This window comes from Algoriphagus oliviformis, assembly GCF_017254915.1.
Classification (GTDB): Bacteria; Bacteroidota; Bacteroidia; order Cytophagales; family Cyclobacteriaceae; genus Algoriphagus; species Algoriphagus oliviformis.
This window is the reverse complement of sequence record NZ_JAFKCT010000003.1, coordinates 453,970-509,435: the sequence shown is the minus strand read 5'-3', so window position 1 is coordinate 509,435 and position 55,466 is coordinate 453,970. Positions and strand designations below refer to the sequence as shown.

Annotated in this window: 57 protein-coding genes and 2 tRNA genes (1 of these 59 running past the window's edge); 30 read left to right on the top strand and 29 right to left on the bottom strand. The window is 53.0% G+C overall.

Annotated elements, in window-relative coordinates:
• The 6 genes from rocD to J0A68_RS10500 form a co-directional block, all read left to right on the top strand.
• On the top strand, nt 1-586 hold the 3' end of the coding sequence (rocD, locus tag J0A68_RS10525) for an ornithine--oxo-acid transaminase (RefSeq protein WP_206578167.1). The gene continues 650 nt to the left of window position 1, outside the view; 586 of the gene's 1,236 nt are visible here — the last part of the coding sequence; the start codon falls outside the window, past its left edge; it ends in the stop codon at nt 584-586.
• Between the two features lie 72 nt (nt 587-658).
• Nucleotides 659-1,327: an HAD family hydrolase gene (locus J0A68_RS10520; protein WP_206578166.1), complete on the top strand. Its 669-nt coding sequence runs from the start codon at nt 659-661 to the stop codon at nt 1,325-1,327.
• 98 nt (nt 1,328-1,425) lie between these two features.
• Nucleotides 1,426-2,394 carry a porphobilinogen synthase gene (hemB, locus tag J0A68_RS10515; RefSeq protein WP_206578165.1) on the top strand — a complete coding sequence of 323 codons (969 nt, stop codon included), beginning with the start codon at nt 1,426-1,428 and terminating at the stop codon, nt 2,392-2,394.
• Nucleotides 2,395-2,912: 518 nt separating this feature from the next.
• On the top strand, nt 2,913-4,208 hold the full coding sequence (locus J0A68_RS10510; protein WP_206578164.1) for an ammonium transporter: 1,296 nt from the start codon (nt 2,913-2,915) through the stop codon (nt 4,206-4,208).
• A gap of 113 nt (nt 4,209-4,321) precedes the next feature.
• Nucleotides 4,322-5,500, top strand: a complete 1,179-nt coding sequence (locus J0A68_RS10505; RefSeq protein WP_206578163.1) for a porin — start codon at nt 4,322-4,324, stop codon at nt 5,498-5,500.
• 296 nt (nt 5,501-5,796) lie between these two features.
• A complete protein-coding gene (locus J0A68_RS10500) occupies nt 5,797-6,156 on the top strand; it encodes a hypothetical protein (protein ID WP_206578162.1) in 360 nt (119 codons plus the stop codon).
• 43 nt (nt 6,157-6,199) lie between these two features.
• Here J0A68_RS10500 and J0A68_RS10495 read toward each other — a convergent pair whose 3' ends face one another.
• Nucleotides 6,200-6,574: a co-chaperone GroES gene (locus J0A68_RS10495; RefSeq protein WP_206578161.1), complete on the bottom strand. Its 375-nt coding sequence runs from the start codon at nt 6,572-6,574 to the stop codon at nt 6,200-6,202.
• Between the two features lie 127 nt (nt 6,575-6,701).
• Nucleotides 6,702-8,612 (bottom strand): molecular chaperone DnaK, encoded by a 1,911-nt coding sequence (gene dnaK / locus J0A68_RS10490; RefSeq protein WP_206578160.1) that lies wholly within the window; start codon nt 8,610-8,612, stop codon nt 6,702-6,704.
• Nucleotides 8,613-8,848: 236 nt separating this feature from the next.
• Here dnaK and J0A68_RS10485 point away from each other — a divergent pair, with 236 nt between their 5' ends.
• A complete protein-coding gene (locus J0A68_RS10485; RefSeq protein WP_206578159.1) occupies nt 8,849-9,013 on the top strand; it encodes a hypothetical protein in 165 nt (54 codons plus the stop codon).
• Between the two features lie 31 nt (nt 9,014-9,044).
• Nucleotides 9,045-9,848 (top strand): MOSC domain-containing protein, encoded by an 804-nt coding sequence (locus tag J0A68_RS10480; RefSeq protein WP_236021453.1) that lies wholly within the window; start codon nt 9,045-9,047, stop codon nt 9,846-9,848.
• 6 nt (nt 9,849-9,854) lie between these two features.
• Here J0A68_RS10480 and hemE read toward each other — a convergent pair whose 3' ends face one another.
• The 6 genes from hemE to truA form a co-directional block, all read right to left on the bottom strand.
• Nucleotides 9,855-10,880, bottom strand: a complete 1,026-nt coding sequence (gene hemE, locus J0A68_RS10475; protein ID WP_206578158.1) for a uroporphyrinogen decarboxylase — start codon at nt 10,878-10,880, stop codon at nt 9,855-9,857.
• Nucleotides 10,881-10,982: 102 nt separating this feature from the next.
• On the bottom strand, nt 10,983-11,528 hold the full coding sequence (locus J0A68_RS10470) for a collagen-like triple helix repeat-containing protein (protein ID WP_206578157.1): 546 nt from the start codon (nt 11,526-11,528) through the stop codon (nt 10,983-10,985).
• Nucleotides 11,529-11,600: 72 nt separating this feature from the next.
• Nucleotides 11,601-12,113: a GyrI-like domain-containing protein gene (locus J0A68_RS10465; RefSeq protein WP_206578156.1), complete on the bottom strand. Its 513-nt coding sequence runs from the start codon at nt 12,111-12,113 to the stop codon at nt 11,601-11,603.
• Nucleotides 12,114-12,119: 6 nt separating this feature from the next.
• Nucleotides 12,120-12,707 carry a hypothetical protein gene (locus J0A68_RS10460; RefSeq protein ID WP_206578155.1) on the bottom strand — a complete coding sequence of 196 codons (588 nt, stop codon included), beginning with the start codon at nt 12,705-12,707 and terminating at the stop codon, nt 12,120-12,122.
• 35 nt (nt 12,708-12,742) lie between these two features.
• Nucleotides 12,743-14,515 carry an ABC transporter ATP-binding protein gene (locus J0A68_RS10455; RefSeq protein ID WP_206578154.1) on the bottom strand — a complete coding sequence of 591 codons (1,773 nt, stop codon included), beginning with the start codon at nt 14,513-14,515 and terminating at the stop codon, nt 12,743-12,745.
• Nucleotides 14,516-14,521: 6 nt separating this feature from the next.
• Nucleotides 14,522-15,280, bottom strand: coding sequence for a tRNA pseudouridine(38-40) synthase TruA (gene truA / locus J0A68_RS10450; protein ID WP_206578153.1), 759 nt, complete (start codon nt 15,278-15,280; stop codon nt 14,522-14,524).
• 101 nt (nt 15,281-15,381) lie between these two features.
• Here truA and J0A68_RS10445 point away from each other — a divergent pair, with 101 nt between their 5' ends.
• A complete protein-coding gene (locus J0A68_RS10445; RefSeq protein WP_206578152.1) occupies nt 15,382-15,852 on the top strand; it encodes a DUF4293 domain-containing protein in 471 nt (156 codons plus the stop codon).
• A gap of 86 nt (nt 15,853-15,938) precedes the next feature.
• Here the strand turns inward: J0A68_RS10445 and J0A68_RS10440 are convergent, their stop codons facing one another.
• Genes J0A68_RS10440 through J0A68_RS10430 form a run of 3 tightly spaced genes read right to left on the bottom strand, consistent with a single transcriptional unit; the run spans nt 15,939 to nt 17,963 of the window.
• Nucleotides 15,939-16,697, bottom strand: coding sequence for a hypothetical protein (locus J0A68_RS10440; protein WP_206578151.1), 759 nt, complete (start codon nt 16,695-16,697; stop codon nt 15,939-15,941).
• Between the two features lie 28 nt (nt 16,698-16,725).
• On the bottom strand, nt 16,726-17,436 hold the full coding sequence (locus J0A68_RS10435) for a hypothetical protein (protein WP_206578150.1): 711 nt from the start codon (nt 17,434-17,436) through the stop codon (nt 16,726-16,728).
• Nucleotides 17,433-17,963 carry an RNA polymerase sigma factor gene (locus J0A68_RS10430; RefSeq protein ID WP_206578149.1) on the bottom strand — a complete coding sequence of 177 codons (531 nt, stop codon included), beginning with the start codon at nt 17,961-17,963 and terminating at the stop codon, nt 17,433-17,435. Before J0A68_RS10430 ends, J0A68_RS10435 begins: the two co-directional genes overlap by 4 nt.
• Before the next feature lie 357 nt (nt 17,964-18,320).
• On the opposite strand from J0A68_RS10430, the gene J0A68_RS10425 reads away from it, so the two are divergent.
• Nucleotides 18,321-19,421 carry a trans-sulfuration enzyme family protein gene (locus J0A68_RS10425; protein ID WP_206578148.1) on the top strand — a complete coding sequence of 367 codons (1,101 nt, stop codon included), beginning with the start codon at nt 18,321-18,323 and terminating at the stop codon, nt 19,419-19,421.
• A 140-nt stretch (nt 19,422-19,561) separates the two neighbouring features.
• Here J0A68_RS10425 and J0A68_RS10420 read toward each other — a convergent pair whose 3' ends face one another.
• The 5 genes from J0A68_RS10420 to J0A68_RS10400 all read right to left on the bottom strand — a co-directional run bounded on the left by J0A68_RS10420 (nt 19,562) and on the right by J0A68_RS10400 (nt 25,893).
• Nucleotides 19,562-20,329, bottom strand: a complete 768-nt coding sequence (locus J0A68_RS10420; protein WP_206578147.1) for a LytR/AlgR family response regulator transcription factor — start codon at nt 20,327-20,329, stop codon at nt 19,562-19,564.
• The gene (locus tag J0A68_RS10415; protein ID WP_206578146.1) at nt 20,326-21,411 is read right to left on the bottom strand and encodes a histidine kinase; all 1,086 of its coding nucleotides are present in this window, start codon (nt 21,409-21,411) and stop codon (nt 20,326-20,328) included. Before J0A68_RS10415 ends, J0A68_RS10420 begins: the two co-directional genes overlap by 4 nt.
• Nucleotides 21,408-22,451 carry a sensor histidine kinase gene (locus tag J0A68_RS10410; RefSeq protein WP_206578145.1) on the bottom strand — a complete coding sequence of 348 codons (1,044 nt, stop codon included), beginning with the start codon at nt 22,449-22,451 and terminating at the stop codon, nt 21,408-21,410. Before J0A68_RS10410 ends, J0A68_RS10415 begins: the two co-directional genes overlap by 4 nt.
• A gap of 64 nt (nt 22,452-22,515) precedes the next feature.
• Nucleotides 22,516-23,625, bottom strand: coding sequence for a hypothetical protein (locus tag J0A68_RS10405; RefSeq protein ID WP_206578144.1), 1,110 nt, complete (start codon nt 23,623-23,625; stop codon nt 22,516-22,518).
• Nucleotides 23,626-23,937: 312 nt separating this feature from the next.
• Entirely contained in the window at nt 23,938-25,893 is a 1,956-nt protein-coding gene (locus tag J0A68_RS10400; protein ID WP_206578143.1) for a M1 family metallopeptidase, read from the bottom strand.
• A gap of 158 nt (nt 25,894-26,051) precedes the next feature.
• Here J0A68_RS10400 and J0A68_RS10395 point away from each other — a divergent pair, with 158 nt between their 5' ends.
• From J0A68_RS10395 to J0A68_RS10375, 5 genes are all read left to right on the top strand, one after another.
• Nucleotides 26,052-27,878, top strand: coding sequence for a TonB-dependent receptor plug domain-containing protein (locus J0A68_RS10395; protein WP_206578142.1), 1,827 nt, complete (start codon nt 26,052-26,054; stop codon nt 27,876-27,878).
• A gap of 142 nt (nt 27,879-28,020) precedes the next feature.
• Nucleotides 28,021-28,095, top strand: a tRNA-Val gene (locus J0A68_RS10390).
• Between the two features lie 27 nt (nt 28,096-28,122).
• Nucleotides 28,123-28,197: transfer RNA gene (locus tag J0A68_RS10385), tRNA-Val, on the top strand.
• Nucleotides 28,198-28,418: 221 nt separating this feature from the next.
• Nucleotides 28,419-29,033, top strand: a complete 615-nt coding sequence (locus J0A68_RS10380) for a hypothetical protein (protein ID WP_206578141.1) — start codon at nt 28,419-28,421, stop codon at nt 29,031-29,033.
• Between the two features lie 254 nt (nt 29,034-29,287).
• Nucleotides 29,288-29,797 carry a hypothetical protein gene (locus J0A68_RS10375; protein WP_206578140.1) on the top strand — a complete coding sequence of 170 codons (510 nt, stop codon included), beginning with the start codon at nt 29,288-29,290 and terminating at the stop codon, nt 29,795-29,797.
• Between the two features lie 227 nt (nt 29,798-30,024).
• On the opposite strand, the gene J0A68_RS10370 is transcribed toward J0A68_RS10375, so the two are convergent.
• Entirely contained in the window at nt 30,025-31,287 is a 1,263-nt protein-coding gene (locus J0A68_RS10370; protein ID WP_206578139.1) for a replication-associated recombination protein A, read from the bottom strand.
• 167 nt (nt 31,288-31,454) lie between these two features.
• Between J0A68_RS10370 and J0A68_RS10365 the strand changes: the two genes are divergently transcribed.
• A complete protein-coding gene (locus J0A68_RS10365; RefSeq protein ID WP_206578138.1) occupies nt 31,455-31,700 on the top strand; it encodes a hypothetical protein in 246 nt (81 codons plus the stop codon).
• Nucleotides 31,691-31,984 carry a type II toxin-antitoxin system RelE/ParE family toxin gene (locus J0A68_RS23150; RefSeq protein ID WP_206578137.1) on the top strand — a complete coding sequence of 98 codons (294 nt, stop codon included), beginning with the start codon at nt 31,691-31,693 and terminating at the stop codon, nt 31,982-31,984. The genes J0A68_RS10365 and J0A68_RS23150 overlap by 10 nt, the downstream gene beginning before the upstream one ends.
• A 32-nt stretch (nt 31,985-32,016) precedes the next feature.
• Here the strand turns inward: J0A68_RS23150 and J0A68_RS10355 are convergent, their stop codons facing one another.
• The 6 genes from J0A68_RS10355 to lpdA form a co-directional block, all read right to left on the bottom strand.
• Nucleotides 32,017-33,030, bottom strand: a complete 1,014-nt coding sequence (locus J0A68_RS10355) for a threonine aldolase family protein (protein WP_206578136.1) — start codon at nt 33,028-33,030, stop codon at nt 32,017-32,019.
• A complete protein-coding gene (locus J0A68_RS10350; RefSeq protein WP_206578135.1) occupies nt 33,020-33,982 on the bottom strand; it encodes a glycerophosphodiester phosphodiesterase family protein in 963 nt (320 codons plus the stop codon). Before J0A68_RS10350 ends, J0A68_RS10355 begins: the two co-directional genes overlap by 11 nt.
• The gene (locus tag J0A68_RS10345) at nt 33,975-34,430 is read right to left on the bottom strand and encodes a DUF2721 domain-containing protein (RefSeq protein ID WP_206578134.1); all 456 of its coding nucleotides are present in this window, start codon (nt 34,428-34,430) and stop codon (nt 33,975-33,977) included. The genes J0A68_RS10350 and J0A68_RS10345 overlap by 8 nt, the downstream gene beginning before the upstream one ends.
• A gap of 97 nt (nt 34,431-34,527) precedes the next feature.
• Nucleotides 34,528-35,352, bottom strand: a complete 825-nt coding sequence (locus tag J0A68_RS10340) for an anti-sigma factor (protein WP_206578133.1) — start codon at nt 35,350-35,352, stop codon at nt 34,528-34,530.
• The gene (locus tag J0A68_RS10335; RefSeq protein WP_206578132.1) at nt 35,352-35,885 is read right to left on the bottom strand and encodes an RNA polymerase sigma factor; all 534 of its coding nucleotides are present in this window, start codon (nt 35,883-35,885) and stop codon (nt 35,352-35,354) included. Before J0A68_RS10335 ends, J0A68_RS10340 begins: the two co-directional genes overlap by 1 nt.
• Before the next feature lie 89 nt (nt 35,886-35,974).
• Entirely contained in the window at nt 35,975-37,372 is a 1,398-nt protein-coding gene (lpdA, locus tag J0A68_RS10330) for a dihydrolipoyl dehydrogenase (protein WP_206578131.1), read from the bottom strand.
• Between the two features lie 292 nt (nt 37,373-37,664).
• Here lpdA and fabG point away from each other — a divergent pair, with 292 nt between their 5' ends.
• On the top strand, nt 37,665-38,411 hold the full coding sequence (fabG, locus tag J0A68_RS10325) for a 3-oxoacyl-[acyl-carrier-protein] reductase (RefSeq protein WP_206578130.1): 747 nt from the start codon (nt 37,665-37,667) through the stop codon (nt 38,409-38,411).
• Between the two features lie 388 nt (nt 38,412-38,799).
• Here fabG and pruA read toward each other — a convergent pair whose 3' ends face one another.
• The 3 genes from pruA to J0A68_RS10310 all read right to left on the bottom strand — a co-directional run bounded on the left by pruA (nt 38,800) and on the right by J0A68_RS10310 (nt 41,589).
• The gene (pruA, locus tag J0A68_RS10320) at nt 38,800-40,434 is read right to left on the bottom strand and encodes an L-glutamate gamma-semialdehyde dehydrogenase (protein WP_206578129.1); all 1,635 of its coding nucleotides are present in this window, start codon (nt 40,432-40,434) and stop codon (nt 38,800-38,802) included.
• 69 nt (nt 40,435-40,503) lie between these two features.
• A complete protein-coding gene (locus tag J0A68_RS10315) occupies nt 40,504-41,199 on the bottom strand; it encodes a YjjG family noncanonical pyrimidine nucleotidase (protein WP_206578128.1) in 696 nt (231 codons plus the stop codon).
• Nucleotides 41,200-41,205: 6 nt separating this feature from the next.
• Nucleotides 41,206-41,589: an ArsR/SmtB family transcription factor gene (locus J0A68_RS10310; protein WP_206578127.1), complete on the bottom strand. Its 384-nt coding sequence runs from the start codon at nt 41,587-41,589 to the stop codon at nt 41,206-41,208.
• A 107-nt stretch (nt 41,590-41,696) separates the two neighbouring features.
• Here J0A68_RS10310 and J0A68_RS10305 point away from each other — a divergent pair, with 107 nt between their 5' ends.
• From J0A68_RS10305 to J0A68_RS10250, 12 genes are all read left to right on the top strand, one after another.
• Nucleotides 41,697-42,341 carry a carboxypeptidase-like regulatory domain-containing protein gene (locus tag J0A68_RS10305; protein ID WP_438839571.1) on the top strand — a complete coding sequence of 215 codons (645 nt, stop codon included), beginning with the start codon at nt 41,697-41,699 and terminating at the stop codon, nt 42,339-42,341.
• Nucleotides 42,342-42,502: 161 nt separating this feature from the next.
• Nucleotides 42,503-42,748 carry a type B 50S ribosomal protein L31 gene (locus J0A68_RS10300; RefSeq protein WP_067550599.1) on the top strand — a complete coding sequence of 82 codons (246 nt, stop codon included), beginning with the start codon at nt 42,503-42,505 and terminating at the stop codon, nt 42,746-42,748.
• 69 nt (nt 42,749-42,817) lie between these two features.
• Nucleotides 42,818-44,014 (top strand): GlmU family protein, encoded by a 1,197-nt coding sequence (locus tag J0A68_RS10295; RefSeq protein WP_206578125.1) that lies wholly within the window; start codon nt 42,818-42,820, stop codon nt 44,012-44,014.
• 11 nt (nt 44,015-44,025) lie between these two features.
• The gene (locus J0A68_RS10290) at nt 44,026-45,162 is read left to right on the top strand and encodes a DNA polymerase III subunit (protein ID WP_206578124.1); all 1,137 of its coding nucleotides are present in this window, start codon (nt 44,026-44,028) and stop codon (nt 45,160-45,162) included.
• 4 nt (nt 45,163-45,166) lie between these two features.
• Nucleotides 45,167-45,607 carry an ATP-dependent zinc protease family protein gene (locus tag J0A68_RS10285; protein WP_206578123.1) on the top strand — a complete coding sequence of 147 codons (441 nt, stop codon included), beginning with the start codon at nt 45,167-45,169 and terminating at the stop codon, nt 45,605-45,607.
• Entirely contained in the window at nt 45,604-46,512 is a 909-nt protein-coding gene (rimK, locus tag J0A68_RS10280; protein ID WP_206578122.1) for a 30S ribosomal protein S6--L-glutamate ligase, read from the top strand. The genes J0A68_RS10285 and rimK overlap by 4 nt, the downstream gene beginning before the upstream one ends.
• Entirely contained in the window at nt 46,509-47,450 is a 942-nt protein-coding gene (gene hemC, locus J0A68_RS10275) for a hydroxymethylbilane synthase (protein WP_206578121.1), read from the top strand. The genes rimK and hemC overlap by 4 nt, the downstream gene beginning before the upstream one ends.
• Nucleotides 47,447-48,292, top strand: coding sequence for a peptidylprolyl isomerase (locus J0A68_RS10270; protein WP_206578120.1), 846 nt, complete (start codon nt 47,447-47,449; stop codon nt 48,290-48,292). The genes hemC and J0A68_RS10270 overlap by 4 nt, the downstream gene beginning before the upstream one ends.
• Entirely contained in the window at nt 48,264-49,199 is a 936-nt protein-coding gene (locus J0A68_RS10265) for an SDR family oxidoreductase (RefSeq protein ID WP_206578119.1), read from the top strand. The genes J0A68_RS10270 and J0A68_RS10265 overlap by 29 nt, the downstream gene beginning before the upstream one ends.
• Nucleotides 49,200-49,238: 39 nt before the next feature.
• On the top strand, nt 49,239-50,627 hold the full coding sequence (locus J0A68_RS10260; protein ID WP_206578118.1) for a sodium-dependent transporter: 1,389 nt from the start codon (nt 49,239-49,241) through the stop codon (nt 50,625-50,627).
• Between the two features lie 127 nt (nt 50,628-50,754).
• Nucleotides 50,755-51,126: a response regulator gene (locus J0A68_RS10255; RefSeq protein ID WP_206578117.1), complete on the top strand. Its 372-nt coding sequence runs from the start codon at nt 50,755-50,757 to the stop codon at nt 51,124-51,126.
• 68 nt (nt 51,127-51,194) lie between these two features.
• Entirely contained in the window at nt 51,195-51,794 is a 600-nt protein-coding gene (locus J0A68_RS10250) for a porin family protein (RefSeq protein ID WP_206578116.1), read from the top strand.
• 75 nt (nt 51,795-51,869) lie between these two features.
• Here the strand turns inward: J0A68_RS10250 and J0A68_RS10245 are convergent, their stop codons facing one another.
• From J0A68_RS10245 to J0A68_RS10235, 3 genes are all read right to left on the bottom strand, one after another.
• Complete coding sequence (locus tag J0A68_RS10245) at nt 51,870-52,574, bottom strand: gluconate 2-dehydrogenase subunit 3 family protein (protein WP_206578115.1); 705 nt, start codon at nt 52,572-52,574, stop codon at nt 51,870-51,872.
• A 3-nt stretch (nt 52,575-52,577) separates the two neighbouring features.
• Complete coding sequence (locus J0A68_RS10240) at nt 52,578-54,323, bottom strand: GMC oxidoreductase (protein WP_206578114.1); 1,746 nt, start codon at nt 54,321-54,323, stop codon at nt 52,578-52,580.
• A 201-nt stretch (nt 54,324-54,524) separates the two neighbouring features.
• A complete protein-coding gene (locus tag J0A68_RS10235) occupies nt 54,525-55,214 on the bottom strand; it encodes an arylesterase (RefSeq protein WP_206578113.1) in 690 nt (229 codons plus the stop codon).
• Nucleotides 55,215-55,466 lie beyond the last annotated feature (252 nt).

Sequence of the window (55,466 nt, the reverse complement as noted above, 5' to 3'; positions counted from 1 at the left end):
GGCCGCCTGCGCGGGCAAAAACGTGCTTTTCATCGCCGATGAGATCCAGACGGGCATCGCACGCACAGGCAAAATGCTGGCAGTCGACCATGAAAATGTACGGCCGGATATGCTGATTTTGGGAAAAGCTATTTCAGGAGGCTTTTATCCCGTGTCGGCCGTGCTGGCGGATGACGCGGTGATGGACGTGATCAAGCCCGGTCAACATGGCTCGACCTACGGCGGTAATCCGCTAGGGACGAAAGTGGCGATGGCTGCGCTGGAGGTGGTGCGGGAAGAGGGGCTGGCGGAGAACGCCGAGCGGCTCGGCCAAATCTTTCGGGAAAGGATGCAGCGTCTTGTCGACAAGTCCGAGCTTCTCACGCTGGTGCGCGGCAAAGGCCTTCTCAATGCCATCGTGATCAATGACAGTCCGGATAGCTCCACCGCTTGGGGCATTTGCCTGAAGCTGGCTGAGAAAGGCCTGCTGGCAAAGCCGACCCATGGCAACATCATCCGCTTTGCTCCGCCGCTCGTCATGACCGCCGCGCAGCTGGCAGAGTGCTGCGATATCATAGAGGAAGTGGTGACGGAGTTTAAAAAGTGACCTAACATCGCACTTTTGGCGAAGCCAAGGGGTTACGTCCTATAGTATAGTCTTTTCAATTACCAATCCATCATGCCACAAGCAGTCATATTCGATATGGATGGCGTCATCTGCCACACCAATCCTTTCCATTCCCAGGCCTTTCAGGTTTTTTTCAAAAAGCGGAACCTCGCTCCGACGGAGGAGGATTTTGCCGCGCATATGTATGGGAAAAACAACGGCTACATCCTTAGCCACTTTCTGGGCAGAAAGATCGAGGGGCAGGAGCTTCTCGACTTGGAGGATGAAAAAGAAAGCCTTTTCCGCGAGATCTATGCGGAGCAGGTCAATCCGATTGCCGGTTTTTTGCCTTTTTTCCATGATTTGAGAAAGGCCGGGTTCAAGACGGCCGTGGCTACTTCGGCGCCTTTTGCCAATCTCGAGCTGATCGCTGGGAAGCTGGATCTCTTTCCGCACCTCGAGTCCGCCCTAGCGAGCGAGCACGTGGGCAAGCACAAGCCTGATCCCGAGGTGTACCTGAAGTCGGCAAAGAACATTTCCCTTGAGCCGCACCAGTGTTTGGTGTTTGAGGATTCTTTTTCGGGAGTTTCCGCGGCGAAAAATGCCGGGATGAAGGTCGTCGGCGTGTTGTCTTCCCATTCCCGGGAGGAACTGCCGGTGTGTGACTTTTATATAGAGAACTATCTCGACCTGAGCGCGGCCAAAGTCAGCGCGCTGCTTGCCGGAAGCCAGCTCGTCTGATCGGCGCTTTAGGCTCTTGTTTTTGGCTTTTTCTCTTTGCCGCAAGCGAAAACTGGCCGGATGCTTAACTTTGCGGCAGCTTTTAACCCCAGTAGAACATGCTAAGAAGACCCCGTAGAAACCGCAAGTCCGAGGCGGTAAGAAACCTCGTCGAGGAGAATTCGGTATCGGTGAAAGACCTCATATTCCCGCTTTTCCTCATCGACGGAGCAAATAAGAAGGTGGAAGTCAATTCCATGCCCGGCATTTTCCGGTTTTCCCAAGATCTGATGTTGAAGGAGATCGAGGAGTGCATGAAGCTGGGGATTACGGCTTTCGATGTGTTTCCCGCCTATCCCGAGTCGCTAAAAGACTCCACTGCCTCCGAAAGCTGGAATCCGGAGACTTTTTACTTGAAGGCCCTCAGGGAAATCAAGAAGCAGTTTCCGGAGGTCTGTCTCATGTCCGACGTGGCCATGGACCCGTACAGCAGTGATGGGCATGACGGTCTGGTGAAGGATGGGAAGATCCTCAATGACGACACGCTCGATATTCTTGGCAGGATGTCGCTGGCGCAGGCGGATGCCGGCGTGGATATACTCGGGCCGTCTGATATGATGGATGGGCGCGTGGGGTATATTCGGGCTTTGCTGGACGAAAACGGTTTTACCGATACCTCGATCATGTCCTACACGGCCAAGTATGCGAGTGCATTCTATGGGCCATTCCGCGACGCGCTGGACTCCGCGCCGAAGTTTGGTGACAAAAAGGCCTACCAAATGAATCCGGCCAACTCCCAGGAAGCCCTGATCGAGGCCGATCTGGATACGGAGGAAGGGGCGGATTTCCTGATGGTGAAGCCTGCCTTGAGCTATTTGGATATTATCAAGCTGCTGAGCGACAATTCGCCATTGCCGATCGCAGCATACAACGTCTCAGGCGAATACAGCATGGTGAAGGCCGCCGCCGCCAACGGCTGGTTGGACGCGGAGCGCGCGATGCTGGAAATATTGCTTTCCATCAAGCGCTCAGGAGCCAAGATCATCCTCTCGTATTTCGCGAAAGAATTTGCAATGATGAGGTCTTAAGGCGTGTGGTTTGAAATTATATGTGAGCCCGGGTAAAACCGGGCTTTTTTTGTTCGATAGCTTGAGTTTTTCTGTTTGTTGGGCAAAAAGTTGTTCATTTTTTGAATGAGAGGTAAAAAAATCGACTGCTTTCTCAAAAATTATATTTTTTGCAAAAAATCAGAAATGATCGATAATTCCATGAATGGGTATTTTTTGAAATTAAATTCTGTACATCCTCGGTATTTGGTTGTTTTTGCTTGTGTGGTGCCTTCCGTAATCGTTTCCAAAGAATTTCCTGAATATCTACCAAATATTATTTCAGGTTTTAGGTGGTTTTAAAAATCATCAGATATTGATCAAAAATTGAAAAAATCGCAAAAAATGGTTTTGAAATAGGTCTGATATCTTTGAAAAATTGATAAAAATTGAAAAACCAGTTTGTTTTTATACTTTTTTTATAATTACATTCGGAGGAAGCAATTGCTCTCAAACCTATTTTAAATTCTGAAAAACGTTCAAAATTTAACCTATACCTAATGGATTATTTCGCACCCCTGTTGGCCCAAGATGCGGCCGCGATCGATCTGTCGGCGGAACTCACCCAGAACCTCCTCACGACAAACAATGTATGGATGATGCTTTCTACCGCCTTGGTGTTTATCATGCACCTTGGGTTTGCCGGGGTAGAAGCGGGATTTGGCCAAGCCAAAAACACTGTAAATATTCTTTTCAAAAACACCATCACTCCGATCATCGGGATTCTATCCTATGCGGTGGTGGGGTTCTATTTGATGTATCCCGGATTTGAAGTGCCGGGATGGTTTGCCTTCGATGCATCCGGTTGGAGCCTTTTCTGGTTTGCGCCGGAGACTGCCGACATCACCGCTGGCTATGCTGACGGTGGCTATACCTATTGGACTGATTTTCTTTTCCAGGCGATGTTTGCCGCGACGGCTGCCACGATCGTTTCTGGAGCCATTGCCGAGCGCGTGAAGTTGGGCGCCTACCTGGTGTTCACCTTGTTTTATGTCGGCCTGGTTTATCCCATCATCGGAAGCTGGAAGTGGGGCGGAGGGGCCCTGGATGACATGGGATTCTATGATTTTGCGGGAAGTACGCTGGTTCACTCCGTCGGTGGATGGGGTGCTTTGGCCGGCGTGATTCTGGTCGGTCCTCGAATCGGTAAATACGTAAACGGCAAAACCGTAGAAAAACCCGGATCCAGCGTGCCTTTGGCCGTGATAGGCGTGTTTTTGTTATGGCTGGGCTGGTTTGGATTCAACGGGGGCTCAGTGCTTTCCGCAGATCCAGGCTTGGTGTCCTTCGTGCTGGTGGCTACCTGTCTGGCGGCTTGCGCCGGAGGATTGGGAGGGTTTTTGGCAGCTTACTTCGCTTTCAAGCGGCTTGATTTGGGTATGGTGCTCAACGGCGTGCTGGCTGGCCTAGTCTCGATCACCGCCGGTGCGGACGTCATCAACCCGGGACCAGCGGTGCTGGTGGGCTTTGTCGGTGGCATCCTGGTAGTGATCTCTGCGGTATTGTTGGATCGTGCCAAGCTTGACGACGTCGTCGGTGCGGTTTCTGTCCACCTGACCTGTGGGGTTTGGGGTACCTTGGCCGTCGGTATTTTTTCGACCAATCCTGACCATTCCTTCTTCACCCAATTGATCGGCGTGGCCATCTGTGGCGCCACTGCCTTTGCTGCGGCCTTCATCATCTTCTTCGTGCTGAAAAACACCATGGGAATCAGGGTGTCTGAAGAGCACGAGCGAAACGGGCTGGATTCACACGAACACGGAATCCGCGGATACACCATTGTGTACGACGAATAACAAACTAGACCTTACAATAAAAAAAAATCCCGCCCGGAGGAAAAAAACGCGACTCTCTTTCTGCCGGTGCGGGCTTGATCAACTCTATTCATTAACCAAGACTCAAAATTAAAATGAAAAAATTACTACTACTCATACTTTGCGTGGCTCTTTCCACCTATCAGGTTGCCTTTGCCCAAGAAGAGACTGCAGAAGAGGAAGCTGGCTCCCTGACGCTTTCCGGATCTGTTGACGCTTATTTCAGAACCAACTTCAACGCGCCAAACAAGGGCGAGAACTTCCAGGCTCCTGCGAGCTCCTTTGGCAACCTGCCCGGATTCTCACTAGGCATGGCCAATATCATCGCTACCTATCAAGGCAAGAAAGTCGGTGCGGTAGCGGATCTCGTCTTCGGTCCTCGTGGTGAAGATGCGGTATTTGGCTCTCCGCTCTATGCAGGCGGTATGGCCGGTAGCTCCCAGATCGTAAACCAGCTCTATGTCTACTGGAACGTGTCCGACAAAGTCACCCTGACTATGGGTAACTTCAACACCTTCCTTGGCTATGAGGTGATCTCGCCGACAGCCAACTTCAACTATTCGACTTCCTACATGTTTTCCTACGGGCCCTTTTCACATACCGGCCTGAAGGCAAACTTCCAGCTGTCCGACAAGTGGTCCTTGCTGGCTGCGGTGATGAACCCTACCGACATGACTGAATTCAACATGAACGGAACCTATACCTTGGGTGCGCAGCTGGGCTACTCTACCGATGCGGGAAGTACCTACCTGAACTTTGTGTATGGCGATCAGGACGGTAAACTGAGTGATGACGGCACGCTGATCCCGGATCAAAGCTCCATGGGCAAAACCTTCCAGGTTGATTTGACCACTGGCTTTGACCTTTCCGACAAGTTTTATCTGGGTGTGAACACCACCTACAATACAACCAGCTCCGGCGAGTTCTTCACTGGCTCGGACATTCAGGATCTGGATGGTGACGGTGCGGGATTCTATGGATTTGCGGGCTACCTGCAGACCAGCCCGTCTGATCGATTTGCACTTGGCCTTCGTGGTGAATACTTCAGTGTGTTCAACAATGGCCTGGAAGGCGTAGTGGGCTTGGATCCGACTACCGGAGACGGAGGGGTCTTTGCAGCCACGCTTTCTGGAAACATCAAAGTAGGGGGCAACCTTACCTTGATTCCGGAACTGAGAGTGGACAGCATGAAGGAGGAGTTTTTCGTGAACAAAGATCTCAATGGAAGCAAGAGCCTCGCGTCGTTCCTTTTTGCGGCGGTATTTGCCTTCTAGGATTGAAAATTTAAACAGGGTCTATTGTTAATAAAGCCGGGGTGAATTTCACCTCGGTTTTTTTGTTTTTACCCTTTTTGCGGACTGAGTCCGATTGTTTTTGTAACCGGTTTTGTGTCGGATCGTGTATTTTTTGAAAATGTAGGTTTAAAATTTAATACTGTTTTATTCTACAAAATTTTATTATTTGAAATAATGTTTTAAAAAATTCCAGAAATTGATATAAATCAACTGATTTCTGTAACCTTTGGTGTTCCCTTAAAGTATATTTTTGCAGAACCTCAAACTCTACAGATATGAAAAAACTGACCCTGTTTATTTCTGCGTTTGTGATTTCGACCATGGGCTTCTCACAAGAGATTCTGACCGGTCCTAAATTTAAAAACGCTCCCGTGGGAACAATCCAGGGCCCGAAGATCACTTTGGTCCACGAGTCAAATCCCGTCACCCTTCAAGGCCCCGTTGCGAAAAATTCCGAAGTATGGATGAGCAAGCCTTCCGCCAAGCTGAAAGTGGGCTTTCGAGACGTGATCGACAATCCTAAAGGGCTGGAGGCCAAAAACAGAAATCCTTGGGACAGGAAAACCACCGTTGATTCCAAGGCGGTCTTCCAACAGCCCAAATCGATGAGGCCCAAGAAAGGCTGGATCCATTGATAAACGCCAAACAAAAACCCCGGATATCCGGGGTTTTTGCTTTTTAGAGCTCTGTCTCGCGCTCCAGCATCAGGATGGCATTTTGGGAGACGATATAGTACTTTTCGCCCTCGTACTGCACTTCATGTGCCCCGGAGAGCAGGAAGATCGCCAAATCCCCTTCTTTTGCCTGCAAGGGTACGTACTTCACTTTTTCGTCTTGGTCCATCCAGGGCTCGCTGTCCTCCGTAGGCATGGGGATGGGGTAGCCAGGGCCGGCCTTGATGATGTAGCCTTGCTGCACCTTCTCTTTTTCCTGTACGCCGGGAGGCAGGTAGAGACCAGATCCGGTTCGCTCGTTTGGCTTTTTCAGGCGGATCAGTACGCGGTCGCCCACGAGTATAAGCTTTTTCAGTTTGTTTTCTGCGGTGAGTTGCATGTCGTCAGTCAATAGTAGTATCAAGCAAAAAGAGCCAAGAGTCTTGATTCTGAAATCTTGATTCTTGGCTCTGCAAAGGGAGAAGCGCTGGCTTTGCTGCCGGCGCCTCTCCGGTATTTACGGAGGATTATTTCTTGTCCTCGCTTACTTCTTCGTAATCCACGTCGGAAACGCCGTCTCCGCTGGTGGAGCTTTCGCCAGCCTCAGGGCCTGGCTGCGCGCCTGCTCCTTGGGTGGCGTTGTACATTTCCTGAGAGGAAGCTTCCCAAGCCTTGTTCAGCTCGGCCATTGCCGCATCGATTCCTTCGATGTTTTGGGAGCCGTGGGCTGACTTGAGAGTTTCCAGGGCCGCACTGATGTTGGCTTTGTTTCCGTCAGAAAGCTTGTCGCCGTATTCCTTCAGCTGCTTTTCAGTCTGGAAGATCAGGCTGTCGGCTTGGTTGAGCTTCTCGATTTTTTCCTTCTCGGCTTTGTCGGAAGCAGCATTGGCCTCGGCTTCGCTCTTCATTCTTGCGATGTCGTCCTGAGAAAGTCCGGAAGAAGCTTCGATCTTGATCTTCTGCTCTTTGCCAGTTCCTTTGTCTTTGGCAGACACGTTGAGGATACCGTTGGCATCGATGTCAAAGGTCACCTCGATCTGTGGAACACCTCTCTGAGCTGGCGGAATGTCAGTTAGCTGGAAGCGTCCGATGGATCGGTTGTCCTTGGCCATTGGTCGCTCTCCCTGCAGTACGTGGATATCTACAGCCGGCTGGTTGTCGGCAGCGGTGGAGAATACCTCGGATTTCTTGGTAGGGATCGTGGTGTTGGACTCGATCAGCTTGGTGAAGACACCGCCCATGGTCTCGATGCCGAGGGAAAGCGGAGTCACGTCCAAGAGAAGGACATCTTTCACCTCACCGGTCAATACACCGCCTTGGATGGCAGCACCGATGGCTACTACCTCGTCAGGGTTTACACCCTTGGAAGGCTTCTTGCCGAAGAACTTCTCTACTTCCTCCTGGATTTTAGGGATTCGGGTAGAACCACCCACCAAGATCACCTCGTCGATATCAGAAGCAGACATGCCTGCGTCCTTCAAGGCCTTGATACAAGGATCCATGGATCTTCTCACCAAAGTCTCGGACAGCTGCTCAAACTTCGCTCTGCTCAGGCTTCTGACCAAGTGCTTTGGTCCAGACTGGGTAGCAGTGATATAAGGCAGGTTGATCTCGGTAGAAGCCGAGCTGGAAAGCTCGATTTTCGCCTTCTCAGCGGCTTCCTTCAAGCGCTGAAGCGCCATTGGGTCTTTTCTCAGGTCGATCTGCTCTTCGGCTTGGAACTCGGCTGCGAGCCAGTCGATGATGACTTGGTCAAAGTCGTCACCTCCCAAGTGTACGTCACCGTTGGTGGATTTTACTTCGAATACGCCATCGCCCAATTCGAGGATAGAGATATCGAATGTACCACCACCAAGGTCATACACCGCGATCTTCATGTCCTGGTTTTTCTTGTCCATACCGTAGGCAAGTGCTGCTGCGGTAGGCTCGTTGATGATACGCTTCACTTCGAGGCCTGCGATCTGTCCGGCTTCTTTGGTAGCCTGGCGCTCGGCGTCGTTGAAGTAGGCAGGCACGGTGATGACCGCTTCGGTGACAGTCTGTCCCAGGAAGTCCTCGGCAGTGCTCTTCATTTTCTGAAGGATCATAGCCGAAAGCTCCTGCGGAGTGTACGATCTGTCGCCGATTTTGATGGCTACGGTGTCGTTTGAGCCTTGCTCCACCTTGTAGGAAGCGTGTTTTTTCTCTTCAGATACCTCGGAAAATTTCTTTCCCATGAATCTTTTTACAGAGGAAATGGTGTTGGCTGGGTTGGTGATGGCCTGGCGCTTAGCCGGGTCGCCTACCTTGCGCTCGCCGTTACCGTTGTCCAGAAAAGCCACGATAGATGGCGTGGTTCTCCTTCCCTCGCTGTTTTGGATGACTACAGGTTCGTTACCTTCCATTACGGCTACGCAGGAGTTGGTGGTACCCAAGTCAATGCCTATGATTTTTCCCATGATTATATAGATTTAGATAGTTGCGTTTAATGATACACTCCCCATTCTTCAAGCGCTGTGCCATCAGGCAAATCGAATGTTTTGGTGCCAAGTTGTCAGAAAAACTGCCATGGATTTGAAGCGGAAAAAATCGAAATGTCACGAGCGGGCCAATCCAGCCTGCCGATTTTGGCAGATTTTGTTGAAAAAGCGGAAGTCCGTGCAACCCTTTTTGGGTCACCCGCATCTAAAGGGCAATGGGACTTTTTTCCTCCACTCGAAACCGTGACCGCGCCAAATGGTTTTTTGTCGTTCTGCTGGGCATGACGATGATTCAGGCTACCCAGCATTTTGAGCTCATTCCATCCCTTTGGGCACTGCTGAAGTCGACGGGAGTGGGGAGGTTTTTGTTTTTGGTGTGATGGGGAACCGGCTTTCTCCTATTTTTAGGAAATGGAACATACGCTGACCGTTAAGGATATTTTTATCTATCCCATCAAGTCCCTCGGGGGCATTCGTCTCAATGAAGCAATTGTGGAAGAAAAAGGCTTCCAGCACGACCGTCGCTGGATGCTGGTGGATGAGGCGGGCATTTTTATTACACAGCGAAATCATCCTGACTTGGCTTTGCTGAAAGTGGCTCTGGGGGAAAATGCCATGCTCGTCACCAATCAGAGGAATGGGGAAGGGATTGAAATCCCTTTTGGAGCGGAAACTGGAGAAGCTTTGTCGGTCACCGTCTGGGATGATGAGATGCCTGCGAAAGCGGTAGATCCGCGTTTCGATGGCTGGTTTTCTGACTTTCTGGGCTTTTCGGTTCGGCTGGTCACGATGCCCGAGACCACCCAGCGCAAGGTCGATCCCAAGTACGCGGTAAACGCTGAGTCGGTCAGCTTTGCCGATGGCATGCCCTATCTGATCATCGGCCAGGCTTCACTCGACGATTTGAACTCCCGACTTGCTGCGCCCGTGCCCATGGACCGCTTTCGTCCCAATATCGTCTTTTCAGGCGGGCCAGCTTTTTCGGAGGATTCGCTGCGCAAAATCAAAATCGGGGACTTGGAATTCCAGATCGTCAAGCCCTGCGCGCGCTGCGTGATGACGACCGTGGATCAGGCAACGGGTGAAAAAGGAAAAGAGCCCCTCAGGACTCTTTCCTCCTACCGTACATTAAACGGAAAAGTCTATTTCGGGCAGAATGTCGTCGCGCTTCAATCGGGGAAAATCAAAGTCGGCGACCTGATTCAACCGCTTTGATCGGATTTACTTGAATTCCTTTACCGTCTCGATGAAGACCTTGACCATCTCCGGATCGATGTCTGGATAGACTCCGTGTCCGAGATTGGCGATGTGTCGGATGCCGCGAAATTGCTCCATCATCTCAATCGTGGCCGCCCGCACCTGATCTGGATTGCCGTAGAGTGCCGCCGGATCGAGGTTTCCCTGGAACGTCTTGTCCGCTCCGATCAATCTGCTGGACTCCGCGATGCCCATGTTCCAATCCAGGCCTATGGTCTCACAGTTGAGTTTGCCCATTTCCTCTCTCGCGAAAAAAGCGCCTTTGGCAAAAACCGTCACAGGGACTTCCGTGATCGCGTCGCAGATTTGGGTGATGTAGCGGAGGGAAAACTCCTCGTATTGCTTGGGCCCCAGGATTCCCGCCCAGCTGTCGAAAATCTGGATCAGGTTGGCTCCGGCACGGATTTGCGCCTGGAGGTAGTTGATCGTGGAGTCGGTGATGAGCTGGAGCAGCTTGTGGGAAAATACCGGGTCGCGATAGAGCTTTTCCCGGGATTTGGAGAAGGTCTTGCTGCCGCTGCCTTCGACCATGTAGGCGAAGATGGTCCAAGGCGCACCGGCAAATCCGATCAGCGGAACCCGCCCGTTCAATGCTTTTTTGGTGATCTGGATGGCGTCGATGACGTATTTGAGGTCATTGTCGCCTTCTGCCACGCGCAGTTTTTTCAGGTCTGCTTCGCTGCGGACTGTTTCGGGAAACCAAGGTCCCCGCTTTTCCACCATCTCATAGGGCAAGCCCATGGCCTCCGGGATCACGAGAATGTCCGAAAAAATGATGGCGGCATCCACACCCAAAAGGTCCACCGGCTGTATCGTCACCTCGGCGGCCAGCTCAGGCGTCTGGGCCAGCTCGATGAATCCGCTCACGGACTCGCGCACCGCACGGTATTCGGGAAGAATCCTTCCCGCCTGTCTCATGAGCCAGACCGGCGTTCTTTCAGTCTTTTCGCCTCGGGCTGCCCGCAGCAGCAGATCATTTTTGAGTTGCATGCCGCAAAGATAAGCGCCAAATTATTTTTGGCAGAATCGCCGAAAAAATAAAAAAGCAAAGCCCGGATTTCCGGGCTTTGCTGATGGTGTTGTGGTTTGTTATTATTTTTTTACTTCAAGTTTTTGAAAGTCGGAATCTTTGATGCCCAGCATTTTGGTTACTGCCTCATAGTCGGTGAAATCGATTCTTGCATCAGGGAAATCGGAAGGAACTACGACGATGCGGAAGATCTGCTCCTTAGTCCAGACGTCGTCTAAGGTTGCTTTGTTTAAAGGGCCTTCAAGAAAAAGGCGGATGTCCACCTGGGTGAAGTCAAAATTGTAGACCAGGGGCCCCTCAGGGAAAAAGATCGTTTGGGGAACTGCCCTCCAGATTGGTCGTTCATCGTCCACATCCCAGAGTATATAGGTCAATATCACGTCACTTTCCACCAGTTCCTCGGGGAAAGCTAAAACAACTCCCCAGCCACCATCTGCTGTAAAGTCGACTGTCGCTTCATAGGTAGTACCGACGATGTTTACTCCTGGGGTGCCGGGTACACCCTGTAGTCCTTGTTCACCCTGAGGCCCCATGGGACCCTCTGGGCCCTCGCAAGCTTGAAAGGCCACCAAGCCGATCAGCACAAAAATCGATAGTATTTTATTCATATAGTTAAAGTTAGCGTTTCCATTTTCACGGCAGGGATCATGCCAAGGTTGGTGAAAGCGCCAAAACTTTTCTTATTTCACCGGAGCGATGACCTGGACCTCCGTATCGCTGACTATCCTGTCTATGAAAATGCCGCTCAACTTCAGCTGGTTTTCCTCGGCAAAGGCCTCTATTTCCTCCTTCACCGTGTCCGGGCCGGGCATCACCCAGCGACTGCCCTTGATCGTGGCGAGGACGTAGCGCGCTTCCGCAAAAGTCTTGGGCTCCAGCTCCACCGGTGCAAAAGGCAGGTCAAGCCCGACGAAGACTTCCATCGTGTCCAGCTTGCCGGCCGGTTCCACTAGGTAGATGGTATGGATTTTTTTTCCGGGATGGAGGGACTGCAGGGTTTCGATGGAGCGGAAGGTGTCTCCCAATGCCTTGTCCTGCGGTGTGCCGCGGTAGGTCTTCCCCGCAAGGGAAGGAGGAGTGGCGGAGACCAGTTTTAGCTCGATGGGATTGCTACCGCCCAGCTGGATGAATACACCATACGCAAGCGCGGCCAGCGCGAGAAGGACCAGCAGCCCGATTCCGAGTTTTTTCATGGCTTGTCAGAAAAGGTAGCGAACTCCTATCCCGCCTTGTCCCTTCACGTTGATGCGATCGATCAGTTCCAAAAACAGGCCTACCTCCGCAAAAACACTGATCGGGGTCTCGTCGAAGTAGTACTCTGCTCCAGCAAAGGCCTCCGGTCCAAAGTCAAAATTGGTTCGCTCCTCGCGCATCAGGGGCTGGGTCGCCGAACTGGTGGCGTTTTGGAAATAGCTGTAATCGACGTTGGTGGTGCGGATCTGTATGCCTGCGCCGCCATAGGCCAAGAGATAACCCTGGGTGATGTCAAACACATCGGTGATGTCCTCATGCAGGGCGACCCTGAAATTGATGGATACCCCCTTGTTTGCCGCATGGCTTTGGTAGAAGGCGTTGGAGGAGGGAGGGTTGTTTTCGAAGTCCTTGCGATAGTAGTCCGAACCGTTGACACCGGCGGCTCCGAGCATGATTTCGTAGGAAAGGTAGTCCTCGAAAAAGTCTTTGTAGGTCAGGGAAAGGGGTTCGCCCAGACGTATGCCGACGCCTCGCTCTTGGGCAAAGCTGAAGAAAGGCAAAAGGGTAAACAACAGTAGTACGCGGTATTTCAAGGGTGTTGTAGTTGTGTGATACATAGTCGAAATGGCTAAATGGCCATCGTTTTGAGTTGCATTTGATGGAGCTGGGTGTAGTATCCGCCCAGCTCGAGGAGGGAGTCGTGCGTTCCTGTTTCCACGATTTCCCCTTTGTGGAGGACGATGATCTTGTCCGCTTTTTGGATGGTGGAGAGTCGGTGGGCGATCACGATGGAGGTACGGCCCTTCATCATTTTGTCTATGGACTCCTGGATCAGTTCCTCTGTTTCTGAGTCCACTGATGAAGTGGCTTCATCCAGAATCAGGATTTCGGGATTGTACACCATCGCCCTTACGAAGGAGATCAGCTGTCGCTGGCCTACTGAGAGGGTCGCGCCCCGCTCCATCACGTTGTAGTCCAGGCCGCCTGGCAGTCGCTCGATGAACTTTCGGGCGCCGACGTTTTCGGCCGCCTCCAGCACCTGCTCCTTGGATATGGACGGATTTCCCAGCGTGATATTGTGGTAGATGCTGTTGGAAAAGAGAAAAACATCCTGGAGGACCACCCCGATGTGCTTGCGCAGAGTGCCCAGTTCATATTCCCTGATGTCCGTGCCGTCGATCAGGATCTGCCCTTGGTTGATTTCGTAAAACCTGGAAATCAGGTTGATGATTGAGGACTTTCCCGCGCCGGTAGCCCCCACCAAGGCGACTGTCTGTCCAGCCTGTACTTCAAAGCTGATGTTTTTCAGTACGTGGTCTTCATTGACATAGGCAAACCAGACGTTTTCCAGCTTGAGGTTTCCTTTGATTTTTTCCGGCTTGTAGCCGCCTTCGTTGGCGATGTGTTCGGTGCTGGCCAGCAGCTTGAAGATCCTGGAGGAGCTCACCACGCCCATTTGCAGGGTGTTGAAACGGTCGGCGATCATCCGGATCGGCCGGAAAAACAACTGCAGGTACATGATGAAGGAGATCAGCACCCCGATCTGTAGGTCCATTCCCAAGACCCCCACAGCGCCATACCACACCACCAGGCCAATACCGATGGCCTGGATAATCTCCGCCACGGGAAAATAGATAGAGTAATACAACACCGAGCGGATGTGGGCCGAGCGGTGCTCGCGGTTGATTTCCTTGAATTTTTCGTACTCCCTTTTCTCCCGGTTGAAGATCTGCACGATGTTCATCCCGGTGATGTGTTCCTGTAGGAAAGAGTTCAGGTTGGAGACCGCATTTCGCACGTCGTTGAAGGTGACCTTGATCTTTTCCTTGAATACATACGTGGAGATGATCAGCAGCGGCAGCGTGCTCAAGCTGACCAGCGTCAGCTTCCAGTCTATGTAAAACATCACGCCTAGGATGGTGATGATCTGGAGGAGGTCACCAATGATGGCGGCCAGGCCCTCGCTGAACACGTCGGCCAGGGTCTCGATGTCGGAGACGTTTCGGGTGACCAGCCTGCCTATGGGCGTATTGTCAAAAAACTTCAGCCGCAGCTTCAGCAGGTGGCGATACAGTCGGATGCGGATGTCCTTGATGATCACCTGTCCGATCCAGCCCGAATAATAGGTGTGGGCCCACTGCACGATGGCCTGGAGAACCATCAGCCCGATCAGAATATAGATGATGCGGATGAGTCCGGGCGTGTCGCCCTGTGCCACGTAGTCGTCGATGGCGATTTGGATGAAATAGGGCCGGGTGGGGGCCAACACCGCCAGCGCGACTGTGAGAAATACCAGAAAGTAAAACTGCTTTTGGTAAGGCTTCACAAAGGAGTAAAGCTGCCGCAGCACCTTCATGTCGACGATTTCGCCAGACGATTCTTTTTCTTTTTCTAAGCTCAAGGCGGGTTAGTCTAGGTATATTTCTTTTCGATATTCGATTTTGTTGAGGAAAAGGCCTTTGGCAGGGGCGGCTTTTCCGGCGTTGGCACGTTTGCGCGACAGGATGATCTCGTCCATCTCCTCGGGCTGGCGAAAGCCCCTCCCCACTTCGATCAAGGTCCCCACGATGGTCCGTACCATCCCACGCAAAAAACGGTTTGCGGTTATATGAAATAGCAATTCTCCGTCTTTTTGTTCCCATCGCGCGGACATAATGTCGCAGCGGAAGTGCGTGACGTCGGTGTGTACCTTGCTGAAGCTCTCAAAGTCCTCGTGCCGGAGCAGGGCCTCGGCGGCCAGGTTCATCTTTTCCACATCGGGATCGTAAAAACAATGCCAGGCCAACTGATCTAGAAACGGGTTTTTGCGGAAAATGATGCGGTACACATACGAGCGGCGCACCGCGTCGAAGCGCGCGTGGGCATCTTCTTTGACCCTGCGGATGGAATGGATGGCGATGTCCTTGGGAAGGATGGCGTTGAGACCCTTCAGAAAATTTCCCCCGAGCTCGGGGCCGGTGTGGTCAAAGTGGCACACCTGCATGTTGGCGTGTACGCCCTTGTCTGTGCGCCCGCTCCCCAATATCGGAGTCGGTTTTCGGAGATAGGTGGACAGGGCGTTTTCCAGGCATTCCTGCACCGTCATCACGTTTTCCTGCGTTTGCCAACCGTGAAAGTCGGTCCCTTTGTAGCTCAATTCCAGAAAATACCTCTTGGTCTCATCCATACGGCTGCAAAGATACAATTCCCGACCAATTCCCCTTGGAGGATGTGATGCTTGGTATTGACTGGATTTGGGCTTTTCTTTGCACAAAAAAAACAGAACCAATGATTCAGCGAATTCAAACCGTCTTTTTGTTTCTCGTGGTGGTGTGTATGGGTGTCACCATCGGTACCGGACTCTGGGAGCAGGCCGTCGAAGGACAGGTGTGGCAGCTCAATGCTTTTGTGCTGGAAAACCTCGACGCAGACGGAGAGGTGATCAGCGCTACCTCCAAGTGGTACCTCGCTGCGCTGGCGGCCTTTGCTGGGCTGTTGGCGCTGATTTCCATTTTTCAGTACAAAGACCGTGGCCGCCAGATGATGCTCAACATGGTCAACAGCCTCCTGATGGTAGGCTTGGTGGCTACGACCTTTTTGACGACCAACGGGCTCAACTCCGAGCTGGGGATAGAAGTCTCCGGAACGTATAAAATTGGGTTTTGGGCGATTCTTGTGGCGATGGTCTGCAATATGGTCGCCAACCGCTTTATCCGAAAAGACGAAGCGCTCGTCCGCTCGGTGGATCGGATAAGGTAAGAGACGCTAGATTTTAGACGCTAGAATCAAGACATCATCGTCTTGGCCTCTAAACAAAAACGCCAGCTTTTCGCTGGCGTTTTTGTTTACCAAAATCGAATCCCGACCGTGGGATAGAAGGTCTTGAGGTTGTCGGTGCCGATGACGCCGACTTGGAGGGAAATGTTGTCGCTGATCTTCCGGTTGTAGTAGGCCTGGATCGTGTGGCCGGGGAAAAGGACGGGGCTGCTGTCGTTGAGGAGGTAGCCCACCCCGATGGTATTACGCTTGGAGGAGTCGATGTTGCGGAGCTCCCAGGAAAATTCCGCATTGACAAACCAGTTGCTGTTGACCTGCAGCTTGTTTTCCACCGGTGTGGGAAAATGGATCGTGTTGGTGATCGAGGCGCCAAAGGCCTTGTTCCGTACATGCACCATCGCACGAAACCCGACCACGGGCGTGAAGTTGCCTCCGGTGAAGTCCAGCCCGACCGGAAAGGTCAGTCCCAGCATTTCCAGATGGGGCACGTATTTCTTTTCTATTTCAAACTTGACTTGGTCTAGTTGGGTTGCGGGGAAGTTTTCGTCGAGGCGATAGGCGAGCGTCTGAAACTCCGGGAATCGGGTCGCTTTCTCCAAAAGTGGCTGAAACACCGCCGTAATCGAGTCGGTGTCGTAGTACTTGTGGTTGAAATACAGGGCCAGTTTCCCTTCGTTGGGGAAGCTGAAGACCAGCGTATCCGTCACCGGGTAGTTTTCGTCGAGGTAGCGCTCGCTTTTTTCAGAGAGCTTGTTGATGGCCTCCTGGGCCAGCACACCTTGCGCAAAGGACATGGCGATGCCAATAAGAAGTAGGATTCTTTTCATCATTCAGGGATTTATGTGTGAAAGGGAGTTAGTTCTTGAATTTGATCCGGATCGTTCCCGGAGGCTTGTCTAGCCTGGAGACCTGCGTTTCTTGGGTTGTTTCCGGTCTGCCGATCCCAAAAGTCGCCCGGGGTTTGGGCTTCTCAGGCTGCATGCCCCAGGAGATCCTCACCTCATGGCGGGTATCCCGAGTCTCCAAGGGTAAGGATTCGATTGTTGGTTCCGCCATCGCAAGGCTCGGGCTTGGGAGATCCCGCTCGGGTAGTTCGACTGGAGTATGCTCCGGTCGCGGATCTGTTTTCTCCTCCGCTTGATCGGCCGGGCGTGGATTTACTTTGGGAATCTCCGCCTCGGCTGAAAGTAGGGCAGGAGTGGACGAAGACTCTATAGGCTCGGCTCTTTCCAAGGGCTTTTCGGCAGGCACAGATAGTTGCTCGGGAGCGCCGTGGCTCAGGACAGGCCCTGTGCTTTGGCTTTTGGGCATCTTTTGGGAGTCCAAGAGAAGCCAAGCCATTGCCGCCAAAACCAAAGATATTGCGGCGGCCGTTTTCCAATAGACGAAGAAAACCGGCTTTTCCCGTTTAGAGAGTTTTTTTTCGAGTTCAGCCCAAGCATCCGCTCTGGGAGCATAGTCAGGCAGATTGCCCAGCAGGCTTCGGCACTGCAGGTCAAAGTCGCCCTGCCGGAGGATGTTCTCCCAGGTGCCTTCTTTGGGCGAGTGTTCTGGTAGCTTTTTCATGCTTGCAGCAGGGTTTTGATTCGTGTTTTCAGCAGTTTCCTGGCGTAGTTCAGCTGGGACTTGGAGGTGTTTTCGCTGATGCCGAGCATTCGCGCGGCCTCCTGGTGGGGGTAGCCCTCCACCGCCACCAGCATGAACACCGTCCGCGAGCTCGGCGGCAGGCTGCGGATTGCCTGGTCCAACAGCTCCGCGTCAAACCAAGCCTCAAAATGGTCTTCGACCCGCTCGTCCACTGCGCTCAGCTCTTCAAACTCAAACTGTCGCTTGGCTCTCTCCACCGCTTTTCGCGCAGCGATGGTCTTCATCCAGGAGATCAGCGCCTCGGGATGTTTGAGATTTCTGATTTCCTGGAAAACCTTCACGTAGGTGTCTTGGAGCACGTCGTGCGCCGTGTCCTCGTCGTTGAGAATCCGGAAAGCCAGGGAATAGACCATGCGCTTGGTCATCTCGAAGAGCTGAAACTGCGCCTTTCTGTCTTGGGCGATCACCAGCTCGATCAGGCTATAGTCTATCTGTTGCTTTTCCATTGATCCGTCTTCTGAATAAAAGAGGCTGAAAAGTCCCGAAAGGTTGGAACAGGCGGAGGACTTTAAGGTTTTTTTAGAAAACACGGGCTAAGTGCCGACCAACTTTCCTAATTTAAAAGCAAATATGGTTATCCGCTTTTATGCCAGTAGGTAACTGAGACAATCCGAAAGAACGCTAAAATTGGGGCTTTGCCCTACTTCGGTCGCCTGTGCTGAGCACTGGAGCTACGGAAGTAGCGTATACCGAAGCATCGGTCATCGGTCTTCCGACCTGCCTGAGCAGACAGGCCAGATTGAAGAAACGAATTTGCTTACTGGCAAGATTGCGGATAGTCATGAAAAGAAAACTCACCGACTATGAAATTTGAGACCCTGACCATTCACAGAGGCATACAGCAGACCGATTCCAACCGTCCCATCGTCCAGCCGATCACGCTCAGCACCAATTTCGAGCATGGCAGCGGGCCGATGATCTACACCCGCGCCAACAATCCCAACCGGGCGGCGCTGGAGGATCTTTTGGCAGCGATGGAGAAAGGTGCCGATGCCGCGGCTTTTTCATCCGGCAATGCGGCCGGAACGGCGATGTTCCAGGCTTTGGAACCAGGCTCACACATCATCGCTCCCGACGACATGTACCATGGGCTGGCCCAGTCGATGAAGGTGCTCTTTGCGGGGATTCACGAGGTGAGCTTCGTGGATATGGCGGATCTGGAGGCGGTGAAAAGGGCGGTTCGGCCGAATACGCGACTCTTTTGGGTCGAGACGCCCTCCAATCCCCTCCTGAAAATCTCCGATATCCGTGCCATCTCCGATTTGGCTAAAGCCCAAGGAGCCTTGTTGGCTTGTGACAATACCTTTGCGACCCCTGTTTTTCAGAATCCCATCGACCTCGGCTCCGATATCGTCATGCACAGCAGCACCAAATATTTTGGCGGACATTCGGATATCCTGGGAGGGGCTTTGGTGACTCGGGAGAAAAATGCCTTTTGGGACAAAATCCGAGCTGTGCAGCACATAGGCGGAGCGGTGCCCTCACCGACGGATTGCTACTACTTGGTCAGAAGCATCCGCACGCTGGCCTATCGCATGCGGGGTCACGCACAGCATGCGATGATTTTGGCGGATTTCCTGGGGCAGCATCCAAAGGTCGAGAAAGTCTTTTACCCCGGTCTCAAACACCATCCCGGCCATGAGATCGCCGCTGGACAGATGAGTGGCTTCGGGGGCATGCTTTCCTTCACGGTCAAAGGCGGAGCTTCCGAAGCCGAGGCAGTTGTGTCCAAACTCCGGCTTTTCGCCAACGCAACCAGCCTGGGTGGAGTCGAGAGCCTGATCGAGCGCCGCGCCGCCGTGGAAGGCCCCGATACCAAAACTCCCCAAAACCTCCTCCGCGTCTCCGTGGGCCTGGAGCATACGGACGATCTGCTGGAGGATTTGGATCACGCGCTTGCCTAAGTACGATGTACGAAATACGATTTACGCGCTCTTGAGCTCATTTGCACGGCCTTCCGTTTGAGATTTGAAAATTGAGATTCGAGTCCGTTCCGATTCGGATGCCGAAACTTTCTGCTGGGTTGTAAATCGTACTTCGTAAATCAAAAATCCGACTTTCTTTCCCCATCCAGCCACTGCTTGAATCCCTGCACCCGGTCGCGGCTGACGATGATCTCCTCGGCAAAGGGGAAGTTGGGGTTGATTTTTAGGCGGCTGTTGGAGTAGACCAGCACGTCTTTGATGGCGTCGAGATGGATGAGGTAGCTCCGGTTTACCCGGAAGAAGTGCTCCGGATTCAGGACTTCTTCCAGCGTTTCCATCTTGTAGTCGGTGATGAGTTTTCTGCCGTCTTCCCGGATCAGGTAGGTGTTTTTTCCCTCTGCGAAAAAAATCCGGACTGTCTGGGCGGGCACGGAGTGGATGTGCTCGCCGATCTTGACCATGAAGCGCTCCTTGTAGGAGGGCTTGGCCAGCTGCTGCCAAATGTTGGGCTGGAGGACGGCGGGCTTGTCCCGAAGCTGGCGCAGCTTGTCCAGGCTCGCGGCAAAGGCCGCATAGCTGATGGGCTTGACCAAGTAGTCGATGCCATTGGCCTTGAATGCCTCCAGCGCATATTGGCTATGCGCCGTGATGAAGATCACCGGCTTGAAAAAACCAACCCGATCCAGCGCCTGAAAAGAAAGCCCGTCCTCCAAGTGCACGTCCATGAGCAGTACATCAGCCTCGGGGCCGAGACTGGTCAGAAGCGGAACGGCCTCGGCGATGGACTTGGCGACTCCCAGCAGCTGCGAATCCGGGTCGTACTTGGCCAGGAAGTGAGTGACTTTCTCGATGGCCGGGATTTCGTCTTCTATCAGCAGGACTTTCATTTGGGCTGGGTGGTGGAGGTAGGTTTGGGTTTCTCCTGAAGAGGCAGCTCTTCAAAGGGTTTTTCCAAGGGAATATAGATGAAAAAGGTGGAGTTGGCGGTCCATTTCAGGCTTTTGTGGAGCCAGGCGTATTGCTGCTGCACCTCGTGGAGCGCGCTGTAGAGCTGCTCCTCTGCCGTCAGAGAAAAGGTGCAGGGGAAGCTCAGCTCCAGCTGGTCTCGATGTATGTCCACGGTGATGGTGAGCGGAGCCGAAGAGGAAGAAAGCTGCGAATAGGCGACGGCTTCCAGGAGCTGGGTCAGGGTGCGGGGCACCAGCAGGAAGTCTTGCTCTCCCGTCGGCTTGCTTATTTCGATGTGTTTGGACACAAACTGGTTGAGAAATGCCGCCTTGAGCCTCATGGCCGCAAGCTCCTCCTCCAGCGGTACCAGCTCCTCCCGGGAGTGGAGGGAATGGCGATAGATCTCCGACAGGAGCAGGATGCCCTCGTCGGCCTCCTCGTGCTGCTTTTCTTTCAGTCTCAGCAGGATGGCGTCCAGGCAGGTCAGGAGAAACTGCGGGTTGAGCCGGTAGTGGAAAAGGCTGACGTCCCGATCCAGGCTTTCCTTTTTTCGACTTTCCCGCTCCAGCTCCCGCTCAAAGCGCTTGTGGATCAGGTAAAAGCCCAAAAAGTGGCTTTGGAAAAGCAGCGTAACGAAAAGGAAGATTCCATTGAAGATCTTGAGCTCGGTGGTGTAGACGGCCACCTCGGTCATGTTTTCAAACCAGGAAAAGTAGCCGATCAACAGCCCGCTGACTACCAGGATGCAGGTGGCGGCGGAGCAGAGGATCAGAGCGGAGGCGTACTTTCCGAAGGCACGGGAATAGACGAGCTTTTGCTTAAAAGCCAACAAAAGTCCCCGGTTGGCCTCCAGCAGGACGATGCTGAGGACCACGCAGAAGAGCAGCTCCCGGGTAAAAAAGTCCTCCAGCATGCGCTCCACCGTGTCAAAGGCCAGGAGGATGGCCAAGTAGGCCAGCGTGCCGACCAGGATCGGCAAGACCAGACGGTGGATGGGCTTGATGTCGGGGAATGACTTCATCGCTGGCTGTCTTTTGGCGTGACGTAGGGGAGATGGACTTCGTAGAAGCCTCCCTGCTGGGAGACCGTGGGTATGGCGCGGCCATGGTGGAGGTAGCGCTCTTTCAGGTTTCTGAGGCCTATGCCGGTGGACTCCACTTTTTCAGGCTTTTGGGTAAGCGTATTGGTCACGACCACCTGCTGCTGCTCGGCGGTGATCATGATCTTCAGCGGAGATTCGAGGCTTGCCACGTTGTGTTTCATGGCATTTTCCACCAAAAGCTGAATTCCGAGTGCGGGCAAGAGCTTGGCTTCCATACCGGCTTTGACCCGTTTTTCCAGCAGGACTTTGTCTCCGTAGCGCACCTTCATCAGGTGCATGTAGTTGTCCACGATCTCCAGCTCCCGCTCCAGGCTGTTGAGCGGCTGTATGCCGTTGCGGATGAGGTTGGTGAAATTGAAGGCCAGCTTACGGATGAATTCCTCCGCTTGGTCGGGGTGGGAAGTCGCCAGGTAGGAGGCGGTGTTGAGTGAGTTGAAAAGGAAATGCGGGGTCAGTTGGGAGCGTAGGAGGTTGAACTGCAGTTCTTTTTTGTTGCGCTCCTCGCGGAGGCGATGGATGGTCTCCTTGGAGTAGCGGGCAAAGGCAAACCAAGAGTAGTCTATCCAGATGATCAGCAGGGAGAGGATCAGGCTGACCAATCCGCCCTTGAGCAAAAGGCTGCCCGTGGAGGGGCTTGTGTTTTCTCCCAAATCCAAGAGCCAGTCCTGTACCATCACATCCAGAAAGTAGGTGTAGGCGGCCAAGGTACCTGTGAGGATGGTCAGAAGCGCCATCGAGCGCGTCACGTGGCCCTGGTCCCAAGGACGTACCTGGATGATAAAGCGGTAGCCCTGCGAAATAAGCAGTCCCGCTCCGATGATCATCCCGGCTAGGGTGACCCACTGGGTGGCGGATAGCTCCCGCATCCAGCTGATGAGGCCCACGTGGTAAAAGAGGTAGGCGGTCAGACAGGCTGTGAGTGCCGCGGCAAGCAAAAAAGACAGGAGTTTTTCCTTCATTTATTTCCAAAACTAGGGCCCCGACCGCATTGGTCGGGGCATCAAGTTACAAAAGCTTTGGCGCTTAGGCCGCGCAGCGCATCACCTCGCCCAGGAAGTGGGATGATTCGATCGATGTCTTGGCCACTTCCCGGATTTGCTGCTTGACCCGCTCGGAGGGCTGCTTGGCGCATAGGGACTTCAGCGTCTCGGCCTTGAAGTGGTCGCTGTCCATGCTTTTTACGCCGTTGAGGATGATCAGTGCGCGTTCTTCGGTCAGATTGTTCGTGTTGATCACGCTTTTGAGCAGTTCGTTTTTGAAGTGGTCGGAGTCGATTTTGGGCACTACACTTTCTACGAGGAAGCGCAGGTCTTGGGTGGAGATGTTTTGGAAAGGGATGCTTTTGGCGATCTCCAGCTTGAAGTGGTCGCTGTCCACCAAGTTGATGAGCTGAAGGGCCTTTTCGCCTTGGCCTGCGAGCACGTTGGTCTTGAAGATTGGCTTCAGCAGTTCGGTTTTGAAATGGTCCGAGTCGATGTTGCTCACCGCCCGGGTCAGCTGGTTGATATCTTTGAAGTAGGCCGGTGGGACTTTTTTGTACACTTCCAGCTTGTAGTGGTCGGAATCCAGCTGGGAGGGTACGGCGTCTATCACCGCGGAGGTCTCAGACTGGCTGAGGTTTTTCTTCATCAGAATGCCGAGGTAGGCGGACTTCACGTGGTCGCTTTTGAGCTGGGACATCAGTCCCAAGACGGACTTCGCACCTCCTTTGGCGTAGTAGCGGTCCACCCGGGCTTCGGCCCCGATGGTGGTGGAGTTGAGCAGGTCGGGGAGGATTTCGCTCAGCCAGATGCGGCCGTCCGGCTCGAAGGGTTTTGACCTTCCGCCTTCCTTGTACTCGTAGTCGAGGCTGCCGCCCTTGTTGGTGATGAAAAGGGATCTGGAGTTGCCAAAGGTCGTGCGCTCGATCTTGAGGTAGCCGCCTGGAGAGATGGAGGCGATACTTTTCTCATCCTCGGAGATGGTGATCTTTCCGTTGGTTTCCAGGCTGGACTTTTGTCTGTTGTCGTTGACGGTCCACTTGGAGGTGTTGGAACCGCTGGAGCGGGCGGTGACGCTGGTATTTTGTGCCAGCACCTCTCCGCAAAAGATCGGGGAGGCCAGAAAAAGCAGCAGGAGTAGGAGTCGGTTCATAGTAGGGTTGTTTTTCAAAGGAATCAAATGATGATACCAAGGTGCGGCAAGAAGTCTCGCCAAAAAAGCAGAAGGAAGCCAATCGTAGGAATAGGGGAGTGAACCGTAGAAGGGATGCCTTGAGTTTTTCTCGGATAGAACGAAAAAGCCCCCGGATCTCTCCAGGGGCATCTTGAGTCTTTCACAAACGAATGCGAGACAAATAGGTGCAAAACACTAGTCTAGGCGCAACTTCGGTCTTCGGTCATCGGTCTTCCGACCCGCGGCACCCAGGGCACGAAATCCATTTGTCAGCATCGTGTATGTGACGCGTTACTTATAAATTTCGACTGGCCAGCTGTCGTTTGCCAGGTTGATGTCCGGCATGACTTTGTCCGGATCTATGACCACCGCGGTAACTTTTTTGGTGGTTTTGATCTGGTGGATCCAGTTGTCGCCTCTTTGCCAGATTTCCACCGGCAGCTTCACGCGCTCTTTGGAACCGTCGTCGTAGGTCACTTCCAGTAGCACCGGCATCGGGATTTCCCCTTTGTTTTCGATGCTGACGAGATAGTTTCCACCGTAAGGCTGAACTCCTACGATTCCGAGGTCGATGTTGCCGTTGCCGTAGAACCAGCCTTTCCAAAACCAAGACAGGTTTTCACCGGCCACGTTCTCCATGTGGTTGAAGAAGTCGGCGGGCTGTGGATGCTTGTATGCCCAGGTTTTGATGTAGGATCTGAAGGCATTGTCAAAGCGCTCGTGGCCGAGGATGTACTCACGCAGTACGACCAGGCCTATGCCCGGCTTGCGGTACGCGACCATGCCGAGGTTTTGCAGGTTGGTCACGTCGGGATAGTTGTCGATTCCCTCACGGCTGTCGCTGGTGAAGTAGTTGTTGAATCTTCTGGTTTCGTTGAGCGTGCTTGGGTATTCGCCGCTGTTGAAGTCCAGCGTGCTGTAGTGATTGATGAAGGTGTTGAAGCCTTCGTCCATCCAGGCGTAGCGTCTTTCGTTGCTGCCGACGATCATCGGGAACCAGTTGTGGCCAAACTCGTGGTCGGTCACGCCCCAGAGACCGCGGCCCTTGGAAGTGTAGTGGCAAAAGTTCAGGCCGGGATATTCCATCCCGCCGATCTCAGCGGCGACGTTCGTAGCCGTTTCCCAAGGGAACTCATACCACTGCTTGGAGTAGTGCTCGATGGAGGCCTTGGTGTACTCGGTGGAGCGGCCCCAGGCCTCTTGGCCTTGGCTTTCCTTGGGATAGACGGACTGTGCCAAAATGGTCTTGCCGGAAGGCAGGTTGATTTTGGAAGCATCCCAGATGAAGGAGTCAGAGGTCGCGAAAGCGATGTCCCTGGAGTTTTTGATCTGGAAGTGCCAGGTCACGGTGCCGTCTTGCTTGGGACGGGTGACTTGGGTGTTTTTGATTTCCTCTGGCGTGATCAGGAAAACGGTCTCTTCGCTTTGGGAAGCTTTGGCGTAGCGGTTTTGCAGCTCTTTGGAAAGCACCTCATTTGGGTTCATCAGCTTGCCGGAACCCACCACGATGTGGTTGTAAGGCACGGTGACTTTGTAGTCAAAGTTGCCGTACTCGAGGTAGAATTCGCCGGCGCCTAGGTAAGGCTCCACATTCCAGCCTTCGATGTCGTCAAAGACCGCCACTTTGGGATACCACTGCGCAAAGGCGTAGATCCAGCCGTCAGCCACTTTCAGGCGACCCATGCGGTCCATGCCTTTTTGTGGGACTTTGAAGGAAAAGTCCATGGACACGGTCGCCTTTCCGCCTTTTGCCGGAATCGGCTCCGCAAACCACACCTGCATGCGGGTGTCGTCGATCATGTAGTTGGAAGAGGCGGCTCCCTTGTTGCCGACTTTTGCGCTGAGGTTGGAGATCTCATATCCTCCGTCCACGTCGCCGTTGTAGCGGTTGCCCTGTACGGGCGTGGTGAGCGTGCCGCGGGAAGTCTCGGTGAATCGATTTTGCTCCATCTGCATCCAGATGAAGTCCAGCGGCTCGGGACTGTTGTTGGTATAGGTGAGGGTGACTTTTCCCGCGAGGGTGAAGTTGGCTTCATCCAGCGCTACCTCGATCTGATAGTCGGCGGCGTTTTGCCAGTATCCCTCACCCGGCTTGCCGGATGCGCTGCGGTAGTAGTTGCCTTTTCGGTCCATGAATTCCGAAAAGTCCTGTTGGTTGTTTTCTCTGCCTTGCTGGGCAAATAGGGAAAGGCTTCCGGTCATCAGAAACGCCGAGAGGGCCAGTCCCAGTAAGTTTGTTTTTCTCATTGGGTTTGATATTTGGCGCTGAAAATAAGCATGTCCGCCTTCTTGTTAAACTTTTTTTTGACGAGCGAAAGGCGCCGGGGCAAAAACTAGAAGGTGGATTTGTTTGGTTGGTGGAGAAATCGCCGTTTACATTTGGGTAAGATTTTATACCCAATCTGATGAAAAAAATCCTTTTGACTGGCGGCTTGGCGCTGCTGTGGTTTACCGCAAAAGCCCAAACCGACACGACTACCCAAAAGCTGGATGAGGTCCTCATCCAGGAAAACCGCATCCAGCTTCCCTTTTCGAAGCAGAGCCGAAACATCTCCCTGGTGGATCGGCAGCAGATCGAGACCACTCCCGGCCGGAGCCTTCCCGAGGTGCTGGCCTTTGTGCCGGGGGTGGACATCCGGCAGCGCGGCGTCACGGGCGTGCAGGCCGATATCGGGATTCGTGGCGGTTCCTTTGAGCAGACGCTGATGCTGGTAAACGGCATCAAGCTCAGCGATCCCCAGACCGGCCACCACATGATGAACATCCCCGTGCCCATGGTCAATATCGACCGGGTCGAGGTGCTGAAAGGCCCGGCTTCACGGATTTTTGGACAAAATGCCTACACCGGCGCGGTGAATGTGATCACCAGCCTTTCCGATACGCGGAGCCTTAGATTGCAGGGCTATGCCGGGGATTTTGGGATGAAAGGCATCAGCCTTGCCGGGGCTTTGCCGGCAGGCAAGTACAAGCAAAACCTTGCCATCTCCTACGACGACTCGGATGGCTATCAGTACAACTCCGACTATCAGGTGACCAACCTTTTCTACGAAGGCGGGATAGACCTCAATGCCAAAAACGCCATTCGGGGCATGGTGGCCTATGCGGATCGGACTTTTGGAGCGAATGGCTTCTATGCTTCTACCTTTCCTGACCAATGGGAAAGCGTGCAGACTACCCTGACCTCGCTGAGCCATACCTACGCTTCGGGAGATTTTAGCCTCCAGACCCGCGGCTACTGGAGAAGAAATGAGGACGAGTACCGATTGAAAAGGAACGAGCCTACTTTCTACCAAAATTTTCACACCTCGGATGTCTTCGCCCTGGAAACCAACGGAACCGTCAAAAGCAAGCTGGGGACGGCTGGCTTCGGGGTGGAAGTGCGGAAGGAGCAGATCGAAAGCACCAACCTCGGCAACCATGACCGGGTGCTGAGCGGGATCTTCTTGGAGCAGATGGTTACCCTTGCGGAGAAAGTCGATATCCGCGGTGGCTTGTACTCCAACTACTATTCGGAGTATGGCTGGAAGCATTTTCCCGGAGCGGAAGTGGGCTTTCAGGCGACAAAATCTATCCGTCTTTACTCCGGAATCGGCTCCAGCTTCCGCATTCCGACCTACAACGATCTGTACTATGTCGGGCCGACGAATATCGGCAACCCCGACCTACAGCCCGAGCAGGCCCTTTCGTTTGAGTTTGGAGGAAAATGGAACCGTGACAACTGGAGAGGGGAGCTGGTGTACTTCAACCGTCACTCCGAAAACCTGATCGAGTGGACGCGGACTTCCTCGGAGGAGCCTTGGCAGCCGCAAAATTTCAACGAAGTCACTTTCAACGGCGTCGAGGCATCAGCCTACTACCGCGTCAATCCCAGCAATTCGGTGGTGCAGCTGAAGGAGCTGATGCTTTCCTACAACTACATCGATGCAAACTTCATCGCCCAGCCGGGCGTGGAATCCCGCTATGCACTCACGGCTTTGAAAAACCAGCTGATCGGCGGCCTATTGGTCGGCTTTGGAAAAAAGATCGAGTGGAACACCAAAATGCGCTATGTAGAGCGGGTGAGCCAAGATCCCTACTTTGTCCTGGACATGCGGGTGGACTACAACAGAGTGGGCAAGCTGGGCTTCTTTGCCGAGGCGTCCAACATCACCAATACCGACTACGTGGAGGCTGGTACCGTGCAGATGCCCGGGAGATGGTTTAGGGCGGGGTTTATGGTGAATCTGGATTGAGGTGAAACGCCTGGGGCATCAGGATTTTTTCATTCTCATTTTCAATGAATTGAGTGATTGTTTTCTGGAAATATCAAACAGGGTATTGACTAGAAAGGAATAGCGGTTACCTTTGCATTCCCTTTCGGACGGAAAGGGAATCGGAAGTTTAGCTCAGCTGGTTCAGAGCATCTGCCTTACAAGCAGAGGGTCGGGGGTTCGAATCCCTCAACTTCCACATTTTATTACCCGATTCAAGATATTCGGAAGTTTAGCTCAGCTGGTTCAGAGCATCTGCCTTACAAGCAGAGGGTCGGGGGTTCGAATCCCTCAACTTCCACATCAAGCCTCAGAAGATTTCTGGGGCTTTTTTATTGGTTTGAACTTTGTGGAATCGCAGGTTTTCAGATCAAAAACTTTTAATGGCATCTTTTTCAACCAATCAAAAATCCCATTTGGACGGATAGGCGAAATTCTTAGATTGGTCTATCTTCATGTAGGTTACCCGTGGACAATTGCGATATCTGTGCAAGCGGGTGGGTACTGGTATACACTCATTTGATGGCAAGTTTTTCAAAAATGAAAAAGGGGTTTTTATTTTTACAGATGGTGGTTTTCTCTGCCTGCTATGGGCAGAATTCAGCTCAAAGAACCGTGGAATTTTATGCTCAAAATATCCTGCCGACCAAGAACGGAATTGTAGTTAGGTATGATGGGCGAATTGAAAAGGCCGACAGTAGCTACAATGAATTGGCCCATCTGATTTTAGTGGAGTTCTACAGGTGTAAAGCCGACCCAAGGGGTGACAACAATGATGACCTCAAAATAGATTCGGACGAATGGGTCGAATTGTCAATGACAATCCGCAAAGAAGTGTTCATATCTCGACCAATGTTTGAAGGTAGATTAATCAGTCCTCCAAACATAAAAAGCCGGAAAAACCTCAAGTACAAAGATCTCAAAGGAGGGTTTGTTAGGTACTATCCTAAAAATCTGTTTCATAGGGTCTTTCCGGTAAAGTTCAACTTGACCGTGGAGCCTATAGTCTCATATAATGGCAGTGACTATGTATGGTTGAAAGTTAGCAAGAATGATTTAGAGTATGGTAGTTGGTATTTTTTTGAACTTAATGAACAGACCGTGTTGGATTGGTGTGAAATAGGTTGGATACAATAGTAAAAATATCAATACAATATCCGCTAGTCCGGGGCTGTTTCAAGGTGTGCCTATGCTATCGGGAGGGTCGGGGGTCGAATCCCTCAACTCCCACATCAAAGCCTCAGAAGATTTCTGGGGCTTTTTTGTTTTTTAATGGTTTGAACCCAGGTCGTTGAAGAATTTTTAGATCTACTTTCAGAAAAAAAGTCGGGAAAGTCTCTTCGCTCAGATAGAGAAATCCTTATTTAGGGGCAGCGCTACTCAAGAGACCCTTGGGAACAACCGCAATATTGACGCAAGTGGCGGGGAGAATTTCTATATACAGGGAGGCTTGCAAAAAAGTAATGAGAAAGATATTCATTGGGTTCATATTCATTTTTATAGCCTGTAGAGAGGAAGTAAAACAGGCGCAGGAATTTTCAATATCAATTGAAGAACCTCTGATTTCAGAGATTCCAACTGATAGTTATGATATTAAAATTGCAGTCGATAGGATAGTAGGCCTTCTCAGGTCTAAAAACGCTCCTATTGACAGTCTCTATTTAAAGAACTATCAAACTGATTCGATTCCCTGGACTTTTCAAATTCAGCATTACACAACTTTTGTTTATGAATTTCAATGGGCGCGTGAACAAGAAAGAGTTGATTCACTATTGAAAGTAGATTCAACTGAATGTGTTGAGTATAAGATGATACCTGCTACAGGAAATATAAGTGGATATGACAGGTGGATTGAATATTTTCCTGAAACGGGGGATATTAATGACTATCCGTTCCAGTAGAATTAAAAAACATGGCAACAATGCGTGTAGATTGGGGTGGATGAGGCGATGATTCAAGGTCTTAGGCATTTCTCAAAGTCTGGTTTAGGTTGTTGAAGAAATGCCTTGAAAATCGCCACAAGCCAGATGCGAGTCGTTGTCTGCCGAAGGGAGTAATTGTGAAATATACCTTGGGTCAGAGAAAGGTCAAGGATTTGCTGGTGTCATATTTTAACCTTCTGGTTTTCTTAATAGCCGTATTTCCCCTTCCACTTACTCGACAGATATTTCCTCAACTCGTTTTCCCGCGCGTTTTCCCCCGGTTCGTAGAGCTTGGTGTTTTTGATTTCGTCCGGCAAAAACTCCTGAACTACAAAATTGCCGGGGAAGTCGTGGGAATACTTGTAGGCTTTGCCGTAGTTCAGATCCTTCATCAGCTTGGTGGGCGCGTTGCGGAGGTGGAGCGGCACGGAGAGATTGCCGGTTTGGGAGACCAAGGCCTGGGCTTGGTTGATGGCCATATAAGCGGCATTGCTCTTGGGAGAGCTGGCCAGGTAGGTCACGCACTGGGAGAGGATGATCCTTGCCTCCGGGTAGCCGATGATCTTGACCGCTTCGAAGCAGTTGGTGGCCAAAAGCAAGGCGTTTGGATTGGCGTTGCCGATGTCCTCGGATGAGAGGATGACCAGCCTACGGGCGATGAACTTGACGTCTTCTCCGCCTTCGATCATTCGGGCCAGCCAATAGACGGCGGCATTGGGATCGGAGCCTCGGATGGATTTGATAAAGGCCGAGATGATGTCGTAGTGCTGCTCCCCGGATTTGTCGTAGAGTGCGACTTTTTGCTGGGCAATCTGCATCACCTTTTCGTCGGTGATCACGCAAGGGTTTTCGTTGATCCCGTCGATGACGATCTCCAGCAGGTTGAGCAGCTTGCGGCCGTCGCCGCCTGAGATGCGGAGCAGGGCGTCGGTTTCTTGGAGTTCGACTTGGATTTTCTTCAAGTCCAAATCCTTTTCCAAGGCCTGTCGCATCATGGCGACCATTTCTTCTTTTCCGAGTGCGTTCAGGGTGAAAACTTGGCAGCGGGAGAGCAAAGCGGAATTCACTTCGAAGGAAGGGTTTTCCGTCGTCGCACCGATCAGGCGGATGGTTCCCTTTTCCACAGCACCAAGCAACGCGTCCTGTTGGGACTTGTTGAAGCGGTGGATCTCGTCGATGAACAACACCACGCCCTGCTGGAATCGGGCTTTCTCGATCACTTCCCGGATGTCTTTCACGCCCGAACTGATCGCACTCAGCGTGTAAAAAGGCGCTTTGATCTCGTTAGCGATGATGTTGGCAATGGTCGTCTTGCCTACGCCGGGAGGTCCCCAGAGAATGAGGGAAGGCACATTGCCGGACTTGATGGCCTTGTGCAGGAAAGACGAGGGCGAGGAGAGATGCTCCTGTCCGATCAGGTCTTCCAGTCGGGTCGGGCGCATTCGTTCGGCTAGGGGAGTGGGGTTCATGGGCGAAAAACTCAGTGGCCTGCAAGTTATAAATCTTCGATACCGCTATAGTGATAGGATGATCTAAAACTGACAACTTCCATCTCAATTTGCCAGCGGTGTAACTATAGAGACTCTTTCTTCCTTGATAAATTGCATTGACAGGGTCGAGATCAAATTTCATATATTTGAAAAAAGCCTTAGCTATGGATGTACAAGCGGAAAAATTGCGGTTGATCGAGTGGCTGGCAGGAGTCAATGACCAGTCGGTGATCGAGAAATTGCTTGCTTTTAGGAAGCGGGCTGAAGGTGATTGGTGGAAGGAGCTTGATCCTGAGGAAAAATCCGAAATTGAGGAAGGGCTTTCCCAAGCGGACAAGGAAGAGGTCGTTTCCCATGAAGAAGCCATGTCACGATATCGAAAATGGCTCTGAAGGCCGTCTGGACGAAGAGAGCCCAGACAGGATTTTCAAAGATCATAGACTATCTCGACACAAATTTTTCAGAGCGGGAGATCCGCAAATTTGTCCGACAGTCCCAAGATTTTTTTGACTTGCTTACCCAGCATCCAGAACTGCTGGAAGAATCGCGAAGTAGAAAGGGCTTGTTTCGCGGGCCGATGAATAAACACACCATTCTTACCTATCGGGTTGATCGTCGGAAAAACCAAATAGAGCTAATCAACATCCGTCCTGCGAGAATGAAGCCTTTGAAATAGGCTTTGGCAGATTTGTCCCCTCGGCCTCCGAATCAAATTTCTTTGACTCTCCTCCCAAACTCCTCCAGCTGTTCATTCCCGAAGTCATGATGGGTGACGAAGCGCACCAAGTCTGGCCCGAATTTGACGGACCGAATGTCTTTTTCTGCCAGCTTTTTCATAAAGTCTTCCGGAGAGACCCCTTCCAGCCTGGCGATGACAATATTGGTGGCCACGGGAAAAACCTCGTTTACGACGGACAATGAACCCAGCATTTCGCCCAAAGCCCGGGCTCTCGCATGGTCTTCTTTCAGCCTTTCTACTTGGTTATCGAGCGCATAAATTCCCGCTGCAGCCAGAAATCCTGCCTGTCGCATTCCCCCTCCGAAAACCTTTCGGACTTTTCTCGCTCGCTTAATGTCTGCTTTGGAGCCTAATAAAACTGAGCCAACCGGACAGCCCAAGCCTTTGCTCAGGCAGATGGAGATGGTGTCAAAATGGGCTCCCCAGTCTGCGGGGTTTTCCCCCGTCTCGACCAAGGCATTGAAAAGCCTTGCCCCGTCCAAGTGGAGTTTGATGCCTTTTTCCTTGCAGAGGCGATGGATAGGCTTGATCTCTGCGAGGGTGTAGATGCTGCCGCCGCCCTTGTTCATGGTGTTTTCCAGCGAGACCAGCGCCGTCTCCGGGGCGTGCACATCGTCCGGATTGATGGCTGCGGCGATCTGCGAGGCGGTGATTTTTCCCAGATTTCCCTCCAAAAGCTTCACCGAAGCCATCGAATTGGACATGATGCCGCCGCCCTCGTAGAGGTAGATGTGTGAATGCTGGTGGCAGACCACTTCCCGCTGTGGGCCGGTGTGGAGGCGGATCGCGATCTGGTTGGTCATGGTGCCGGAGGGGCAAAAGAGCGCCGCATCCATGCCGAAGCGCTGGGCAATTTTTTCCTCCAAGGCATTCACGGTCGGATCCTCACCAAACACATCGTCGCCCACCGGGGCGGAAAACATGGCCTCTTTCATGCCCGGAGTCGGCCGGGTCACCGTGTCGCTTCTCAGATCAATCAGCATGGTTGAAGTACTTGGATTTGGAACTGGTTTTTGGAGCCAAAGTCTGGATGGCTGCCGCAGCCTCGATGGGACGGTCCGTGGCTAGGATGTCGGCACCGTTTTGGACAAAAGTGGCATAAAGCTCGTCGCCGCGGGCTTCGGCGCTTTTGTCCAAGTTGCCGAGCACGCCCAGAATGGTGAACACGCCTCGGTCGTGTAGGGCTTTGTTGAACTCGGGACTCCGCTCCGCCAAGCCGGTAAAGGCGATGGCGCGATCCCAAGGGATTCCCGTTTCTTCCATTCGCTGGATTTCTTCCTCATTTCTGATGGTGATCGACAGCATCAGCTCAGGTGCGAGGGAATGGAGTTTTTTGGCTGCCGCAAAGGAGTAGGTGATCAGTGCGGCATGTGCCTCGGATTGGGTTTCATGGACTTCTTCGACCACTTTTTCGAAAGGGACAGATCGCTTGATGTCCACGGTGAGCAGCACTTTTCCCTTAGACCAAAGCAGGGCTTCTTTCAGTGTAGGCACCTTGAAATCGGTCAGTTTTCCGTCGTTGTCTTCGAGCAAAAGTCCTTGGATGTAGTCATAGGTGACTTCTTCTACTTTTCCCGTGCCGTTTGTCGTGCGGTCTAGGTCATCGTCGTGCATGAGGACGAGGACGGAGTCCTTGGTCATGGCCACGTCCAGCTCGATGATGGTGGGCGTGTGCTTGATCACGTTGGCGAAGGTCTCGATGGCATTTTCCGGAAAGCCCGGATAAGGCCCGCCCCGGTGCGCCGAGACCAGGGGAATGCGGTCATTTTTCCATGAATAGAAATCGCGGGTCTCTTCCAGGGAAGAAACCGAGATCAGGTGTGCCGCTGCTTCGGCGGGCTTTTCTCCCGACGCATCCACCTGTACCGTATCCTGTGGCTTGCAAAATGTAAAAAGGCCGCTGCAGGCCAGTATCCAAAGTAGTCGTTTATTCATCCTCTTTTTTGTTGTCCTTTTTGAAAAACAGATCCAAGCCACTAGTTCTTTTGCCAAAAACCTCCTCCATATCCGAAAGCTCCAGGTTGAGCGCTTTGGTGGAGATCTGGATCTCGATCAGGGAAATGCCCAAGGCGATCAGCAGCGAAGCCATGCTCAGGACAAAGACCCAGTTGGCGGCAGAAGTGTAGCCTTGGAAAAGCAAGAACATGCAAACCACGCAAAGAAGAAAGCTGAAAACTCCGAACAGCTGCATGTTTTTGATGAGCGTCAGCCGACGGCGCAGGTTGTGGAGCTGCTCGGCGATGTGCTTTTCGGGTTCGTTCACGTAGTTTTTGTGCAGGCCGCGGATCAGCGTGGCGATGGCCAGGAAGCGGTTGGTGAAGGCCAGCATGAGCAGCGTGATGGCCGAAAAAAGCAGGGCAGGGGTGGAGAGTTGGAGTTCCATGGTTTCAAAATAGCATCGACAGGGCTTAAGTTCATCAAAAGCCACGAAAAAAGCCCGATTTCAAAACCGGGCTTTGGGAATTCGGAATGGTTGTTTTCTACGAGACTTCGCCCAAAACCACCAGCTTGTCCAGTGTCGGGGATTGGGATCCCCCCTTGGGTTCGATGGTGATGGCAAAGGCCCCCGCTTCGGCTACGGCTTGCATTTGCTGCAGCGTAAACTTCTCTCCCGGATCGACCAAGCCGATTCCTACCGGGCCATCCTTTCCGATTGCCCATAGCTGGTAGTCAAATTCCGAGGAAAGCAAATTGAGCGTATTGACCGCGACAAAAACCTCCTGAGCCTCTTGGTCCCAAAGGACGTCGACCCGAGCGTCTTTTTGCATGGCGAGGCTTTCTCCTTTCATCTCGACCTTTTTGAAATCACCCGAGAGCAGGCGTTCCAAGCGGGAGTCCGATTCCTCGAAGTCAAGCCGAACCTGGTTTAGGTTTCCTGCCATTACCTGTTGGTCTTGGAGCAGCGCGATAAACTTCTCCTCGGAGTCGTAAAACTTGCCGGCAAAGTAAATGGCTGCCGCACTGGCCAGCACGGCGACGAGAGAGGCAGCTACCGCAAAGCTCTTCCAAGGGGAAAGTTTGACCGTAGGCGCTTCCGCAGGGGAAGCCTGTGGCGCAGCCGGGATTTCATCCTTTGCGAATTCATCCTCCAGACTCGCGAAAATCCGGTCCTTCACCTTTGCGGAGGGAGTCACAGCCGATGCTTGGTCAAAGGAAAGCATGGTGTCCTCCAGGGCGTCGAGCTCCTGCTGGATTTCGGGATGGGCCTTAGCCAGTGCCAGCACTTCCTCGCGCTCACGCTCAGTCAGCTCGCCCAGAAGAAAGAGCTCGAGTTTGCCTGATGCTATGTAGTCTTGAATGTTCACTAGATGCTGTCTAAGTTCTTTTTTAATACTTGAAGGGCTGCCCGGACGCGGGACTTGACGGTGCCGAGGGGAATGTCAAATTCCTCCGCTATTTCCGAGTGGGTGTAGCCTTTGAAATAAATATACTCGATGATAAATCGCTGATCATCGCTCAAGTCAACCATGAGCTCTTTCACTCCTATCGCCTCTATCTTTTCCATGGTTCCGGAATTGCTTTCGAGGCCATATACGAAATCATCGATGGTATTGGTCTTAGTGGATTGTGAGATTTCTTTGGATCGGAGCTTGTCGATGGCTGCGTTGCGGCAAATATTGGACATCCAGGTATAAAGGCGTCCCTTGGATTCGTCGTAAAAATCGATCTTGTGGATGATCTTCAAAAACGCATCGTGGAAAACCTCCTCGGCGATGTCATGGTCGTAGATGATCCTGGAGATCACGCCAAAGAGCGCCCTGGAGTATTTTTCGTAGAGGTATTCTGTCGTTTTCCGGTCTTTGCCTCGCAGTCCGGCGATGAGTTCATCTTCTTGCAAAAGTGGTAGGGTCGTAGTGGAATACTCCTAAAAGTAAAACACCAGGCTCAATGTTTAAGCCTGGTGTCGTTTTATTTTCAAAATAGTTTTTACAGGTGGATCACCTCGTCGTATGCTGCCGCGGCTGCCTCCATGATTGCTTCGGACATGGTCGGGTGCGGGTGTACGGTCTTGATGAGCTCGTGGCCTGTGGTCTCCAGCTTGCGGATGGCGACGATCTCGGCGATCATCTCGGTCACGTTGGCACCGATCATGTGCGCGCCGAGCAGCTCTCCATATTTCTTGTCGAACACCAGCTTCACAAAGCCGTCTTTTGCGCCTGCCGCAGAAGCTTTGCCGGAGGCGGAGAAAGGAAACTTGCCGATGCGTACCTCGTAGCCGGCAGCTTTTGCCTTGGCTTCGGTGAAGCCCACAGAGGCGATCTCCGGAGCACAGTAGGTACAGCCGGGGATGTTGTTGTAGTCCAATGGCTCGGGATGGTGCCCGGCGATTTTTTCCACGCAGATGATGCCTTCGGCAGAGGCGACGTGCGCGAGGGCTGGGCCAGGGATGACGTCACCGATGGCGAAGTAGCCCGGCATGTTGGTCTTGTAGTACTCGTCTACCTTGATCTTTCCTTTGTCCACCAGGATGCCCACGTCTTCGAGGCCGATGTTTTCCAGGTTGGAGACCACGCCAGCGGCGGACAGGACGATGTCGCATTCCAGGGTTTCCTCGCCTTTGGCGGTCTTCACGGTGACTTTGCAGCCTTTGCCTTTGGTATCCACGGCGGTGACTTCAGAGGAGGTCATGATGGTCATGCCTGCCTTTTTGTAGAGTTTTTCCAGCGTCTTGGATACTTCCTCATCCTCTACTGGGACGATTCTGTCCATGAACTCCACGATGGTGACCTCGGTGCCGATGGACGCATAGAAATAGGCAAATTCCACCCCGATAGCTCCGGAACCCACCACGACCATTTTCTTGGGCTGCTTGTCCAGGGTCATCGCCTTGCGGTAGCCGATGATCTTTTCGTTGTCGATTTTCATCGAAGGCAACTCCCGAGAACGGGCGCCGGTAGCGATGATGATGTTGTCGGCGGAGTAGACAGTCTTCTTGTCTTCTTTGTCGGTGACTTCGACTTTTTTGCCTGGCTGTACTTTGCCCCAGCCGGAGATGACTTCGATCTTGTTCTTTTTCATCAAAAAGGTCACACCCTTGCTCATCCCGTCGGCTACCCCACGGCTTCTTTTCACCATTCCGGTGAAGTCTGCCTCGGCGCCTTTTACCGTGATGCCGTAATCTGTCGCGTGGTTGATGTATTCAAAAACCTGGGCGCTTTTCAGGAGGGCCTTGGTAGGGATACAGCCCCAGTTGAGGCAGATGCCGCCTAGCTCGGCAGCTTCCACGATGGCTGTTTTGAGACCTAGTTGAGACGCGCGGATGGCGGCTACGTACCCGCCTGGACCGCTACCCAGCACGATCAAGTCAAATTTTGTCGAAGACATATCTAAAATGGGTTTGATTACGAATTGAAACTCTGCAAAAATAGGCCTTTTGGCTTCAGAAAAAAATCTGATTTAAGGGCTTGGGATTCAGGGAAAATGGCTTTTGGATGAAGATTCATGGCTATTTCGGAGCTTATTTTGGAATTTTGGGAATTGCCCTCCGTTTATTTTTGAAAAAATGAAAAGGCCGGGATAAACGCTTGGCCGCCAGTCCGCAGCCGGATATGCTGAGGTGGGCAATCGAAAGTTTGGGAGTTTTTTCTAATTTTGGCCAAACAAAATTTTATTCTTCATGGGATTACTTTCAGGAAAAACCGCCCTGGTCACCGGCGCCTCCAAAGGCATCGGTAGAGCCATCGCGATCAAATATGCCCAGGAGGGCGCTAACGTCGCCTTCACCTACCTTTCCAGCGTAGAGAAAGGCCAGGCTCTGGAGTCCGAGCTCGCCGCTTTTGGCGTGAAAGCCAAAGGCTATCGCTCGGATGCGTCCGACTTCAAGGCAGCCGAGGAGCTGATCAATGCCGTGGTGGCGGATTTTGGGACGCTGGATATCCTTATCAACAATGCCGGGATCACCCGCGACAACCTCCTCATGAGGATGACCGAGGAGTCTTGGGACGAAATCATGAACGTGAATCTGAAGTCCTGCTTCAACACCGTGAAGGCGGCCACCCGCACCATGATGAAAGCCAAGTCCGGCTCCATCATCAACATGACCTCTGTGGTCGGTGCCAAAGGCAACGCCGGCCAAGCCAACTATGCTGCCTCCAAGGCTGGAATCATCGGCTTTACCAAGTCTGTGGCTTTGGAACTGGGCTCCCGCAATATCCGCTGCAATGCCATCGCGCCTGGGTTTATCGAAACCGAAATGACCGACGTCTTGGACGAAAAGACCGTGCAGGGCTGGAGAGAGGCTATCCCTATGAAGCGTGGAGGTAAGCCGGAAGAAATCGCCGATGCCTGCGTCTTCTTGGGCTCTGACATGAGTACCTATATCTCAGGCCAGGTGCTTCATGTGAATGGCGCGATGTATACTTGATTAGCGATTTTTGATTTAAGATCTACGAGCGGCTGGGGAAACTCAGCCGTTTTTTGTTTTCTTGTGTGATAGTGCAAAAAAGTAGTTTTGGATAGCGATGTATCTTTTCGAGTATCTGGGAATAATTTATTGCTGGTTTGCTAAAAACCTAGTCCATCTCTTTAAAAGGAAAAAGATGGTCTCTTTTTCATGTTATCTGAAACGAACAACGAAGCCGAAAACAATTCTTGATTTTTATACGGAGTCATTTTTCTACAAGACGGTAGGAGCAATCGTGACAGGAATTATCTTAATCTTTTTGACAAAGATTAGGATTTGAGAGAATTAATTGAAATGAAAAGCCCCGGGGATTTCCCGGGGCTTTTGGTTTTTTTCCAAGGAGGGGTTGTTAATCTTCCTTCAAAAACGGATATCGGTAATCCTTTGGAGAGACAAAGGTTTCCTTGATCGTGCGAGGGGACACCCAGCGTAGGAGGTTGATCATGGAGCCTGCTTTGTCGTTGGTACCGGAGGCTCTCGCGCCGCCAAATGGCTGCTGGCCTACGACGGCGCCGGTTGGCTTGTCGTTGATGTAGAAGTTGCCCGCAGCGTTTCTCAGTTTTTGCGTAGCCAGCTCGATGGCGTAGCGGTCTTGGGAGAAGATCGCTCCGGTCAAAGCATAAGGAGAAGTCTGGTCTACCAGCTCCAGCACGGTCTCGAAGTGCTCCGCATTGTACACGTAGATCGTCAAGACTGGGCCAAAGATCTCCTCGCACATGGTGGTGTACATCGGGTCTTGCACCAAAAGTACGGTTGGCTCGATGAAATAGCCTTTAGACTTGTCGAAATTGCCGCCCGCGATCACCTCTACCCCAGGAGCGGATTTGGCTTGCGCGATGTAGTTGGAGATTTTGTCAAAAGCCTTTTCGTCGATCACCGCATTGATGAAGTTGGTGAAGTCCTCGGTGCCGCCCATTTTCATGGAGGCGAGGTCCTCGACCATGTATTGCTTCACCTCTTCCCAGATGTTGGATGGAATGTAAGCTCTGGAGGCGGCGGAGCATTTTTGGCCTTGGTATTCAAAAGCGCCTCTGACCAATCCTACAGCCACGGCTTTGGCATCGGCAGACTTGTGTGCGAGGACGAAGTCTTTTCCTCCGGTCTCGCCCACGATTCTAGGGTAGGATTTGTAGCCATTGATGTTTTCACCGATGGTCTTCCAGATGTGCTGGAACACGCCGGTTGAACCCGTGAAGTGAATGCCAGCGAAGTCAGGATGTTTGAAAATAATGTCTCCCGCAGTCGGGCCGTCCACGTAGATCAGGTTGATCACGCCGTCTGGCACTCCGGCCTCCTTGAAGACTTCCATCAGCACATTGGCCGAGTAGATCTGGGTATAGGCGGGCTTCCACACGACGGTATTGCCCATCATGGCTGGCGCCGCGGGCAGGTTGCCGGCGATGGCGGTGAAGTTGAACGGAGTCAAGGCAAACACAAACCCTTCCAGAGGTCGCTGCTCTACGCGGTTCCATACGCCGCCGCCAGAGACGGGAGGCTGCTGGGCGTAGATCTCGGTCATGTACTTCACGTTGAAGCGCAGGAAGTCGATGATCTCACAGGCAGAGTCGATCTCGGCTTGGAAGGCGTTTTTGGACTGGCCAAGCATGGTGGCTGCGTTGAGTTTCGCGCGGTAAGGGCCGGCGATGAGGTCGGCGGCTTTCAGGAAAATGGCGGCGCGCTGCTCCCATTCGAGGCTTTCCCAGGCTTCTTTGGCCCCCAGGGCGGCATTGATCGCCTGCTCTACGTGCCCGGCATCACCCTCGTGGAAGTGTCCCAGGATGTGCTGGTGGTCGTGGGGTGGAGTCATGGGATGGGTGCTTCCTGTTCTGACTTCTTCGCTGCCGATGTACATCGGCACGTCGATCTGCTGGGACCGCAGCTCCGCCAGCATGGCTTGGAGTTCTTTCCGTTCCGGGCTACCCGGGGCATAGGACTTGATGGGCTCGTTGATCGGAGCCGGTACGTTGAAAAATCCCTTTAACATGATATTTGGAGTTTATTTGGTTTCTGAGTGGCAAAGATAAGCCTTGCCTCCGAAAGGACAGGCTTTCGCTTACAAAAGGTCTTCGAGCTCCCTCAAGTGGCTGATTTCGTAGGTCGGAGTGAGGGCGATGGTTTTCTTGTCGGGGTTGAAAAAGACCTGGTCAATCTCCGCCCGCTGCGCGCCCAGGATGTCCGAGTCGGGATTGTCGCCGATCATCAAGCAGGCCTCGGGATGGGTGGCCAGCTGCTCCATGGCGTAGTGGAAGATGCGCGGATCGGGCTTTTTGTGGCCCGTGGTCTCCGAGGTGACGACCAGCTCAAAAAATCCGTCCAGACCGGCGGACTTCATCTTCTTGGCTTGGGACTCATTGAATCCGTTGGTGATGACGTGCACGCGGTAGTTGGCCTGGAGGTAGGCGAGGATTTCTTTGGAGTGGGGGAAAACATGGGGCTTGCTCGACGTGCGGCTCATGAAGTCCTCCTCAAATTCCAGGGGGATTGATTCGGCTTTCCCTCCAGCGTGGGTGAAAATTCTCGGGAAGCGCTCTTTTCTCAGGTTGTGTTTGTCGATTTTTCCCACGTTATACCAATCCCAAAGTTGGAAGTTGACGTGGTGGAAGGATTGGAAAAACGCCTCAAAGGTAGGGATGCCCAAATTCACCAGCTCGTAGAGATCGTAGAGCTCCGAGAGGGATTCGGATACATTGCGATCATAGTCCCACAGCGTGTGGTCGAGGTCAAAGAAAATGTGTTGGTAAGTTTTCACTGGATTTCAGCGTCGGTATTGGTTGTTTTGGATTTTGTTGGCCGCCAGCTCCCGGTTGGACTTGAGGATCTCGTAGGTTTCCTGGTCTTTGAGCAGGCTGGGGTCTTTTTGTATAAACTTGAAAATCTGCCCAATGATTTCCAGGTACTCCTCCAGAATGTAGTAAAACATCCATTGGTCCACCCTGCGGCTGCCCAGCAGGCCTGCGTTTTTCAGCATGATGAGGTGCCGGCTGGTTTTGGTCTGGGTGAAGTCCAGGATGTGCTCCAGGTCGGAGATGCTCAGTTCTTTGTTGAGCATCAGCAGATGGATGATTCTCACCCTGGGCTCTTCGGAAAGCGCCTTGAAAATTCGCAATCCATAGTTTAAACTGATATTTTTGAGTCTCATTTGTAAGTTTTAACTTATAATCAGAGGCCGAAAGGAAATTTCAGCCGAAATTAGGTTAAAATCGCAACGGCATTTAGGTGCCTTCAACTGATCCAATATTCGTGAAAATTACGCAGCTTCTTCCTTTCGTCCTGTTTTTGGCATTGGGGATTCTACTTTTGCCCTTCCAGTCATCGGCCCAAGACCAACAGGAGAAAAAAGTCATCCAACTCTCCGGGATCATCCTCAATGCGGACAGCACCGATGCGGTGCCTGGGGTAAACATCTATGTGCCCAAGAAGGGAAGGGGTACCTCAAGTAGCCGCTTCGGCTACTTTTCCATGCCGGTGTTGGAGGGGGATAGCGTGGTATTCACCTTTATCGGGTTAAAGAAACAAAGCTTCAAAGTGCCTGACAAGGTCGAAAACGACCGGATCAGCCTCATCCTCACCATGGAGGTGGATGAGATCGCCTTGGCCGAGATCGAGGTCATGCCCTATCCGACCGAGGAGGAATTCAAGCGGGCCATCGTGGCCATGAACGTGGTCGATCCCATGTCCATCAGCCGGGCAAACATGAGCCCAGAGATGCTTTTGCGCTGGGCGGAGTCCATGCCTGCCTCCGGAGGGGAAAACTTCCGATACTTCCAACAGGGGCAGATGCTGCAAAACCAGGATCTCTACGGGCCTCGGCCACTTAGGATTCTCGATCCCTTTGCCTGGTCGCAGTTTATCCGCTCCATCAAGCGGGGTGACCTGAAGAGCAAAAACTAGCCGGAGGCGGCTTTTGTCCGCCGCCAGGGCAGGGCAAAGCCTTTCCCTAGAAATATCCAAGAGATATCGGAAATAAATACTGGGCAAACATTTGGTCGGATTTATATAAAAGGATATCTTTGTGCCTCGTTTCAAAAAGGCAATAGAAAACTAGCTATATCATGAAAAAAGATATTCATCCTAACTACAGAGACGTAGTGTTCTACGACACTTCCAGCGAGTTTAAGTTTTTGACCAAGTCTACTATCGAGACTAGCGAAACTATCGAATGGACTGACGGCAACACTTATCCGGTTTACAAAATCGAAGTAAGCTCCGAGTCTCACCCATTCTACACTGGCAAGAAAATGCTTCTTGACACCGCCGGTCGAGTGGAGAAATTCAACAAAAGATACGCGAAGAAGTAATTCTGAGCGGCGATCGCCGAAAAAGTCTCCCGGGGCATGGATTCCGGGAGACTTTTTTATTTTTGCCCTATGGATCAAATCGTATTGTTTGATGACCCGGCGCTAAGGGGTTCATTGCTTCCTTTTACTTTTACCAGGCCGGTGGCGGACATCCGCGTAGGTATCCTGAAGATTTCCGAAAAGTGGCAGAAATACAGCGGATCGGCTGTTTCTTTCCTGACCCAGGAGTATTTGCAAAAGAAATTCCCCCGCAACGACACCCCCGCCATGGCCGTGAACGGTGCATGGCTGCCGGATACGGATTCCGTAGCGATCCTCCAAGACCTCAAGCCAAACCAGGCACTCTACTGGGGCAAGGTGCTGCTGGCGGCCTATATCGGCGAGACGGAAAAGAATCTGGCTTTTGCCTCTGAAAGGGAGGCGATACAGTTGGGAAAAGAGCCCGTGCTCGTCCAAAAGACCTGGAACATTTTCCAGTACAATGCCTCTGAGATCAAGAAGGATTTTGCCCTGATCACCAAAGGCCGGACTTCCCAACCGATCGATGATCCCCATACCCGAGTCTATGGCCTGGACAATATTTTTGTCGAAGCCGGAGCCAAGATCCGTGCAGCCGTGCTGAATGCCGAAAATGGCCCCATCTACATCGGCAAAAACGCCGAAGTGCAAGAAGGCGCGCTGATCCGGGGTTCCTTTGCGCTGGGTGAAGGCTCGATCGTCAACATGGGCGCCAAGCTGCGTGGAGACACCTCGGTGGGCCCCTTCTCCAAAATCGGCGGAGAGGTTTCCAATTCGGTCATCTTCGGCTATTCTAACAAAGGGCACGACGGCTTTTTGGGTAATTCCGTCCTCGGAGAGTGGTGTAACCTGGGTGCCGACACCAATACTTCCAACCTGAAAAACAACTACGCCCCGGTCAAGCTTTGGGACTATACCAAGGGCACTTTTGCCAATACCGGCTTGCAGTTTTGCGGCCTGATGATGGGCGACCATTCCAAAAGCGGCATCAACACCATGTTCAATACCGGTACCGTGGTCGGAGTCGGAGCGATTATTTTCGGAGAGGGATATCCGAGGAACTTCATCCCTTCCTTTTCTTGGGGTGGCTCGGCCGGATTTGATACCTTCAACTTGTCAAAGTTTGAAGAAACCGTCAGAGTGGTCTGCGCACGGCGGGACTACGAGTGGACGGCCGCTGACCAGGAGATCGTCGAGCGCGTCTACGAACTGACCAAGAGCTATAGAATTTGGGATAAAACTTCCTGATCCATCCAACTATGCAATTTGCGGAAATACCCGGCCTGCCGGAAACCAAGGAAAAACTCATCAATGCCGTCAAGCACAACCACCTAGCGCATGCGCTGCTCTTTCACGGTCCCGAGGGTTCGGCTAGCCTCACGCTGGCATTGGCATTGGCCACGTTTCTCTACTGCGAAAACAAAACGGAAAGCGACTCCTGTGGAACTTGCTCCTCCTGCCAGCGCATGAAGCGGCTTGTGATGCCGGATGTGAACTTTGCCTTTCCGGTCATCGCCAAGCAAAAAGAGGAAGACAAGGACGAAGACGATGAGAAAGGCGACGTCCTGAGCAACTGGAGGAAGTTTGCCACGACGCAGCCCTATGGCAATATCCACGATTTCATCTATTTCAACGGCTTTGAAAAAAAGCAGCTGAACATCTCCAAGGGGGCGGCGCGAAAGATGATCCAGGCACTGTCCCTGATGTCTTTTGAGGGAGGCTACAAGATCATGCTGATCTGGGCACCGGAATTTCTCCACCCCTCCGCAGCCAATGCCCTGCTGAAAATCATCGAAGAGCCGCCGGCCAAGACCCTGTTTTTGCTCGTGACTTCACAGGCAGACCAGCTGCTGACTACCATCCTTTCCCGGACGCAAAAAGTGCTTGTCAGGGCCTTTTCCGACGGGGAAATCCGCCAGCATCTCGTGGATACGGGGCTTTGCGACAGCAAGGCTGCCGAGCAGATCGCCATGCTGGCCGACGGCAATCTCCGCGAGGCCTACCGCATGGTGGATCAGGTGGAGGACAAGCAGGTCGCCCAAATCAGGGACTGGTTTCGCCTCTGCGCTTCCAAAAACCTGAAGGAAATCTTTGAGGAGGCCGACCGGTTTCACAAGGTGGACAAGGAAGCGCAAAAGTCGCTTCTCCTCACCGGACTGAATGTCGCTCGGGAGATTTTGCTCAAGAACTTCGAGCTCGACCAGCTCCTGCGCACCACCGAAGATGACCGGAGGTTTATAGAAAACATCAGCAAAAAGGTGCTCAACGAAGACCATGTGGTCAGACTCTACGAGGCATTTAATACGGCGCACTACCACATCGAGCGAAACGGCAACGCCAAAATGATATTCACCGATCTTTCCATGGATATCCTGATGATGATGTCCAAGAGATAGTGCCATGGCAAAGAAGACGATCGGACGAAAAGAGAAAATAACCCTGCCCGAGCTGGGATTGAAGCTCGTTTGGGCAAAGATTGACACGGGCGCATTCACCAGCAGCCTCCATGCGGAGAATATCCGGGAGGAAGTCAGGGGAGGAAAAAAAGTCCTGTGTTTCGAAGCGCTGATGCCCGGACACAAAGCCTACACGGGGCAGACACTTTGCTTTGGGAAATACCGGGAAAAGAAGGTGAAGAACTCCTTTGGCCAGGCCGAAACCCGGTTTTTGGTCGTGACCCAAATCAAAATAGCCGGAGAAGCCTTCTCCGCGGAGTTCACGCTTTCAGATCGCTCCAGTATGAAAAACTCCGTACTGCTGGGGCGAAAGATCCTTCAGGGCAGGTTCCTGGTGGATGCAGACGGAGTAAACCTTGCTAAAGCGTACCGCCAAAAGAAATGAAAATAGCCATCCTTTCGAGGAATTCCAACCTATACTCCACGCGCAGATTGGCCGAGGAAGTGACCCGTGCGGGACATGAACTGGTCATCGTAGACCACAGCCTCTGTGACCTGATCATCGAGCAGGAGGGGCCGTCGATCATCTACAAGGGTCAAAAAATCGAAGGGGTTGACGCCATCATTCCCCGTATCGGCGCGTCGGTGACCTTCTATGGCACGGCCGTCGTCCGGCAGTTTGAGCTCATGGGGGCCTTTTCTGCGGTAAATTCCCAGGCCATCGTCCGCAGCCGGGACAAGCTGCGAAGCTTGCAGATTCTTTCCAAAAACGGCCTCGGCATGCCCAAGACCGCTTTTACCAATTTTTCCAAGGGAGGTGAAAAGCAGCTCATCGAGCAGGTGGGCGGAGCTCCCGTGATCATCAAGCTGCTAGAGGGCACACAGGGTTTGGGGGTAGTTTTGGCAGAGACCAAAAAGGCCGCCCAGTCCGTAGTGGAGGCCTTTCACGGGCTGAAGGCCAGGATCATCGTGCAGGAGTTTATCAAAGAAGCCAAGGGCGCCGACATCCGGGCTTTTGTGGTCAACGGCAAGGTCGTCGGGGCGATGAAGCGGCAGGGCGCGGAGGGCGAGTTTCGCTCCAACCTGCACCGGGGAGGTGTGGCTACGGTGATCAAGCTTTCCCGTCAGGAAAGACAAGCCGCGCTCAATGCCGCCAAGGCACTGGGACTCGATGTGGCCGGGGTGGATCTCCTGCAATCGGCCCGCGGCCCACTGATCCTGGAAGTAAACAGCTCTCCTGGACTGGAAGGCATCGAGCAGGCCACCGGGGTGAACATCGCCGCAGAGATCATCAAGTATGTCACGGAGGGAGTGAAAAAGAAGTCCTCCAAACACAGCAAGAATCAATGAGCAGAAAAGTAAAAATAGGCACGAGGGGAAGCAAACTGGCACTTTGGCAGGCGTACCATGTAGAAGACCTGCTCAAAGCCAAGGGCATCGAGTCAGAAATCGTCATCATCGACACCAAGGGGGACCAAGTGCTGGACGTATCCATCTCCAAGATCGGCAGCAAAGGGGTCTTTACCCAAGAGCTGGAAGACCAGCTGCTGGACGGCCGGATCGACATCGCGGTTCATTCCGCAAAAGACATGCAGTCGTCCCTCGCGGAGGAGTTTGAGCTGATCGCTTTCACCCAGCGGGAAAAGGAAAATGACGTGCTCCTTTCTGCCAAGAAAGGCATCGACATCCGCGATGCCTCCCGGCCGCTGGTGCTGGGGACGTCCTCTACCCGCAGGGTGGCGACGCTGAAGCATTTTTATCCCCATATCAAGACCGTCGATGTGCGCGGCAACCTGCAGACCCGGATCCGAAAGATGGAAGAGGGGCTTTGCGACGCGCTTTTGTTGGCTTTTGCGGGAGTACACCGCATGGGCTACGACGGGATGATCGCACAAGAATTGGATCTGGGTGAGTTCACTCCGGCGGTGGGACAGGGCTCCGTGGCCGTCGAGGCAGCCAAATCCCTTGATCCGATGCTGCGCGCGGAGATCATCTCTGCCTGCAACCATCCCGAGACCGAATTCCGGCTCAGGGCGGAGCGGGCCTACCTCCGTGTGCTGGAGGGAGGCTGCAGCATTCCGGTTTTTGCCCTGGCCAATGTGGAAGGCGACAGGCTGACGCTAAAGGGCGGAATCATCAGCTTGGATGGCTCCGAGAGGATAGCCCTGGAAGTCTCCGGAGGCAAAGGCGATTCGGAGAAGCTGGGCGAGGAGCTCGCGGAGCGGGTTTTTGCCGCAGGCGGAAAAACTATTTTGGAACAGATCAAAAAATCACAGGCGCAGCAATGACCAACCTATTGAAATACCTTTTTGTAAGTTTTTTGCTCAGCAGCACTTGGGCCTGCGGCCAAAACAAAGACTACCTCGTCAGCATCTCCACCCGGCATGGGGAGATCAAGGCGGTGCTTTTTGACGACACACCCGAGCACAAGAACAATTTTATCGAGCTGGCCGAAGCGGGCCGCTTTGACTCTACCCAGTTTCACCGAGTGATCCAGAGCTTCATGGTGCAGGGTGGAGACGTGTTTACAAAAGAAGGCCTGCCGGCCAACGAATGGCCAACACTTCCCGCGGAGATCCGGCCAAAATATGTGCACCGCAAGGGTATGATCTCGGCAGCTCGACAGGGCGACAGCGTGAATCCGCAGAAGCGAAGCAATGGCTCCCAGTTTTTCATCGTCCAAGGGCAGACCTACGGCGAGCAGGAGCTGGTCACGGACTTCGCCGCGCTGCAAAAGGCGGTATTTCAATTCATGCAGTACGAAGACCAAAAAGAGTTTCGGGAAACCTATTCCCGGCTGTACCAGGAGGAAAAATTCGACAGTCTCACCAATCTGGTGATCTCCAAGCGGGATGAAATCGCCAAGACGCTCAACGTGAAACTGACCAAGGACTATACCCCCGAGCAGGTCAAAATGTACGCAGAGATTGGCGGGACGCCGCATTTGGATTTTGAGTACACCATCTTCGGAGAGGTGCTGTCCGGAATGGATGTGGTGGACAAGATCGCCGCCGAGCCCACCACTCGCGAGATTCCCAATACTCCGGTCTATATGACGGTGACCGTGGAGAAAGTGTCCAAAAAGAAAATATCCGAGGAATATGGCTACGTCTACCCCGCAAGCAAATAGGCCGAAGATCCTCGTCACCGGAGCCAACGGGCTGCTGGGGCAGAAGCTGGTCGCGCAGCTGGTAGAGCGGGGAGGCTTCGAGGTCGTGGCCACGGGCAGAGGGCCCAGTCGGCTCACGGGTACGGGTTTTTCCTACCAAAGTATGGATATCACCGACCCCGCCGAGGTGGAGCGGGTGATTGGGCAGCTTTTGCCGGATACCATCATCCATAGCGCTGCCATGACCAATGTGGACCAGTGCGAGCTCCACCAAGAGGACTGCGTGGAGATCAACATAAAGGCGACTGGATATTTGGTCAAGGCTGCCGAGCGGGTCAATGCCCATCTGGTCTTTGTCTCTACTGATTTTGTCTTTTCGGGAAACGAAGGGCCCTACGACGAGGAGGACGAGGCCGAGCCGGCCAATTTCTATGGACAGACCAAGCTGGCCGCAGAGGAGCTGGTGAAAAGCGCGAAGACCTCTTGGGCCATTGCCCGAACGGTGCTCGTGTACGGCATCGCCAACGATCTGAGTCGCTCCAATATCATTCTCTGGGTGAAAGGGTCGCTGGAGGCAGGCAAGACTATTCAGGTGGTGGATGACCAGTGGCGTACCCCGACGCTTGCTGAGGATTTGGCACTGGGATGTATCCTGATCGCAGAGCAAAAAGCCACCGGGATATACCATGTCTCCGGGGCTGATTTTTTGACCCCTTATGAAATGGCCATCCAGACCGCCGAATATTTTGGGCTTAACAAGGAGTTAATCAAAAGAACCGATTCCGCGTCGTTTATCCAGCCTGCCAAGCGTCCCCTGAAAACGGGCTTTATCATCGATAAAGCCCGAAAACAGCTGGGATATGAGCCCAAAACTTTCCGAACGGGAATAGGTATTTTGGCAAAACAAATTATCTTAGCCCGCTCTTAAAAAGCAGTTTACACCCTAAATATAACTTTACAATAATCTATGGCAGTACAACCTAATACTGAAGAAAGAGGTCAGTTTGGATCCAGTCTGGGCTTCATCATGGCCGCCGCGGGATCAGCGGTAGGTCTGGGCAATATCTGGAGGTTTCCTTATCTGACCGGCGAAAACGGTGGTGGTGCCTTTGTGTTTGTTTATATCATTTGCGTGCTGTTGATCGGCTTGCCTTTGCTGTTTAACGAAATCGCTCTGGGAAGAAAGTCGGGCAAAAACCCGATCGGTGCAGTCCGCGAAACAGGGGGTAACAAATTTTGGCAGTCTGCCGGCGTTCTCTGCGTGCTGATGTGCTTCTTTGTCTTCAGCTACTACTCCGTGATCGCGGGATGGACGGTCGGATATATCTTCACCGAGATTGTCAATATTCCGGTCGATTTTGCTGTCTTTGTGCAGACGCCGATGTATGTCATTCCCTTGACTTTCTTTTTCATCCTGATGACCATCCTCATTGTATTGGGCGGTGTGTCTGGAGGGATTGAGAAAGCCGCCAAGTTCCTGATGCCGGTCTTGTTCATCATCATCATCTTCATCGCGGGCAGATCGGTGACCTTGGAGGGAGCGCAGGCAGGGATTGAGTATTACCTCTCTCCGGACTTCTCCAAGATCAGCTCCAAAGTAGTCCTTCAGGCACTGGGACAGGCCTTTTTCTCCATGTCCGTGGGCTGGGGATTGATGATCACCTTCGGGTCTTACCTGCCCAAAAGCTCCAACATCATCCAGGCATCCAGCTGGATTGCCGGTATGGATACCGCCGTGGCATTGTTGGGCGGTTTGATGGTCTTCCCCGCCTTGTTTGCCTTGCTTCCGGGCAAAGACCCCGCTGGGGGACCTGCCTTGGTTTTTGACGTACTTCCGCAGGTGTTCAACGCCATGCCGGGCGGCAACATCATCGGCGGCCTGTTTTTTATCCTTCTGATGGTGGCGGCACTGACTTCCACCATATCCATGCTGGAGGTGCCGGTGTCTTACCTGATCGACGACCGCAAGTGGAATAGAAAGCAGGCTACTTGGACCGTGGGGATCGCCGCGATGATCCTGTCCGTCCCTTCTGCGATGTCTTCCATCGACGGTTCCATATTCAATACCATGACCCTGAATTTCCTGGGTACCCAGCTGGTCGGCTTCTTTGGTATCATGGACTTCATCTTTGGTACATTTGCCGTGATCCTGATCTGTCTGATGCTCGCACTGTACACAGGCTGGGCAAGCAAGATTTCCGTCTTTGCGGATGAGCTGGCTTTGGGCTCTCCTAATTTCAAAGGAACTTTCCGCACTGCCTGGATTTTCTTCATCAAGTGGGTCTGCCCGATCGTCATCGGCTTGGTGATCCTGGATTTGATGGGTGTCTTCGGTACCCCGCAGCAGGGAGGCTGATCCTGAAAAGAACCGATTGGAAAGGAGCTCAAAAGGGCTCCTTTTTTTATTTTTTAGTCAGGAAGGGCAGGTTTGCTTCCTTTTTTGAAATGCTTTTCATATACTTGAAAAAGTATTTCATAATCTAATGAAGGTTCTCCTCGTCGATGACGATTCTGTTCACCTGCTGATACTCAAAAAGATCTTTGAGAAGTCCAACGATGAGGTAGTGGTCGCTCGCAATGGCCGGGAGGCGCTCCAGTATTTGGAGTTCGACGCATCCTTCCATGTTATTCTTACAGACATCATGATGCCGGTGATGGACGGGGTGGAGTTTTTGGCACACCTGAAGGAAAGCCCCCGCACGTCTGATATCCCGACAATTGGCTTTACGGCAGGGGATGTTGAGTTTTTCAGAGCCAAAAGCAAGGTTCTTTTTGATAGGCTGGTGGCCAAGCCCATGGATTTTTACGATTTGTACCACTTGGCCAGGTTTGCCGTCGAGCGTCAGGCGGGGTAAAGGAGATTGGCAAGGGAATTGCGATTGCGGTGTTTAGTATCGAAAACTAAACCCTAAAACTCAAAACCATGAAAAAATTCCTCCTTGTCTTGTCACTCGTACTAGGTGCGACGCAGGCTTTTTCCCAAAATGGAATCGGGATCAAAGCGGGACTCAGCAGCACTAAGCTGGACTTTGAAAGCAAAGAATTTATACCCTCCGATGCCCAAACCGGGTATCATGTGGGGCTTTTTGGAAGATTTGGAGGAGCCGGCTTCTTCGTCCAGCCCGAGCTTCTTTTCACCCAGACCAAAGGCGAGTTTGCTTATGTGCCCGATGGGATGGGCGGCAGTTCGGCTCCGGAAAACTACACCGCGGAGTTTAACAGGCTGGATATTCCCGTGATGATGGGATTTAGGTTTTTGAGAGTGATGCGGATCATGGCAGGCCCCATCGCCAGCGTCAATATCAGCTCAGAGCTCAAGGACGCGCCGGATACCGTAAGCGATGCCGATTTTCAAAGCGCCACTTTTGGCTATCAGGCCGGTCTCGGCGTGGACATCGGCAACCTGAGCGTGGAAGGCAAGTACGAGGGCGGCCTGAGCAAAGTCACCGACAATATCGGCCCCTACAGTACAGACAACCGCCTCAACCAATGGGTGCTGTCAGTAGGCTTTAAGATTTTCTAAGTCTTATATTCTGAATCGCATTAAAAAGCCCTCCAAGATCGTCTTGGAGGGCTTTTGTGTAGAAGATGGTGGGGCTTAACCGATGAGGTTGCCTTCGGCATCCCATTCGGCGACCTTGCCCCGTTCTTCGGGTTTGAGGTAGAGGGGGAGGTACTTTTCGGGGTTGGCCAGGCCGTACTGGTCCAGGACGTTTTGGGGTACGCCGTCCCAGACGTTGGGCTGGTTGCCGCGGTAGTCCATGTATTTCCATCCGGCCTCGGTGGAGAAGTAGCCCGAGCAGGTGAGGTTGCGCAGCATGTTGAACCAGCGCACGGCACCCAGGTATTCCGGGGCGGCCTTGTCCGGCCAGGCCACCAGTTCCACGATCTGGATCACCTGATCCTTGCTTAGCTCATTGAAGTTTTTGCCAAAGAGCTCCTGGGCCTCGAAGTCCAGCCACATCAGCCCGCCCCGCATCGGGGTCTGGTTGCCGGGCTGGTCCTTCATCATAAACTCGATGAAGTCGGGCACCTTCAGCTCTGTGGCGGACGGGGAATCCTCGCCTGCGGGCATGATGATGTCCACGAGGGTGTTCAGCTTTTTGAACTCTTCTTCGGTGAAGAATTTCTCCGAAAGCAGCTGCGCGTCGCGGAGCTTTTCCTCCTCGGTGCGGCCGCCCTTGGTGCCGCCGCTGACGAGCTGGTTTTGCACCGCGACCTGCTCCGGCTCGCAGCCGGTGAGCAGCAGGCCCGCTCCCACGGAGCCCGTAAAGAGGAGTTTGAGGTTTTCTCTTCTGTTCATGGCTTAGATGTTTTTTTGTTTGAGTTGGTCCACGATGTATTCGGAGGTTCTCCAAGACAGGGCCAGGATGGTCCAGGTGGGGTTTTTGTCCGCCTGGGACACGAAGGAGCCCGCGTCGACCACGAAGAGGTTTTTGCAGTCGTGCGCCTGGCAGTTGGAGTTGAGCACGGAGCCCTTGGCGCTGTCGCCCATACGGGTGGTGCCCACCTCGTGGATGATGCGTCCCGGCGCGTGGAGCCCGTACTGGGACTCCGGTCCCGGCTTGTTGCCCAGCAGGATGGCCCCGGCGTTGGTGAGGATCTCCTCAAAGGTGTCGTGCATGTGCTTGGCCTGCTTGAGCTCCTGGTCGGTCCAGTTGTAGTGGAAGCGGAGCACGGGGATGCCATACTTGTCCACCACGCCGTTGGGGTCGATCTCGCAGTAGTTTTCATAGCGCGGCACGCTCTCGCCCCGGCCTGACATGCCCAGGGTGGAGCCGTAGATGCGCTTGATGTCCTTTTTCAGGCCCTCGCCGTAGCCCCCGTTGGGGCTGGGGTTGCCAAACTCGTCCTTGATGAACTTGCGCATGGTGTCCATGCCGCCGCCCGCGCCGTAGCTGGGCTGGCCCATGCCCCCCCAGTACTCGATGTGGTAGCCGCGGGCGAAGTCCAGCTTCTTGTTGTCCAGCCACCAGGGGGTGTACATGTGCATGCCGCCCACGCCGTCCTCGTTGTAGCGCTCGCGGTCGATCAGGTCGGGGATGATGCCCATGCGGTCGGCCCCGGTGGAGTCGTGCAGGTAGCGTCCCAGTGCCCCGGAGTCCGCCCCGATGCCGTTGGGATGCGTCTTGGACTTGGAGTTCATCATGATCCGTGCGGATTCGCAGGCGGAGGCGCCCAGCACCACCACGCGGGAACGGAGCTTGTATTCCTTCATGTCCACTTTTGACACGAAGGACACGCCGGTGGCCTTGCCGCTCTCGTCGGTGGTGACCTTGCGCACCATGGAGAAGGTGTAGAGGTCCACCTTGCCCTTCTTCATCGCCGGATGTACCAGACAGGTGCCGGCCGAGAAGTCAGCGTAGGCCTGGCAGGCGCGGTTGCACTGCGCGCAGAAGAAGCAGACGCCCCGCTCGTTGTTGATCGGGCGGGTGAGCATGGACAGTCGTCCCGGGATCATGGGCATGCCGGCCTTGTCGGCGCCTTTTTTCAGGAAAAGCTCGTGCAGGCGGGGCTTGGGAGGGGGGAGGAAAAAGCCGTCGGGCTCGTTGTAGATGCCCTCTTTGGAGCCGAAAACGCCGATGAGTTTGTCCACTTTGTCGTAGTAGGGTTTCAGGTCGTCGTAGCCGATGGGCCAGTTGTCGCCCAGGCCGTCGATGCCGGCGCGCTTGAAGTCGTTGGGCCCGAAGCGCAGGGAGATCCTGCCCCAGTGGTTGGTACGGCCGCCCACCATGCGGGATCGGAACCAGTCGAACTTGGTGCCGTCCTTGTGCGTGTAGGGCTCGCCCTCGATGTCCCAGCCGCCGATGGCCTGGTCAAAGTCGCCAAAGGGACGGATGCGGGTGCCCGCGCCACGGCGTGGGGATTCCCAGGGTGGACGCAGCTGGGTGCGGTCCTCGTCTTTGGCGGGGTCAAAATCCCCCCCGGCCTCTACCACGGCGACGCTCAGTCCCGCCTCGGAGAGGATCTTGGAGGCCATGCCCCCGCCCGCTCCCGAGCCGACGATGATCACGTCGTATACGTCAGGGTTTTCTTTTATCTGAAAGCTCATCTTTAAAATTTTCAATGAAGTCGAAAATTTAAGCTAAAAAAAACGGGTATTGAAATGCTTGTTTTGCCGAGTGGGCGAATTTGGGGATGTGGGGAGGCGGAGGGGCTTAATTTAAAACCGTTAAAAATAAATGGCTTTAGTTTGATTTTGGAGTCAAACTAAAGCCATGAACAAACGCCGTCTGCGGAGGAGTTTTTTTTCCTAGAGCTCCCGCTCGATATAGGGCCAGACCGTCTCAAAAACAATCTCGTGGCCGGCCTCGGTAGGGTGGATTCCGTCGGGCAGGTTTAGCGCTGGATCACCTGCCACCCCTTCCAAAAGAAAGGGGATCAGCGTCACGTCCTTTTCGCTGGCCACGGCAGGGTAGATCTTTCGAAACTCCTCCGTGTATTCCTGTCCCATATTCGGTGGGATCTGCATGCCTGCGAGGATGATTTTGGTGCTGGGGTACTTCGCCCTCACCTTGTCTATGATGGCGAGGAGGTTGTTTTTGGTCTCGCTGAGCTGTATGCCGCGGAGTCCATCATTTCCCCCCAGTTCCAAAATGAAGAGGTAGGGCTCCTCCTCGAGGAACCAGTCCAGTCTGTTTAGTCCTCCGGCGGTAGTCTCGCCGCTGAGACCACCGTTGATGACGCGGTAGTCTTGGCCGAGGCTGTCCAAGCGCTCCTGGGTCAGTCCTGCAAAAGCGTCCTCTGGGTCGATGCCGTATCCGGCGGTCAGGCTGTTGCCAAAAAAGAGGATGGTTTTCCTCTCGGACTTGACGTCTGCCGTGACAGCGGTGCCTTCTTTCGCTTCTTCAGATTTCTTTGCTCCTCCGGAGCAGGATAGCAGGGACAGACTGAGCAGTGCGGCTACAGAAAGAGAAAGGAGACCTTTGGGTACAGAATTCATGGCGCAGGGGATGTTGGATTGTAAAACTATCATGATTATCCGCAATCTTACCAGTAAGCGAATTTGTTTCTTCAATTGGGCCTGCCTGAGCAGACAGGCCTGTCTGCTCAGGCAGGTCGGAAGACCGAAGACCGAAGTAGGGCAAAGCCCCAATATTAGCGTGCTTTCGTGTTGTCAGGACTGCCTACTGGCATAAAAGCGGATAACCATAAAAACTATATACCCAAAAGGATTTTTTGGGACAAAGGTTCT

Bases quoted from the DNA above. Each gene is read 5' to 3' on its own strand.
- J0A68_RS10435 (WP_206578150.1), bottom strand. From the start codon at position 17,436: ATGAAAAAGCTACCAGAACACTCGCCCAAAGAAGGCACCTGGGAGAAC.
- J0A68_RS10420 (WP_206578147.1), bottom strand. From the start codon at position 20,329: ATGAAAGTCCTGCTGATAGAAGACGAAATCCCGGCCATCGAGAAAGTC.
- J0A68_RS10350 (WP_206578135.1), bottom strand. From the start codon at position 33,982: ATGAATAAACGACTACTTTGGATACTGGCCTGCAGCGGCCTTTTTACA.
- J0A68_RS10255 (WP_206578117.1), top strand. From the start codon at position 50,755: ATGAAGGTTCTCCTCGTCGATGACGATTCTGTTCACCTGCTGATACTC.
- J0A68_RS10250 (WP_206578116.1), top strand. From the start codon at position 51,195: ATGAAAAAATTCCTCCTTGTCTTGTCACTCGTACTAGGTGCGACGCAG.
- hemB (WP_206578165.1), top strand. From the start codon at position 1,426: ATGCTAAGAAGACCCCGTAGAAACCGCAAGTCCGAGGCGGTAAGAAAC.
- J0A68_RS10345 (WP_206578134.1), bottom strand. From the start codon at position 34,430: ATGGAACTCCAACTCTCCACCCCTGCCCTGCTTTTTTCGGCCATCACG.
- J0A68_RS10510 (WP_206578164.1), top strand. From the start codon at position 2,913: ATGGATTATTTCGCACCCCTGTTGGCCCAAGATGCGGCCGCGATCGAT.
- J0A68_RS10470 (WP_206578157.1), bottom strand. From the start codon at position 11,528: ATGAATAAAATACTATCGATTTTTGTGCTGATCGGCTTGGTGGCCTTT.
- dnaK (WP_206578160.1), bottom strand. From the start codon at position 8,612: ATGGGAAAAATCATAGGCATTGACTTGGGTACCACCAACTCCTGCGTA.
- J0A68_RS10290 (WP_206578124.1), top strand. From the start codon at position 44,026: ATGCAATTTGCGGAAATACCCGGCCTGCCGGAAACCAAGGAAAAACTC.
- J0A68_RS10500 (WP_206578162.1), top strand. From the start codon at position 5,797: ATGAAAAAACTGACCCTGTTTATTTCTGCGTTTGTGATTTCGACCATG.
- J0A68_RS10425 (WP_206578148.1), top strand. From the start codon at position 18,321: ATGAAATTTGAGACCCTGACCATTCACAGAGGCATACAGCAGACCGAT.
- J0A68_RS10235 (WP_206578113.1), bottom strand. From the start codon at position 55,214: ATGAATTCTGTACCCAAAGGTCTCCTTTCTCTTTCTGTAGCCGCACTG.
- J0A68_RS10300 (WP_067550599.1), top strand. From the start codon at position 42,503: ATGAAAAAAGATATTCATCCTAACTACAGAGACGTAGTGTTCTACGAC.
- J0A68_RS10295 (WP_206578125.1), top strand. From the start codon at position 42,818: ATGGATCAAATCGTATTGTTTGATGACCCGGCGCTAAGGGGTTCATTG.
- rimK (WP_206578122.1), top strand. From the start codon at position 45,604: ATGAAAATAGCCATCCTTTCGAGGAATTCCAACCTATACTCCACGCGC.
- truA (WP_206578153.1), bottom strand. From the start codon at position 15,280: ATGGATGAGACCAAGAGGTATTTTCTGGAATTGAGCTACAAAGGGACC.
- J0A68_RS10485 (WP_206578159.1), top strand. From the start codon at position 8,849: ATGGGACTTTTTTCCTCCACTCGAAACCGTGACCGCGCCAAATGGTTT.
- pruA (WP_206578129.1), bottom strand. From the start codon at position 40,434: ATGTTAAAGGGATTTTTCAACGTACCGGCTCCGATCAACGAGCCCATC.
- J0A68_RS10265 (WP_206578119.1), top strand. From the start codon at position 48,264: ATGGCTACGTCTACCCCGCAAGCAAATAGGCCGAAGATCCTCGTCACC.
- J0A68_RS10480 (WP_236021453.1), top strand. From the start codon at position 9,045: ATGGAACATACGCTGACCGTTAAGGATATTTTTATCTATCCCATCAAG.
- J0A68_RS10430 (WP_206578149.1), bottom strand. From the start codon at position 17,963: ATGGAAAAGCAACAGATAGACTATAGCCTGATCGAGCTGGTGATCGCC.
- J0A68_RS23150 (WP_206578137.1), top strand. From the start codon at position 31,691: ATGGCTCTGAAGGCCGTCTGGACGAAGAGAGCCCAGACAGGATTTTCA.
- fabG (WP_206578130.1), top strand. From the start codon at position 37,665: ATGGGATTACTTTCAGGAAAAACCGCCCTGGTCACCGGCGCCTCCAAA.
- J0A68_RS10380 (WP_206578141.1), top strand. From the start codon at position 28,419: ATGGCAAGTTTTTCAAAAATGAAAAAGGGGTTTTTATTTTTACAGATG.
- J0A68_RS10520 (WP_206578166.1), top strand. From the start codon at position 659: ATGCCACAAGCAGTCATATTCGATATGGATGGCGTCATCTGCCACACC.
- J0A68_RS10400 (WP_206578143.1), bottom strand. From the start codon at position 25,893: ATGAGAAAAACAAACTTACTGGGACTGGCCCTCTCGGCGTTTCTGATG.
- J0A68_RS10285 (WP_206578123.1), top strand. From the start codon at position 45,167: ATGGCAAAGAAGACGATCGGACGAAAAGAGAAAATAACCCTGCCCGAG.
- J0A68_RS10445 (WP_206578152.1), top strand. From the start codon at position 15,382: ATGATTCAGCGAATTCAAACCGTCTTTTTGTTTCTCGTGGTGGTGTGT.
- hemE (WP_206578158.1), bottom strand. From the start codon at position 10,880: ATGCAACTCAAAAATGATCTGCTGCTGCGGGCAGCCCGAGGCGAAAAG.
- J0A68_RS10405 (WP_206578144.1), bottom strand. From the start codon at position 23,625: ATGAACCGACTCCTACTCCTGCTGCTTTTTCTGGCCTCCCCGATCTTT.
- J0A68_RS10415 (WP_206578146.1), bottom strand. From the start codon at position 21,411: ATGAAGTCATTCCCCGACATCAAGCCCATCCACCGTCTGGTCTTGCCG.
- J0A68_RS10495 (WP_206578161.1), bottom strand. From the start codon at position 6,574: ATGCAACTCACCGCAGAAAACAAACTGAAAAAGCTTATACTCGTGGGC.
- lpdA (WP_206578131.1), bottom strand. From the start codon at position 37,372: ATGTCTTCGACAAAATTTGACTTGATCGTGCTGGGTAGCGGTCCAGGC.
- J0A68_RS10505 (WP_206578163.1), top strand. From the start codon at position 4,322: ATGAAAAAATTACTACTACTCATACTTTGCGTGGCTCTTTCCACCTAT.
- J0A68_RS10370 (WP_206578139.1), bottom strand. From the start codon at position 31,287: ATGAACCCCACTCCCCTAGCCGAACGAATGCGCCCGACCCGACTGGAA.
- hemC (WP_206578121.1), top strand. From the start codon at position 46,509: ATGAGCAGAAAAGTAAAAATAGGCACGAGGGGAAGCAAACTGGCACTT.
- J0A68_RS10410 (WP_206578145.1), bottom strand. From the start codon at position 22,451: ATGAAGGAAAAACTCCTGTCTTTTTTGCTTGCCGCGGCACTCACAGCC.
- J0A68_RS10260 (WP_206578118.1), top strand. From the start codon at position 49,239: ATGGCAGTACAACCTAATACTGAAGAAAGAGGTCAGTTTGGATCCAGT.
- J0A68_RS10465 (WP_206578156.1), bottom strand. From the start codon at position 12,113: ATGAAAAAACTCGGAATCGGGCTGCTGGTCCTTCTCGCGCTGGCCGCG.
- J0A68_RS10240 (WP_206578114.1), bottom strand. From the start codon at position 54,323: ATGAGCTTTCAGATAAAAGAAAACCCTGACGTATACGACGTGATCATC.
- J0A68_RS10245 (WP_206578115.1), bottom strand. From the start codon at position 52,574: ATGAACAGAAGAGAAAACCTCAAACTCCTCTTTACGGGCTCCGTGGGA.
- J0A68_RS10310 (WP_206578127.1), bottom strand. From the start codon at position 41,589: ATGAGACTCAAAAATATCAGTTTAAACTATGGATTGCGAATTTTCAAG.
- J0A68_RS10270 (WP_206578120.1), top strand. From the start codon at position 47,447: ATGACCAACCTATTGAAATACCTTTTTGTAAGTTTTTTGCTCAGCAGC.
- J0A68_RS10440 (WP_206578151.1), bottom strand. From the start codon at position 16,697: ATGAAAAGAATCCTACTTCTTATTGGCATCGCCATGTCCTTTGCGCAA.
- J0A68_RS10395 (WP_206578142.1), top strand. From the start codon at position 26,052: ATGAAAAAAATCCTTTTGACTGGCGGCTTGGCGCTGCTGTGGTTTACC.
- J0A68_RS10355 (WP_206578136.1), bottom strand. From the start codon at position 33,030: ATGCTGATTGATCTGAGAAGCGACACGGTGACCCGGCCGACTCCGGGC.